Source organism: Paenibacillus sp. 37, assembly GCF_008386395.1.
Taxonomy (GTDB): domain Bacteria; phylum Bacillota; class Bacilli; order Paenibacillales; family Paenibacillaceae; genus Paenibacillus; species Paenibacillus amylolyticus_B.
Genome location: NZ_CP043761.1, coordinates 4,667,750 through 4,725,420 on the forward strand (window position 1 = coordinate 4,667,750; position 57,671 = coordinate 4,725,420).

General features: G+C 45.4%; 48 protein-coding genes (2 of these 48 running past the window's edge). 14 read left to right on the top strand and 34 right to left on the bottom strand.

Going from position 1 to position 57,671, the window contains the following annotated elements; genetic code table 11:
• Positions 1-106, bottom strand: partial view of a formate C-acetyltransferase gene (pflB, locus tag F0220_RS20045; RefSeq protein WP_091018174.1) — the 5' portion only. It extends 2,153 nt beyond the left edge of the window; the window shows 106 of its 2,259 coding nt (coding positions 1-106); its start codon is at positions 104-106; its stop codon lies beyond the left edge, outside the window.
• 941 nt (positions 107-1,047) lie between these two features.
• Positions 1,048-3,660 (bottom strand): bifunctional acetaldehyde-CoA/alcohol dehydrogenase, encoded by a 2,613-nt coding sequence (adhE, locus tag F0220_RS20050; protein WP_091018175.1) that lies wholly within the window; start codon positions 3,658-3,660, stop codon positions 1,048-1,050.
• 429 nt (positions 3,661-4,089) lie between these two features.
• Here adhE and F0220_RS20055 point away from each other — a divergent pair, with 429 nt between their 5' ends.
• Positions 4,090-4,806, top strand: a complete 717-nt coding sequence (locus F0220_RS20055) for a Crp/Fnr family transcriptional regulator (protein ID WP_091018177.1) — start codon at positions 4,090-4,092, stop codon at positions 4,804-4,806.
• 87 nt (positions 4,807-4,893) lie between these two features.
• Here F0220_RS20055 and F0220_RS20060 read toward each other — a convergent pair whose 3' ends face one another.
• The 6 genes from F0220_RS20060 to F0220_RS20085 form a co-directional block, all read right to left on the bottom strand.
• The gene (locus F0220_RS20060) at positions 4,894-5,607 is read right to left on the bottom strand and encodes a hypothetical protein (protein ID WP_105599558.1); all 714 of its coding nucleotides are present in this window, start codon (positions 5,605-5,607) and stop codon (positions 4,894-4,896) included.
• Between the two features lie 197 nt (positions 5,608-5,804).
• Entirely contained in the window at positions 5,805-6,536 is a 732-nt protein-coding gene (locus F0220_RS20065) for a hypothetical protein (protein WP_105599559.1), read from the bottom strand.
• A 191-nt stretch (positions 6,537-6,727) separates the two neighbouring features.
• Positions 6,728-7,024 carry a winged helix-turn-helix transcriptional regulator gene (locus F0220_RS20070; protein WP_167483707.1) on the bottom strand — a complete coding sequence of 99 codons (297 nt, stop codon included), beginning with the start codon at positions 7,022-7,024 and terminating at the stop codon, positions 6,728-6,730.
• 331 nt (positions 7,025-7,355) lie between these two features.
• Positions 7,356-8,084, bottom strand: coding sequence for a ThuA domain-containing protein (locus tag F0220_RS20075; protein ID WP_017687549.1), 729 nt, complete (start codon positions 8,082-8,084; stop codon positions 7,356-7,358).
• A 24-nt stretch (positions 8,085-8,108) separates the two neighbouring features.
• On the bottom strand, positions 8,109-9,077 hold the full coding sequence (locus tag F0220_RS20080; RefSeq protein WP_036674961.1) for a sugar phosphate isomerase/epimerase family protein: 969 nt from the start codon (positions 9,075-9,077) through the stop codon (positions 8,109-8,111).
• A 197-nt stretch (positions 9,078-9,274) separates the two neighbouring features.
• Positions 9,275-10,387, bottom strand: a complete 1,113-nt coding sequence (locus F0220_RS20085; protein WP_105599561.1) for a Gfo/Idh/MocA family protein — start codon at positions 10,385-10,387, stop codon at positions 9,275-9,277.
• Between the two features lie 190 nt (positions 10,388-10,577).
• On the opposite strand from F0220_RS20085, the gene F0220_RS20090 reads away from it, so the two are divergent.
• Positions 10,578-11,396: an AraC family transcriptional regulator gene (locus F0220_RS20090; protein ID WP_036674960.1), complete on the top strand. Its 819-nt coding sequence runs from the start codon at positions 10,578-10,580 to the stop codon at positions 11,394-11,396.
• A 25-nt stretch (positions 11,397-11,421) separates the two neighbouring features.
• Here F0220_RS20090 and F0220_RS20095 read toward each other — a convergent pair whose 3' ends face one another.
• On the bottom strand, positions 11,422-11,736 hold the full coding sequence (locus F0220_RS20095) for a protein YxiS (protein ID WP_036614451.1): 315 nt from the start codon (positions 11,734-11,736) through the stop codon (positions 11,422-11,424).
• A 32-nt stretch (positions 11,737-11,768) separates the two neighbouring features.
• Complete coding sequence (locus F0220_RS20100; protein WP_105599563.1) at positions 11,769-12,707, bottom strand: Gfo/Idh/MocA family protein; 939 nt, start codon at positions 12,705-12,707, stop codon at positions 11,769-11,771.
• 100 nt (positions 12,708-12,807) lie between these two features.
• Here F0220_RS20100 and F0220_RS20105 point away from each other — a divergent pair, with 100 nt between their 5' ends.
• The gene (locus tag F0220_RS20105; protein ID WP_105599564.1) at positions 12,808-13,518 is read left to right on the top strand and encodes a TVP38/TMEM64 family protein; all 711 of its coding nucleotides are present in this window, start codon (positions 12,808-12,810) and stop codon (positions 13,516-13,518) included.
• Positions 13,519-13,699: 181 nt separating this feature from the next.
• Positions 13,700-14,662, top strand: coding sequence for a peptide-methionine (S)-S-oxide reductase MsrA (msrA, locus tag F0220_RS20110; protein WP_036614455.1), 963 nt, complete (start codon positions 13,700-13,702; stop codon positions 14,660-14,662).
• A gap of 60 nt (positions 14,663-14,722) precedes the next feature.
• Here msrA and F0220_RS20115 read toward each other — a convergent pair whose 3' ends face one another.
• Positions 14,723-15,523, bottom strand: a complete 801-nt coding sequence (locus tag F0220_RS20115) for a lipid II flippase Amj family protein (RefSeq protein ID WP_091018195.1) — start codon at positions 15,521-15,523, stop codon at positions 14,723-14,725.
• Between the two features lie 201 nt (positions 15,524-15,724).
• Here F0220_RS20115 and F0220_RS20120 point away from each other — a divergent pair, with 201 nt between their 5' ends.
• Positions 15,725-16,195: a DUF2188 domain-containing protein gene (locus F0220_RS20120; protein ID WP_105599566.1), complete on the top strand. Its 471-nt coding sequence runs from the start codon at positions 15,725-15,727 to the stop codon at positions 16,193-16,195.
• A 125-nt stretch (positions 16,196-16,320) separates the two neighbouring features.
• Here the strand turns inward: F0220_RS20120 and F0220_RS20125 are convergent, their stop codons facing one another.
• Positions 16,321-17,055 carry a YitT family protein gene (locus F0220_RS20125; protein WP_091018198.1) on the bottom strand — a complete coding sequence of 245 codons (735 nt, stop codon included), beginning with the start codon at positions 17,053-17,055 and terminating at the stop codon, positions 16,321-16,323.
• 947 nt (positions 17,056-18,002) lie between these two features.
• On the opposite strand from F0220_RS20125, the gene F0220_RS20130 reads away from it, so the two are divergent.
• The 4 genes from F0220_RS20130 (at position 18,003) to cysK (ending at position 21,239) form a co-directional block, all read left to right on the top strand.
• Positions 18,003-19,040 carry a nucleotide-binding protein gene (locus F0220_RS20130; RefSeq protein WP_051447360.1) on the top strand — a complete coding sequence of 346 codons (1,038 nt, stop codon included), beginning with the start codon at positions 18,003-18,005 and terminating at the stop codon, positions 19,038-19,040.
• Complete coding sequence (locus tag F0220_RS20135; protein ID WP_091018200.1) at positions 19,037-19,270, top strand: hypothetical protein; 234 nt, start codon at positions 19,037-19,039, stop codon at positions 19,268-19,270. The genes F0220_RS20130 and F0220_RS20135 overlap by 4 nt, the downstream gene beginning before the upstream one ends.
• Positions 19,271-19,797: 527 nt before the next feature.
• On the top strand, positions 19,798-20,121 hold the full coding sequence (locus F0220_RS20140) for a YhjD family protein (RefSeq protein WP_223199731.1): 324 nt from the start codon (positions 19,798-19,800) through the stop codon (positions 20,119-20,121).
• Between the two features lie 161 nt (positions 20,122-20,282).
• On the top strand, positions 20,283-21,239 hold the full coding sequence (gene cysK / locus F0220_RS20145; protein WP_105599569.1) for a cysteine synthase A: 957 nt from the start codon (positions 20,283-20,285) through the stop codon (positions 21,237-21,239).
• A gap of 161 nt (positions 21,240-21,400) precedes the next feature.
• Here the strand turns inward: cysK and F0220_RS20150 are convergent, their stop codons facing one another.
• Positions 21,401-23,383: an ATP-dependent DNA helicase gene (locus F0220_RS20150; RefSeq protein ID WP_105599571.1), complete on the bottom strand. Its 1,983-nt coding sequence runs from the start codon at positions 23,381-23,383 to the stop codon at positions 21,401-21,403.
• Positions 23,384-23,620: 237 nt separating this feature from the next.
• Here F0220_RS20150 and F0220_RS20155 point away from each other — a divergent pair, with 237 nt between their 5' ends.
• Both F0220_RS20155 and F0220_RS20160 read left to right on the top strand, forming a co-directional pair.
• Positions 23,621-25,213 carry a catalase gene (locus tag F0220_RS20155; RefSeq protein ID WP_105599573.1) on the top strand — a complete coding sequence of 531 codons (1,593 nt, stop codon included), beginning with the start codon at positions 23,621-23,623 and terminating at the stop codon, positions 25,211-25,213.
• A 652-nt stretch (positions 25,214-25,865) separates the two neighbouring features.
• Positions 25,866-27,245, top strand: a complete 1,380-nt coding sequence (locus tag F0220_RS20160) for a right-handed parallel beta-helix repeat-containing protein (RefSeq protein WP_105599574.1) — start codon at positions 25,866-25,868, stop codon at positions 27,243-27,245.
• 130 nt (positions 27,246-27,375) lie between these two features.
• On the opposite strand, the gene F0220_RS20165 is transcribed toward F0220_RS20160, so the two are convergent.
• The 6 genes from F0220_RS20165 to F0220_RS20190 form a co-directional block, all read right to left on the bottom strand.
• Entirely contained in the window at positions 27,376-27,657 is a 282-nt protein-coding gene (locus tag F0220_RS20165; protein WP_105599576.1) for a DUF6809 family protein, read from the bottom strand.
• 112 nt (positions 27,658-27,769) lie between these two features.
• Positions 27,770-31,522, bottom strand: coding sequence for an AAA domain-containing protein (locus tag F0220_RS20170; RefSeq protein WP_105599577.1), 3,753 nt, complete (start codon positions 31,520-31,522; stop codon positions 27,770-27,772).
• 272 nt (positions 31,523-31,794) lie between these two features.
• Positions 31,795-33,234, bottom strand: coding sequence for an ATP-binding protein (locus F0220_RS20175; protein ID WP_105599578.1), 1,440 nt, complete (start codon positions 33,232-33,234; stop codon positions 31,795-31,797).
• Between the two features lie 730 nt (positions 33,235-33,964).
• Entirely contained in the window at positions 33,965-34,207 is a 243-nt protein-coding gene (locus F0220_RS32980; protein WP_223199733.1) for a hypothetical protein, read from the bottom strand.
• A 540-nt stretch (positions 34,208-34,747) separates the two neighbouring features.
• Positions 34,748-35,125: a ribonuclease toxin immunity protein CdiI gene (gene cdiI / locus F0220_RS20185; RefSeq protein WP_146118061.1), complete on the bottom strand. Its 378-nt coding sequence runs from the start codon at positions 35,123-35,125 to the stop codon at positions 34,748-34,750.
• Positions 35,126-35,144: 19 nt separating this feature from the next.
• Entirely contained in the window at positions 35,145-36,476 is a 1,332-nt protein-coding gene (locus tag F0220_RS20190) for a WXG100 family type VII secretion target (protein ID WP_105599581.1), read from the bottom strand.
• Between the two features lie 648 nt (positions 36,477-37,124).
• On the opposite strand from F0220_RS20190, the gene F0220_RS20195 reads away from it, so the two are divergent.
• Positions 37,125-37,691 (top strand): DUF4879 domain-containing protein, encoded by a 567-nt coding sequence (locus F0220_RS20195; RefSeq protein ID WP_105599583.1) that lies wholly within the window; start codon positions 37,125-37,127, stop codon positions 37,689-37,691.
• Positions 37,692-38,167: 476 nt separating this feature from the next.
• Here F0220_RS20195 and F0220_RS20200 read toward each other — a convergent pair whose 3' ends face one another.
• From F0220_RS20200 to F0220_RS20210, 3 genes are all read right to left on the bottom strand, one after another.
• Entirely contained in the window at positions 38,168-39,046 is an 879-nt protein-coding gene (locus F0220_RS20200) for a prohibitin family protein (RefSeq protein ID WP_105599585.1), read from the bottom strand.
• Between the two features lie 397 nt (positions 39,047-39,443).
• Positions 39,444-40,196 (bottom strand): peroxide stress protein YaaA, encoded by a 753-nt coding sequence (yaaA, locus tag F0220_RS20205; RefSeq protein WP_105599586.1) that lies wholly within the window; start codon positions 40,194-40,196, stop codon positions 39,444-39,446.
• Between the two features lie 279 nt (positions 40,197-40,475).
• The gene (locus tag F0220_RS20210) at positions 40,476-40,706 is read right to left on the bottom strand and encodes a hypothetical protein (protein ID WP_105599588.1); all 231 of its coding nucleotides are present in this window, start codon (positions 40,704-40,706) and stop codon (positions 40,476-40,478) included.
• A gap of 535 nt (positions 40,707-41,241) precedes the next feature.
• Here F0220_RS20210 and F0220_RS20215 point away from each other — a divergent pair.
• Positions 41,242-42,012 (top strand): hypothetical protein, encoded by a 771-nt coding sequence (locus F0220_RS20215; protein ID WP_105599591.1) that lies wholly within the window; start codon positions 41,242-41,244, stop codon positions 42,010-42,012.
• 101 nt (positions 42,013-42,113) lie between these two features.
• Here the strand turns inward: F0220_RS20215 and F0220_RS33425 are convergent, their stop codons facing one another.
• The 6 genes from F0220_RS33425 to F0220_RS20245 form a co-directional block, all read right to left on the bottom strand.
• Positions 42,114-42,740: a cell wall hydrolase gene (locus F0220_RS33425; protein ID WP_105600002.1), complete on the bottom strand. Its 627-nt coding sequence runs from the start codon at positions 42,738-42,740 to the stop codon at positions 42,114-42,116.
• A 724-nt stretch (positions 42,741-43,464) separates the two neighbouring features.
• Entirely contained in the window at positions 43,465-44,682 is a 1,218-nt protein-coding gene (locus F0220_RS20225) for an MFS transporter (RefSeq protein ID WP_091018234.1), read from the bottom strand.
• A gap of 113 nt (positions 44,683-44,795) precedes the next feature.
• On the bottom strand, positions 44,796-45,611 hold the full coding sequence (locus F0220_RS20230) for a carbohydrate ABC transporter permease (protein WP_105599592.1): 816 nt from the start codon (positions 45,609-45,611) through the stop codon (positions 44,796-44,798).
• A gap of 49 nt (positions 45,612-45,660) precedes the next feature.
• A complete protein-coding gene (locus F0220_RS20235) occupies positions 45,661-46,533 on the bottom strand; it encodes a carbohydrate ABC transporter permease (protein WP_181155476.1) in 873 nt (290 codons plus the stop codon).
• A 3-nt stretch (positions 46,534-46,536) separates the two neighbouring features.
• Positions 46,537-47,811, bottom strand: a complete 1,275-nt coding sequence (locus F0220_RS20240; protein WP_105599594.1) for an ABC transporter substrate-binding protein — start codon at positions 47,809-47,811, stop codon at positions 46,537-46,539.
• A 216-nt stretch (positions 47,812-48,027) separates the two neighbouring features.
• Entirely contained in the window at positions 48,028-49,212 is a 1,185-nt protein-coding gene (locus F0220_RS20245; RefSeq protein WP_105600004.1) for an LLM class flavin-dependent oxidoreductase, read from the bottom strand.
• A 464-nt stretch (positions 49,213-49,676) separates the two neighbouring features.
• Between F0220_RS20245 and F0220_RS20250 the strand changes: the two genes are divergently transcribed.
• Positions 49,677-50,549: an AraC family transcriptional regulator gene (locus F0220_RS20250; RefSeq protein ID WP_105600006.1), complete on the top strand. Its 873-nt coding sequence runs from the start codon at positions 49,677-49,679 to the stop codon at positions 50,547-50,549.
• 257 nt (positions 50,550-50,806) lie between these two features.
• On the opposite strand, the gene F0220_RS20255 is transcribed toward F0220_RS20250, so the two are convergent.
• The 6 genes from F0220_RS20255 to F0220_RS20280 form a co-directional block, all read right to left on the bottom strand.
• Positions 50,807-51,703: a hypothetical protein gene (locus tag F0220_RS20255; RefSeq protein WP_223199735.1), complete on the bottom strand. Its 897-nt coding sequence runs from the start codon at positions 51,701-51,703 to the stop codon at positions 50,807-50,809.
• A 35-nt stretch (positions 51,704-51,738) separates the two neighbouring features.
• Complete coding sequence (locus F0220_RS20260; protein WP_091018247.1) at positions 51,739-53,106, bottom strand: nucleotide sugar dehydrogenase; 1,368 nt, start codon at positions 53,104-53,106, stop codon at positions 51,739-51,741.
• Between the two features lie 153 nt (positions 53,107-53,259).
• Positions 53,260-54,063 (bottom strand): response regulator transcription factor, encoded by an 804-nt coding sequence (locus F0220_RS20265; RefSeq protein ID WP_105599597.1) that lies wholly within the window; start codon positions 54,061-54,063, stop codon positions 53,260-53,262.
• A 289-nt stretch (positions 54,064-54,352) separates the two neighbouring features.
• Positions 54,353-55,753, bottom strand: coding sequence for a glycosyltransferase family 2 protein (locus F0220_RS20270; protein WP_179198584.1), 1,401 nt, complete (start codon positions 55,751-55,753; stop codon positions 54,353-54,355).
• A gap of 22 nt (positions 55,754-55,775) precedes the next feature.
• The gene (locus tag F0220_RS20275) at positions 55,776-56,984 is read right to left on the bottom strand and encodes a HEAT repeat domain-containing protein (protein ID WP_091018251.1); all 1,209 of its coding nucleotides are present in this window, start codon (positions 56,982-56,984) and stop codon (positions 55,776-55,778) included.
• 26 nt (positions 56,985-57,010) lie between these two features.
• Positions 57,011-57,671, bottom strand: partial view of a hypothetical protein gene (locus F0220_RS20280; RefSeq protein ID WP_105599599.1) — the 3' end only. 1,568 nt of this gene lie beyond the right edge of the window; only the last 661 of its 2,229 coding nucleotides appear in the window; its start codon lies beyond the right edge, outside the window — the gene reads right to left on this strand; it ends in the stop codon at positions 57,011-57,013.

Sequence of the window (57,671 nt, forward strand, 5' to 3'; positions counted from 1 at the left end):
AGTTGTGTGCCAGAAAATCATTCACGTCTACGGATTTGGTCCATGTTCCTTTGGTAAAGTTTCTCCAGCCTGTTTGTTGTTTGACATCTTTTTCAATCACCGACATCGTAATCCCTCCACTAATTTGGATTTCTGGACACATAACATCTTGCTTCATTCGTATCATTGTGTGCCCAGAGCCGCGATTAATGTGAATTGTTTCACATAAACCGGAACATGTTCTCTCTACTTGGGAACCGGAACCGCGGAATGAATGTTTTTCTTACATTTTCAGTATACGACTTGGGGCTTTCATCATCTGTGATTTTTGTCACAAAGTCAGTGAACTAACTCACTCCACCTGCGCTGTGTCCTATTGAACCCTCTTTAGATTCACACTTAGCCACTGCGCGGGCAGAACAACTTCCGATCGCTGTTATCCCCGGATTTTTTCGATTTTATTTTTCAAAGGGGAAAATCCGGGGATAAAGGCGAACGCTCCGCTTCTTCAGTTTTTTCTGCCCTCTCCGTTATTGTGTGAACATCTGGATCAAACAACCTCATCACGGATTCCGTGTAACCTCTTTAGGACCATTGCTCCCTTAAACTCGGAGCAAACAAGGACTTTGATCATTTCCTGAAAAACAGGTGCTTCGCTCTTCTGTTTTTCTGCCCTCTCCGTTATTGTGTGAACATCTGGCTCAAACAGCCACCTCACGGATTCCATGCCACCTCTTTAGAACCCTTTGCTCCTCTATGCTCGGAGCAAACAAGGACTTAGGATCATTTCCTGAAAAACAGGTGCTCGCTCTTCTGTTTTTCTGCCCTCTCTTTATTGTGTGAACATCTGGCTCAAACAGCCACCTCACGGATTCCATGCCACCTCTTTAGAGCCCTTTGCTCCTCTATGCTCGGAGCAAACTAAATCTTAGAATAAATCCTGAAAAACAGGTGCTTTGCTCTCCTATTTTTCTGCCCTCTCGTTATTGTGTGTAAGACGGCAATCGGGGCTCCCCTCTCGGGGAACCCTGATCTTCTTGCCGTAAGGCACGCTTCGTTCTAAATTTGTTATTCAAACTTTCCGTAGAAAGCGTTGCGGTATACATCAGCCAGTTCAGTTACCAACGGCAACTTCGGATTGGCGGTTGTACATTGGTCTTCGAAGGCACGGTCAGCCAGATAATCTACATGTGCTTCAAAGTCTTTGGCATCAAATCCGATTTCCTGGAACGATTCTTCAATGCCCAATGTTTTGTTCAGTTTGCGAATGGCATTGATAAGACTGGTTACGCCTTCTTCTGTTGTACGTGCAGGCAATCCCAGAATCCGGGCAATTTCGGCATACCGCTCATCCGCTATAAAGTGCGAATATTTCGGGAACGATGCAAATTTGGTCGGTTTTTTCGCGTTGTAACGAATGACGTGCGGCATCAGGATCGCATTGGTGCGTCCGTGTGCGGTGTGGTACTGACCGCCCCATTTATGCGCCAAGCTGTGGTTAATGCCCAGGAATGCGTTGGCAAACGCCATACCGGCAATGGTGGAAGCATTATGCATTTTCTCACGAGCCAGTTTATCTCCTTGCAGCGCAGATTGCTCCAGGTATTGGAATACCAGTTGGATTGCTTTGATCGCAAGTCCATCCGTGTAATCATTTGCCATAACAGATACATAAGCTTCAATCGCATGAGTCAGTACGTCCATACCTGTATCGGCAACGGCTGTTCTAGGCAGGGAGTATACGAACTCCGGATCGACAATCGCTACGTCTGGTGTCAGCTCATAATCTGCCAATGGATATTTGGTGTTACCTTGATTTTTATCCGTAATAACAGCGAACGATGTTACTTCAGAACCTGTACCTGATGTGGTTGGGATCGCTACAAATTTCGCTTTTACGCCGAGACGTGGATATTTGTAGATCCGTTTGCGGATATCCATGAATTTTTGTTTCAGATCGTTGAAGTCCGTGTCTGGATATTCATAGAACAACCACATGGCTTTGGCAGCATCCATCGGTGATCCACCGCCGAGTGCGATAATGCAGTCTGGTTGGAAGCGGCGCATCATTTCGGTTCCGCGATCTACTGTTGTTGTGGATGGATCTGGCTCAACATCGGAGAATACTTCGATCGCTACTGGCATTTGGCGTTGACGCAGATAGTGTTCTACCTTTTCAACATATCCAAGCTTCACCATCATGGCATCCGTAATAATCGCCACACGTGTGATATCAGGCATTTTGGCAAGATACTGTGTTGCCCCTTTTTCGAAGTAGACTTTGTTCGGCACTTTGAACCATTGCATATTCACGGTACGGCGAGCCACCCTTTTCACATTGATTAAGTTCACAGCGGTTACGTTGGAAGAAGTCGAGTTACGTCCGTATGATCCGCATCCCAGTGTCAATGATGGCATATTTGTGTTGTAGATATCCCCGATGGCACCGTGTGTGGATGGTGAGTTCACAATAATCCGTCCAGTTTGCAGACGATCTGCGAATTTGCCAATCACTTCTTCATTTGTGGAATGGATAACCGAGGAGTGACCCATGCCGCCAAAAGCAACCACTTCTGCTGCACGTTCAATTCCCTCTGCTGCCGTTTTAACTTTGTAACAAGCGAGTACCGGACTTAATTTCTCAGCCGACAATGGGAATTTCGTACCTACTCCTTCAATCTCGGCCACGAGAATTTTGGTGCCTGCTGGAACTTCAATTCCGCACAACTTCGCAATGCTCACCGCAGATTGACCAACAATCGCCGGGTTCACCGCACATTTCTCGGCATTAATCGCACCTGCTGTCAATTTTGCTGCTTCATCTTTGTTAACAAAGTAACAGCCATTTGCAATCATTTTTTTCTTCACTTGATCAAAGATCGGTTCTTCAATGATGACCGCTTGCTCGGAAGCACAGATCATGCCATTATCGAAAGACTTGGACAGGATCAAATCCGTTACTGCCTGATTGATATCCGCGCTTTTCTCGATGAAACAAGGTACGTTACCTGGTCCTACGCCCAGTGCAGGTTTACCACAGCTGTACGCTGCACGTACCATGCCTGATCCGCCTGTTGCCAGAATGAGAGCCACATCATTGTGATTCATCAGTTCGTTTGTACGATCCATGGAAGGATCATCAATCCATTGAATACAATCTGCTGGTGCACCATGTTTCACAGCCGCTTCCAGCAGGATTTTGGCAGCTTCCCGGCTACAATTCTGTGCAGATGGGTGGAAACCAAAGATGATCGGGTTACGCGTCTTGATGGAGATCAGTGCTTTAAACATCGTCGTTGATGTTGGATTGGTAACTGGTGTAATCCCCATGATGATGCCGACCGGCTCCGCAATTTTCTGGAAGCTCTCATATTCGTTATCTTCAATCACACCTACGGTTTTGTCATACTTGATGCTGTGGTACACATATTCTGTTGCAAATATATTTTTGGTGATTTTATCCTCATATACTCCGCGGCCTGTTTCTTCTACGGCCATCTTGGCGAGCATCATGTGTTTATCCAGACCCGCAAGCGCCATCGCTTGCACAATCCGGTCAATCTGCTTCTGATCCATCTTCATGAATGCGGCGTGTGCTTTATTCGCTTTGTCGATTAACGTTTGAATATACTGACCTGCTGTCGGTTCTTTTGCTGGGGCGACTTCGTTCTTTACAGCCATCTCCCTCATCCTCCTAAAGGTTCGTATTAGTTTGTCTCTCTCGTTTACATTCACATCGTAACATGACAATAAACTTAATTATGTGATTTTTTTCACAAAGTATAACAAATTTAATTTAAGTTTTGTAGTGTCCTTCATACGACCATTTTCACTTCCTATTTAAAATATAGGGCTGTAAAATTCATCCTCTCCACTAAAAGTGAATTTTATCACAATGTTTGAAATTTCGTCATTTTTGCCCCCTTTCCTTCCCCCTCAAACGGTAAGATTAGGTATATACTGAACTTAAAAATTGAACCACCGCAATTTGTACCGTCCTTCCTCCCGGCCGAGATGACCTGATCAGGACGGCAACGGTTTGCGGCAAACCTCGGAGACTACTGGAAACTACAGAAGGTCGTCCGATGGACATAAAGGGGAGATAGACTTATGACAGAACTAACAACTGTACTGGAAAAGCGCGGCAATACCAATTGTTTCTCGGAAGCGAATTTCAACCATTTGCTGGTTACCATGAAAGATAGAACCTATCCGGAAGGTACACATCTGTACTGGGAAGGAGACGTCTCTGACAAACTTTATTATATGAAACGGGGCCGTGCACAGATCACCAAATCCACGGATGAAGGCAAGGAACTGATCATGTACATGTATCAGTCCGGTGATATGATTGGGCAGGCTGATCCCTTTTTTGGCTCTAAACACAGCTTCTCAGCGGAAGTGCTGGAGGATAGTGAGATCGGTGTACTGGAGCATAAAGACCTGGAGATGTTAATCTGCCAGCATTGTGACTTTGCGATCGACTTTATGAAATGGATGGGCATCCACCACCGGTTGACACAGACCAAATTCCGGGATCTCATGTTATATGGCAAACCGGGTGCACTTTGCTCCACCCTCATTCGGTTGTCGAATTCGTATGGTGAGCCGCATGGAGAGCATGTCATTATTCACAAAAAAATTACCCACACGGACCTGTCCAATATGATTGGAGCCACTCGTGAAAGTGTAAACCGCATGTTAAGCGACCTGCGTAAGAAAGATGGGATTGAATATGACAATGGCATGATTGTCATCAAAGATCTGAAGATGCTGCAAGGAATCTGTCACTGTGAACTTTGCCCGAACGAGATCTGTCGTATTTAATATTTGACTATGCTAATCGGATGTTGCTTATATATTTAATGAAAAAAAGCCCAGTTCTCTAAAAAGAGATTGGGCTTCTTGGTATACTTAGGATGCATTGGTCAATTCAAGCTTTACCGCATCACGTGGATTCAATTTCATGTCCAGACCATTTTCCATTAATTCTTTGTCATTCACCATAATGACCCATCGCTCATTCATACGAGGCGTAACATTCTCGACCGAAACAACAAATTTGTTATTCTCCGACATTCTTACAATGCCGCTGGACTTCAACACATCACGAACTGTGCACTCTTGAACGTAGACGCCGGCATATTGACGATTAAGGGTTGGCATAATGTTTCCACCGCTAACCTTGAGTAACGTTGTCTGATATGCAACGCCATCCCCCCCACTGTCAGCGGCTTTCACGTAAATGATCACTTCATCTTTGGCATGAAGTTCCATGTCCCAATCTTCCTGCTCAATATCCTTGCCATTCAATTTGACAGCCCAGCTAAGCGAAGAATCCAGAGAAACTTCACCGACGGATTGAATCCGTTTGCCATCTGCCGTAAAATCGACCAGTCCGCTATTGAGTAATGCTTTTTTGAGTGTCAAACCCTCACTAAAATCTCGCTTAATGGACTTTGTTGCATCAGGCAAAAACGTACTGCCATCTACAGCCACTGTGATTGTATTCGCTGTTTCTGTCTCTTTGACAATTGGCTGCTCAGAAGGCTGTGTCTCACTACAACCAGCCAAGATCGCCAGTAGGAGCAAACATATACCTATGTAACCGGGGATTTTCTTCATCATGTAGGTAACACCACCCTGCGTAAAATCATTCACCCTGTTGTCCATAACCTCTATTATGGCACAACCTTCGGCAAAAAAAAGTGTCAAAGCCGTTACTTTTATTGCGCGTGCCCTCCAGAGAGGGCTTATACAACAAAGAGAGCCTGCACACAGGCTCTCCAATCGATATCATTTTTATGTTCTCATTGGTTACGTTATCACTGGACACTAGCCTGCATATATGTCCGTCCTCCATCGCCATCTTTCAGATATGGATTAAGCCCAAAGAACTGCTCCTCAGATACGTATACACCTGTCAGCAATCGCCCTTCAAGCAATCCACCGTCCACCTGCACGCAGCATGAAGGTGCGTCTACATACTCCTGATACAACGGAATCTGCCCATATTGTTGATGTACCTTGAACACCTTCCCTTGCTCATGCAAAGGTCGTTCCGAAAAATAGGTAGGCACAATATAACGGGCAATGACATCCAGTTCCTGCACGCTGTAAAAGGGTTCATCACCCAGCCATGGTGCAAACATTCGAATCTTCTCATATTGTGACCAAACAACCGCCTGAATCAGCATTTCTGCCTGAACCAGCCGACCTTCTCCCACATCCAGAACCAACCGCTTACCATGGATGGTTTCTTCCATCTGAGAAGTCGTTGAATCAGGTTGTCCCAGCTCACATCCGATACACTTCCAGCCCCTGGACGTTTGAATCCATTTTTGCAGCACCGCCGGAGCTAATCTCGGACCATCGCTGTTCACAGAATGCGTATTCACTTCGGCAAGATCATCCTTAATTGAACGGGAATATGCGGTGCGCTTGAACAACTCCGCAGCTTTTTTATAAATTAGATGGACCTGAATGGATGCGCTCTCAAGTTCTGCAATATCTTCTTTGCCGTAGCGTACTTCACGGGATAAGCTTTCTTCTCTCATGACAAGTGGGCCTCCTTCGCTCCGGCCGTCTGTGGCCATTTTCTATAGATTATACTACAACTCATGACAACATGTGCATAGCCCAGGAGAAAAACGCCGATCCACCTAATACTTAAGACAAAAACCCCTGATTTCCACGGAAATCAGGAGTCTATGTCATTCATGTAACAAAAGTGGGTGATGCTTATACGTTAGTCAACCCACTGCTCAGCCCAGTCTTGAATTTGATTCATGACGGGCTGGAGCGCTCTACCTTTCTCCGTCAGTTCATATTCAATACGAACTGGCGTCTCGGGATAGACGTGACGAACCAGAATACCTTCACTCTCCAGATCTTTCATCCGTTCGGATAACATCTTATCACTCATGGATGGAATCAGATTGGAGATATCCTTGAATCGCTTCGAACCACTCATCAACGTTTGAATAATTAAACCATTCCAGCGCTTGCCCAAAAAAGAAAACGCCGTCTCGAAACGCGGACACATCCGCAAGTCTTGACCTTCCACATTAATCACCTCTTTAGAGATCACTCAAATCAACTTACATTTTGTTAGTATATTTCATAATAACATATTTAAGCTTCAAAGAAAACGCCTGCAACTAAAAAGTTTAAATTTTAGAAGCATAACATCCAAAATGGATCATACATCCCAGTATACATTACACGCTGCGTCGTAACCATGGGAAATATCGTATAACTTCCCCATAGTACTATCTTACCCAAAAAGAACCCAACTGCCACAGTCATCATCGACTCGGAGAAGGGTTCTTTTTGAATGAAACTTATAATTTCCATTTCACGATTGAGTTAGTGAATTAGACCAGCACGCCACCAAATGGTCTTACAGGTTCGCTCTTGCCAAATTCCGGCTTAAAACTGCGGGCAGGATATGCCCATTTAACAGCATTGCTGATCACTCTTAATATTTCCGGCTTGTAATAGGTCGGATACGTCTCATGACCTGGTCGGAAATAAAAGATTTTACCTTCACCACGCCGGAACGTACATCCGCTCCGGAATACTTCCCCACCCTGGAAGTTACTTACAAACACCAGTTCATCTGGTACTGGAATATCGAAGAATTCGCCGTACATCTCTTCTTTTTCCAATACAATCTTGCCTTCGATGCCATCCGCAATCGGATGAGATGGGTTAACACACCATACAATTTCCTGCTCGTCAGCTACACGCCACTTCAGATCGCAGCTGGTTCCCATCAGCGCTTTGAATGGTTTGGAGAAATGACCTGAATGGAGCACAATCATTCCCATCCCATTCAGCACTCGCTGCGCGACCTTCTGTGAGATCTCATCGCTTACGCGATCATGTGCCATATGTCCCCACCATATGAGCACATCTGTGGAATTCAGCACTTCATCACTTAATCCGTGTTCAGGCTGATCCAGTGTAGCTGTACGAATAGCAAAGCCTTCGCCGCCAAGTCCGTCAGCCAGTGCTCGATGCAGACCATCCGGGTAGACTTCCCTTACTTCATCGTGAATTTTCTCATGGACAAATTCATTCCAAATGGTGACGTTGATCATATTCAATTTCCCCCTAGTGTAGCTCTAAACCCACCACATATCGCCCAGCGGTTCTTCGATTAATACTTGCTGGAGATTTTGCACGGCTTTAGAGAATCCTTCTTCAACCGACATCAGACCGTCTTCGTGCTCAATACTTACTACATAATCATATCCGACCAGACGCAAGGCACTCATAATATCTGCCCAAGTCTTGTTATCATGTCCATAACCAACCGAGCGGAACTGCCAAGCCCGATCCAGCATATTGGTATAGTCCTGCATATCCGTTACACCGTGTTTGTTCACGTTTACCGGATCAATCGTTGTATCTTTTGCATGGAAGTGATGGATGGCTCCTTCACGTCCCAAGATGTGAATTGCCTGAACCGGATCAATACCTTGCCACCACATGTGACTTGGGTCCAGATTGGCTCCGATCACTTCACCTGCTGCTTCACGCAATCTCAGCAATGTTGCTGGAGTATGAACGGAGAATCCACCGTGCAGCTCCAATCCAACTTTTACGTTACGATCTGCTGCAAACTTACCCCACTCTGTCCAGTAAGGGATAACTTTGTTCTCCCACTGCCACTTCAGGATCTCCTGGAAGTCATTTGGCCATGGTGCAACAGGCCAGTTCGGATATTTGGCATCCTCATGGTCTCCCGGACAACCGGAGAAAGTATTCACTACAGGTACTTCCAGCTTCTCAGCCAGTTCTACCGTTTTAACAAAATCATCGTGAAATCCTTTGGCAATATCCTTTTGCGGATGTAGCGGGTTACCGTGACAGCTAAGTGCACTGATCGTCAAACCACGTGATTCCACTGCATTTTTGAAATTTTTCAGTGCTGTAGGATTGCTTAACAACTCATCTGGCTTACAATGTGCATTGCCTGGATGTCCGCCTGTTCCGATCTCTACTGCTTTTAATCCCTTGGATGCTACATAATCAAGAGCATCCTCCAATTTACGTCCTCCGAATAGTACCAAAAATACGCCGAGTTTCAAGTGCGATTCCTCCCTGGATTAGATATCGTATGATTGCTGAATTCATGAATATTGAACTACAATTACCGTTCAGATCACATGCCTGTTTGATTAGTGTGGAAAATCGAGAGTGTTTCTATCCTGAAATTGAACGTAAGAATACTGGTTATTCTGCTTCACTCGTAAGAGCATCAAGCTTCGAACACTTTTTACTCAGACTAGTGGGATTCCACGGTTTCAATCTCAGTTTGAACTGTGCGAGTTACTGCAAAAGAATCATAGCTGCTCTCCAGATGTATGTGCTTGCCTTCAAGTGAAGAACGCTGGAATGAATGCATGGCTTCCAGTACGTGATAAGCAAGTTTGCCACTGGCTTTGTGTTCCCGTCCGGCACGAATGGATTCGACCATCTCAGTTACGCCAATGCCTCGTTCGTTTTGTCCACTTTCGAAGACTGGTTTGATCGTCTCCCAAGTGTCTTGGCCGTATCTGCGAACCTTCACTTCCCCGTTAAAATAATTGGGGTCCGGTACACTAAGCGTACCTTCTGTACCATAGATTTCAATACGTGGCAGATCCGAAGCTCCGCGAATATCAAAACTGGTGATCATGGTTGCAATGGCACCTTCTGCAAAATCAATGGTTCCTGCCAAGTGAGTAGGCGTCTCTACTTGTAGTGCTGTGCCTTCCTTCGGCCCAGAGCCAATCTTGCGATCTGCAATCTGTATGCCTGCCGAGGCGCTGATTCTGCGAATCGGTCCAAGAAGCGTAATCAGAGCGGTCAGGTAGTAAGGTCCCATATCAAACATCGGTCCGCCACCTGCGACATAAAAGAACTCCGGATTAGGATGCCAAGCTTCTGGTCCTCCACCCATAAAGAATGAAGTCGCTGCAACCGGCTTGCCAATCAGCCCATCCTCAATGGCTTTACGAGCTGTCTGTATGCCTGAACCAAGGAAGGTATCCGGTGCAGAACCAACATACAATCCCTTTTCCTCAGCCAACTCAACAACCTTGCGACCATCCTCAAGAGAAATTGCCAGCGGCTTCTCGGCATACACATGTTTGCCAGCTTCGAGTGCAGCCAGATCAGTCATCGCGTGACTGCCAGGAACCGTAAGGTTCAACACAAGTTCAATTTCGTTATTTTGCAGCAACTCATCTACATTGTAAACGTTTGCGATATTAAATTCATCTGCCCGTTCCTGAGCGCGTTCACGAATCAAATCCGCAACAGCCACGACTTCAATGATCGGGTTGTTTTTGAGATTTTCCAAGTAGATGGCGCTGATGTTACCACACCCGATGATGCCTGCTTTCATTTTCTCCACTGTGACGTTCATCTCCTTACGCATGGTGAAAATCTGCGTTTGAATGGTTGAGATACATATGTTTTGTTGGATGTTTCCTGTTCCTTAAATCTAATACTATGGTATTCCGTTTCAGCTTCAATTAAAATGAATAATATGATTGAAACATGAACTATCTGGTCATAATTTTCAAATTGCAAGGAGTATGCCCATGCCGACAGATCAAACCTGCCAAGTTCTTACAGCAGGCTTTTCATTTCATCGTAAACCCTACGCTATGGTGCAGCCTGAAGGGGTGAAGAACTACCTGTTAAGACTGCAAACAGACGGACGTTGCCGTGCACGCATAGACGGGGACATGTCCCTGGTGGATGCGGGCGATCTGCTTCTTTTTGACCCTGACGAGCCCTATGAGCTGAGAATAGACAATGAAACCAATCCGATGGGAGAACGACTGGTAGAGAGTGGCGACTATCACATCTTCTTTAATGGTTCCTGGGTGGATGAGTGGTGGAAACGTCACAAACGGCCGACCCGAATCAAAGTCGAACTGACGGAAAGCCTCTTGGTCCTGTTTCGACAGCTCGTACTGGAGCAGCGCCGCATCTCCAATCCTTATCCGGAGATTTCAAGTTATTATATGCGAATTTTATGTCTCGAAGTGGATCGTCTGCTCGCGGAGCATCCAACGATAACCAACACCAATTATGTGGCTTATGAGATCAAAAACTACATTGAAGAAAACGCTTCCTCTTTATTCAAGCTGGATGATGTGGCAACACATATTGGCATCAGTGTCTCACGGGGTGTACATCTCTTCAAAGAAGCGTTTGGCAAAAGCATCATGCAATACACGCTTGACGTACGGCTGAATATGGCCAGGGAACGGATTATTTTCAGTCCTATGACCCTGGAGCAAGTGTCTGAGTCTTCCGGCTTTAACAACTATACCTATTTTCATCGGGTATTCCGTTCCCGGTTCGGCATGTCCCCGAAGGAATTCCGCGTTATTCACCGGGAACAGATGTAATCATACCAGTATACGTAAGTTGAACTTATTTGCGCGCGGCTATGGCCTCGGATACAACCATCGCCAGATCTTCATTGCCAAACATGGACAACACGCCAAGTACCGTATCATCCGGGATCTCACCGGCTTCCTCCTTGGATACAATCAGCTTCTGCACCTGCTGCAAACGCTCGTTGCTCTGCTGATTCGGGTAGGCTTGCCGGTACATCTCTTCCGGGTCCAAACCATTATTGACACACCACTGGGCAAATACGAGGATCATCATCTCTTCTTCCTGTTTATAGGTTTCTACAACAGCTTCCTCGATCTGTTTATTACGTTCCTTTTCATATTCATCCATGACTTGTATTCCTCCGTATGTGTATTCTGCAATTATTTGCGAATCAGTTGTTCCGCCAGTTCATGACTGTCCATGACATGACTTGCACTGATCAGGCAATCATCAGGTGAGTCCAGACAAGCCAGGAAATTGTCAACTGCTCCGCTAAAACCTCTGCGTGTTAACACGGTGTCCCAGCTCCCGAACGTTTCTTTGGTTTCCAGCCCCCCCTGTTCCATGTAGCTGATCGTGTCCATGTTCACCACTTCAACAGATCGTCCACCACCATGCAATTCGATCTTCTCCAGATCTGCCCCAGCTTCACGCACCATATCGAATCGACCGTAGGCTGTTCTGCCCAGCTTGGCCGTTCCGGTTGCGTGCAGCAGTCTGTCCAGATCATTCTTCCGAATCCATTGATGAATCAACTCCACATTATGATCCGAGTACCACAACATCAGATCCAGTATATGGATGAGATCATCATAGATGGTTTCTGCCGCAGGACGATCCTGAATGCCTGTCCGATGTTTGGTTACTGTTAGGGACTCAAAGCCTTTTCCACCCTGCATCCATTCTTTCGCTTTTTGGTACATCGGTGCGAATCTGCGGTTGAAGCCCACTGCCAGCAACAGCCCTTGTGCCTCGGCAAAAGCAGTCATCTCTTCCGACTCCCGAATCGTATAGGATAACGGCTTGTCTACGTACACGGCTAATCCCTGTTCCAGACATTGCATGACAATATCAAAGTGTGCTTCCGTTGCTGTATGTACAAACACCGCATCCAGATCCCAGGACAACAGTTCTTTCAGATCCGTTGTTCCCCGTTCTAATCTATACGCCTTTTGAACGGCTTTGACCGGCTCCGGAGATCGGTTCATAATGCCTACAATCTCCACGTTCGGATGAGCTGTTAACAGCGGCAAATATACTTTACGTGCAATATCGCCGAGGCCGATAATTGCAACTCGTTTACGTTGGGTTGTTTCCATGATGATCATTCCACCTTCAGTTCGGTTCTATATTTCCACGTCCTATAGTGTAACCCTTCAGACAGCAACTTGCCAGTGATTGCAGCAGACTTCGCACGAATTGTTCAGACAATGGGCGAACGTGGTAAACTTAGGAGGAACAGCAGTACAGATCGGGACACGACCAGACCTGCCTGATCTGAAAGGAGCGTTTGGGATTTTGCGAAAATGGTTATGGCTTCTGTTATATGTTTTACTTGCAGGAGTCACGTTTATTTACAGATATGAACTGCTGGCCTGGACCGATCTTCATCAGTCCATTCCGCTGTTACTCGCCATGGCAACATTGTTTGCTCTTGTGCCTGTCATTCCTTATAAGTTTGTTATTATCGCCTTTGGTTACAGTTACGGTACCACCACGGCAGCCTGGATATGCTGGCTTGGCACCACACTTGCAGCCATGCTCGTCTATGGCGGAGCAAGAACCATCTTCAGACATCAGGCGAGATCGTACCTCGAACGCATTCGGGGTCTTAACCGTTTTACCACATGGATGGAAGCACATCCGTTCATGGGTGTCATGTCGATGAGACTGTTGCCGATCGTGCCTCAGATGGCCGTTAATATCTACGCAGGTATAACGTACACGCCATTCTGGGTCTTCATGCTTGCCACGGCCATTGGGAAAATGCCAGCGATTTTTGTATTTGCCTATGCAGGTGCACAGGCTGAAACCTCAATCTGGCTGAGCCTGGGGATTCTTGCCGGATATCTGGTGATCATGGCCATTGTTTTGCTCTTATTTCGCTTTCGATCACGCAACAAAGCCTGAATTCAGAATGCGCAAACCGTTCAGATTCAGCTTGTTTTCATTCCGGCTTGGTTGGCTTGCCAATTCAGGATATAATAGAAGAGCAAGCCTAATGCTTGTGTAACAAGTTTTAATAAAACGGTAGATTGCTGGAGCTCGAACACGAGCGCTAAATCTTCATCAGAAATGGAGTGACTATAGCATGGAACAACATTCAAGTGAGTTAGCAACTTTTGCAGGCGGATGCTTCTGGTGTATGGTATCCCCCTTTGAAGAACTGCCCGGTATTCATAAGATCGTATCGGGTTATACAGGAGGACATACCGAGAATCCAACATATGAAGAGGTCTGCTCGGAGACAACAGGACATGTAGAGGCTGTACAAATTACGTTTGACCCTGCCATCTTCCCTTATAAGAAACTGGTTGAACTGTTCTGGCAGCAGATTGATCCTACGGATACAGGCGGGCAATTCCATGACCGTGGATCCTCCTATCAGACGGCCATCTTCTATCACAGCGAAGAACAGCGCCAGATTGCGGAAGCTTCCAAAGCGGAGCTGGGACAAAGCGGACGTTTTGACAAACCAATCTTCACTCCCATTTTGCCAGCCAAACCGTTCTATGAAGCGGAAGAACATCATCAAAATTATCACCGGAAGAACCCTGCCCATTACAAACGCTACAGCAAAGGTTCTGGACGCGTAGATTTCATTGAACGCAACTGGACCGGTAACGTGGATAAAGACGGGCTGAAAGAGCGTTTGACGCCGCTTCAATATGAAGTTACGCAGAACAGCGCAACCGAGCCTGCATTCCATAACGAATTCTGGGATCACCACGGTGATGGTATCTATGTGGATATCGTATCTGGCGAGCCATTGTTCAGTTCTACCGACAAATACGACTCCGGCTGCGGCTGGCCGAGCTTCACACGTCCATTGCGTGACCACAACGTGAAGGAAAAAACCGATCTCAGCCACTTCATGATTCGTACCGAAGTGAGAAGTCGTGAGGGCGATTCCCATCTGGGTCACCTGTTCAACGATGGTCCTGCCGAAGCAGGTGGAATGCGTTATTGCATCAACTCTGCGGCACTTCGTTTTGTACCAAAAGAAGACTTGCAAAAAGAAGGATACGGTGAATACGCCGTCCTTTTCCAATAAGTTTTAATACAAAAAAAAGCAGTGGGATGATCCCGCTGCTCTTTTTGTTGTACATTACAATTACATCATACTTACGATCCAACCGATCCAGTACGCAAATGGAATTAATAACAACTGTGCCACCATTGTACCGAATAAACGAGATACCAGCATGCAGCCATAAATCTGATTCATGCGATCCAAACGGATCTCGCCACGTAATGATCGGTCACTGAGCAAGGAAATCCGCGGATCAATCAGGATGGTTAACAAAATAGTCGCTATTCCGTTAATTAACCCGGTTGATTGGGATGCAGCTACAGCCTGCCCTGGGTAAAGGTACGCTGCGTACAAGCTGGACAGGACACCCGTGGTGTAGATTGCGGTTACCGCTACATTCAGCATCATTAACCGTCTTGGCATCCCATGCTGTACCAATCGTTTGGCCATCTTCCAGGATGGCGGGGTGATGTAATACGCTGCATTTTTAATTTTACTTCGCTTCAGCATACCGCGAACCATCGCAGGGATGGAACCGGCTGCTTCAAAATGAACAACCATTCTCGAAGAGAGCTTAACCATGGTTGGGAAACACAATATGGCTAATGCCGTTCCAATGGTTGCCGCACCCATTAACCAATGCAGCTGTACTGCAAAGTGTGGATTGGCTCCACGTGTTGCGGTATCCACCAGATTACCTACCATTGGACCCTGGGCCATATTAGAGGTTCGAGAAACCAACAGCAAGATACCTGCCAATGAAATGGCCAGCGCGATTCTGCGGGTGCGTAATCCACCGAGGCGGAGCGCGTATGACAAGCTGTCTGCGGCATGAATCAGCATGGTGAATATCATCGGAATTGCCAGACTGAGACTAAACATATGTATGTACTCCTTTATCTTCCTGTTATTGAACTTATTTCTTTCCTGGACAGCATTATACTCCTCCGGCTTGCAAAAGTATAGGAACGAGATCCTTCTGATCATCCTTAATCACGTCCACTGACCTTGCTGATTCATCGTTTATCCTCCCCCTCAGAGGGTAATATACAACTAATCCATTATTGTACAGGAGGGGTTCATATGCCTTGGAACAAACAGGATTATCCGGTATCCATGAAGAACCTGGAACCACGTGTCAGACATAAAGCAATTGAGATTGCCAATGCTCTGCTCGATGACGGGTATGAGGAAGGACGCTCGATTGCCATAGCGACAGCTAAGGCGGAAGAATGGGATGAAAATCATCCCGCACCGGAAAGTTCAAAATCGGACTCCACAACTTCTTCCGATAATTCCAACCCTAAAAAGTCGTCTTCCACGGATCGTCGTCATTCCGAGCCCGTTTCTTCGTCCAAAAGTCATGATAACATCCATGTAGTACCTACCGACTCCGGTTGGGCGATCAAGGAAGAAGGAAAGTCTACCTATCTGTACACATTTGATACTAAGGCAGAAGCTGTAGATAAGGCCAAAGAACTGAGTAGCAAACAAAATATTCGAGCGATTATCCATAATCAGGATGGTCAGATTGCTTCTTCGATCAAGCCCTGAATGAATCGGAAAACAACAAAATCCCTTTTGCTGCTGAAAAGCAGACAAAAGGGATTTTATATGAACGTTAACGATCAAGACCTGAATATGATGCATACAGGTTATGGTTGTTCTGAAACGTATGGTTAATTGGATACCCCTCTAGCCACCGTAGTCCGTTGTGAAATAGCAGCAGCGTTAACTGCCTTGGCTGCAGCCGATGGCATCGGCAATTTCACAGCTGAAGTTGTAACCACGGTTCCGCGAGCCGGAACACTAACGACGTACGTGATGACTTTGCTGGCAATCCATACGGCCAGAATCGTATATAAAGTTTCTTTTACCGGAAGAAAGAAAAGCGACAATCCCAATACAAAAGCATCGCTGACAAAGAAAACGGTTCCCAGCTTCCATCCCTTCCAGCGGCTAACCAGCACGGCGAGAATATCATCGCCGCCTGTCGCTCCGCCGAATCGAAGCACGATCCCAGCGCCTACCCCTGTCAATACACCGGATAGAACTGCCGGAATCCACAGATTTCCGTTAAACGACAATACCAGTGTGGAGTATCGTTCAAAGCCGTCATAGAATAGGGAAAATGCAGCGACGCCAAGCAATGCCTGAATCATGAATTTCCAGCCTTTGAGGAACCAAGCCAGGATCATGACCGGAATGTCCAGTAACAACATACCGATAGCAGGTGATAAGCCTGTTGCGTATTTTCCGAGCAGGGCCAGACCAACAAATCCGCCCTCCGATAAATGATTCTGAAAGTTAATGTGATAATAAGCAAAAGCTAAAATAAATGTACCGAGCAGCATAATGGCGAATTTGATCGCCTCTGTTTTAACGTGTTGTAAGGTTAACGATGTTCTCTTCATTCAGGTTCCCTCGCAGTTTGTAGGTTGGTTTTTAGACCGACCGTACCCTGCAAAAGGTAAGCCTGGAAGAACTCATCGTGTACGTCCTTCGAATATTCATTCCAATCCCCTCTTTCGCAGAGTCAGCCGTTTTTTTGAACCGGTTGGTGTACTCTACAAGGGGCGCTATGTGTATGAGAGATCGTAACGTTTCCAGATCGTCCTTGGGGAGATTGTCCTTCGGGAACTCATGGTATCCTGATCCTTTCTGTTCTGTTGTGGTTAGCTGTGCTCAGTTAAACTGAAAAATAACTACAATGCATAAACTTGAACATTTAATTGTACACTTACACTTGGATTACAGTACCCTCTTTCGATCGCGGTTATCCCCGGATTTTTGGAATTCCATTTTCCCTCTGGGGAAAATCCGGTGATCGCTTATGCTTCCCAAGCTGCTTTCATTCAAAAAGCTTTCAGGCGAACGCTTCACTTCTACAGATGGGTTCTGCACTCTTCGTTCCTGTGTAAATTGTAATCCAACTTACAGCAGTTGCAAGTTCATTCAGTTTAAACACCAAAGCTAACTTGCTTGTTCTTCTATTATATAACACCAACGTGACCGGGTCTAAACAGCAGACCCCTCAAAAACAGGCATAAAGCAGCCTTTGGACTGCTCCAGCAGTCATACGGCAACACCAGGATAAGCAATGCTTGCTAATGGTGCAACCTGCTCCTTTATTCTATGACCAAAGCTTCCAAAAATAACTGTCAGTCACCCAACTGTGACAAATTGGGGCCTTTTTTTATTTTTTGGCCCTTTTTAAAGGAATCATTTTCCTTTCAAACATACACTATAGCAAACGTAATCGGCTTATTCTTTGTCCAGTTCAGACGTTTCCAGACTTACTCTGCTGTTTATGGTATAATATAACAATTGAATCCCACTACCGTTTAAGCGAGGCGGATTGATGAAAACGTTAAAGCCAAGAGTCTTTATTGGCTGCTCGCTGGAAGCGAAGCCGATTGCAGCCGCAGTACACGAAAACTTACGTTTTTCAGCCGAAGTTACCCCTTGGTATTCCGGGGTTTTTAATCCAAGCAGCTATACCATGGACGATCTGGAAGTAGAGGTCCGTACGACTGACTTTGCCATTTTTATTTTTCATCCGGATGATATATCCAAAATTCGCGGGAAGTACTACGCGTCGGTCCGGGATAATACAATGCTGGAAATGGGTCTGTTTATGGGTCGTCTGGGACGAAAACGTATTTTTTTCATTCTTCCTGAGGATATTACAGACATCAAGGACACAACCAAGGTCGAAGGATTGCGTATGCCCACAGATCTGCTGGGGTTAAATCCACTCGTATATGAAATCCGTTCTGACGGAAAGTGGGCACCAGCCGTGTCCGTGGCATGTTCCAAGATTGCAGACAGTATTGAGGAACAAGGACGCTGGAGTGATCCAGAATTGGAGAACATTATTGAGAAGCATAAACGCACTGAGGGAGAAGCGAGGTTACAACTGCTTAAGTTGCTGCGGTTCTTTAGGGAATTGCTGCGCACCCGCAAAGCAGATGCCAAGATGCTGGAGCGAATGAGTGATGCCCTGCGTACCGCCTTTGTCTCTCATCCTCCATTTGCCGTACGTGGCACAGCCATATACCGTACAGATGACAGTGGTTATATTGAGCAATTATGTGGTAATGTTGGAGAACCGGGAAGAAAGTATGACTTGTCCGCTAACGACGACAAACAACCGGATGATCCCAAGCGCATCCTGGTGATTGATTCTTACCGGGAGAACAAGATCAAGATCAACCTGTATGATGATTACCTTGAGAAAGAGTATCTGCTATGCTATCCTGTAGCCAAGAGGTATGTAATCACCGTTCACATTATTGGACATATTGAAGCGGATGAGGCGGTATTTCAGCAGATTGACCTACAGAATCGTCAACTGTTCAACGCCATCAACGATTTGTTAGGAGGCGAACCGGAATGAAACCGGAAACGAAAAAAATAAGCAAGCGCTGGGGCAACGAAAAAAAGGTACGCCTCAGTTCTGCGCCCGAATCATCACGACCGGTTCCGGAACCCAAGGAAGAAGATCGTTTCCACAAGCCGGCCGTACCGCTAACGACCATTGGGCCCTCCCTGAAGGGCAAGGAAAGACCTTATAAGGTCATCCTTGAAAAAGAGGCGTTCTACGAAAAGCCTCAATATCTTGCTTAATTTCTGAACACATCATCAAACCTGCCGCTGAATCGGCAGTATTCCATAGGCCCCGCCGCCCAAGGCAGGGGCTTTTTTGTTGCTCATTTTCGCTAAAATAAAACTGCTTCTACTCGTTGACCTGGTGCCATCGTGTTAAGCAAGACAGCCTCGAATCATGATCGCAATTCATTGTAGTAACTCATTTGCTTGTAATTACTTCTGTAGCAGACTGCATTGCATAGGGCTTATTTGGTTTATGGCCTTAGGTTTCCTGCAAAACCCATAAATTATACCTAATTTTGGAGCGGGCTTGTCCTTAAATCCATAGCCTCATTCACGATCTGTATCCTCAGGAATATACGTTAATGCTTACTTCCAATATTTCTCGGTTGTATTGTGTATCTCCATTACATATATTGATTATAATATAGGAACACATGTTCTGTAAATAAAAAATTCCAATTAAAGGTTAAGGAAGTGAACATATTACATCCTCAACTTCCGCCCCATCCCCTGCGGATGAAGACCATCGTCTAATTAAAGGTTTGGTTGTACGGACACTATTGCTGGATGTACTTGAGCGAGATATTCGAACGTTAGATACACTTATGCTTAAGATGCCTGAAGTCTACATTCTGTCGCTGACCCGTATTCAGAACAATGTGCTCAAGGAGATGTTGGGTCTTCGCAAGCAGATGAGAATTCGCGGTGTTAAAGTTCTGGAAGAGAATCGTGAAGCTGATGGTATCGAAACTCTGTATATGTGCAGGGGGTATTGGCAACGGTTCTACATGTTATGGACGTTCGCACGCAATGAAGTCAAAAAAGAACTCAGTCGGCATCTGCAGATGGACTTGGCGCAGACTTGATAAAACTCTAACAATATTGAACCCATCCCCAGCAAAACAGGTTGACCACGGAAGGTTACGTTCATTAAGATGGAGGAGAGATACCCCACCATTCCAATAAGTCATGAATTGATTTCAACTGGATATCTCTCAACGTCTTATCAATCAAGGAGCTGTACTTCATGGATTCGAATACACATTCGATTAAACGAACACCCGCACATACAGGCATTGCCGCAGATGTGACCGAATTAATCGGCCAGACACCCGCAGTTAAACTGAACCGGCTCACAGGCAGCGACTCTGCTGACGTATACGTGAAACTGGAATACTTCAACCCCAGCGGCAGTGTCAAAGACCGTGCCGCATATAACCTGATCGTTCAAGCTGAACGTGCAGGACTGCTTCTTCCCGGTGCAACCATTATTGAACCAACCAGTGGCAACACGGGCATCGGTTTGGCCATGAACGCTGCTGCCAAAGGATACAAAGCGATCCTAATCATGCCGGACAATATGTCCAAGGAACGCATCAACATCCTGAAAGCCTATGGCGCAGATGTGGTGTTCACCCCCGCTGCGGAACGGATGCCGGGTGCGATCCGCAAAGCAAAGGAGCTTCAGGCCGACATTCCGGGCAGTTTCATTCCCCAGCAATTCGAGAATCCGGCGAACCCGGATATTCACCGGATCACCACCGCTCCCGAAATCATGCAGCAGATGGAAGGCAGGCTGGACGCCTTCATCGCTACGGCGGGAACTGGCGGAACCATTACGGGAACCGGGGAAGAACTGCGCAAGCAGTTGCCCGATATCCGTATCTATGCGGTGGAGCCCAAAGGTTCTCCAGTGTTGTCCGGTGGCGAGCCCGGACCACACAAGCTCGTCGGTACAAGTCCGGGGTTCATTCCGGACATCCTGAATACCGACGTGTGGAATGCCATCATCCAGGTGTCCGATGAGGACGCACTGGATACGATGCGGCAGCTTGCTGCCCGGGAAGGGCTGTTGCTCGGCCCTTCCTCTGGCGCTTCGGTGTGGGCCTCCCTTCGCATCGCGAAGGAACTGGGGCAGGGGCACCGGGTGCTCTGCATTGCGCCGGATACAGGGGAACGGTATCTGAGCATGGGTATTTTTTAACAAAGAAAAAATCCGTACACAAAGTACATTAAAGGAAACCATCAAAATAAAAAAATAAGCTCTTGCTCACATACGGATGATGAATCCGCAGAGAACAAGAACTTATTTTGGTAAGAAACTTTATCATCAAAAATAAAGCAAGAACATCTAACGTAAGCTGGTTAGTGTGTCAGGGTTGTCCATTCCACGCCTTCGGGAAGCAGAGCCGCAATGCGGTCTTTGGCATCCTTTTTGGTATACAGGGATTCATCGAGAATGACCGCAGAACCGGAATCCGTGCTTGTCCGGATCAGACGTCCAAGACCTTGCTTCACACGCAAGAGCATATACGGAAGATCGATCTCTTCGTATGGTGCAGCTGACGCACTGCGTTTTGCATTGAAGACAGGGTCCTGTGGCGGATACGGGAGCGACCAGATCATCACGTTGGATAATGACGGTCCTGGAACGTCCAGCCCTTCCCACAGATTAACGGAGCACAGCACACTCTCCTCATCCTGCTGGAACGCCGCGATCAGATCGCTGATCTCCCGGTCACCCTCATACATAAAGCGCAAACCTTCTGCTTCAGGCACATGAACGATATCCTGCTTGAACGCACGCAATTCCTCCATCGTACGGAACAGGATGAGCGCACGTCCTCCACTCTCCTGAAGCATGGACACCGCATCGCGCATGCGATTTTCATTTTCGGGATGACCCGGTATAGCTTCATCGGTAATCTTCATCTTCATTTTGTCCGCATAATCATACGGGGAAGCCACCGAGAACGATACAAAATCATCAATGCCCAGGCTGTCCGCCACATAACGGAATGAACTATCCACAGATAACGTTGCAGAGGAGAACACGATTGGAATACCTGTGTTGAACACACGCTCATTCAGCATTTCCTTCACGGTACGCGGCATGATCGATAAGGTCGTCTCATCCTCGCTCTCTTCTGCCCAACAGATGTAACCATCTTCCTTACGGAACAAAGCAAGTGCAGACTGAATCATGTCCAGATGTTCTTCCACGACACGCATCTGATAACCGTCCAGCGAGAACAATCCGCTCTCGAATACCAACTCTTCACCGATCGCATCCAGCACACTGGTCAGACGTTCAATCTCACGCAGAAGCGGAGCTTCTACTCGAACTTCTTTCCGTTCCGATCCCGGAATCGCCACCGTATACGTATCGAGCAACGCAAACAGGCGTTCACTGCTCTCAATCGCTTCATCCACACGCTCGGCGAGGGATTCACGAATCTCTCCTTCAAGCAGGCGAGTCACGAGTTCCTCGAAGATGCGGTGTTTCAGCTTGTAACTCAGTGCGTTCAGGGCTGCTTCTTCCAGCAAATGTCCTTCATCAAATACAACCGAGCTGTGATCAGGCAGCAGGGGCAGTTGTCCCTCGCGTTTGCGTGCATCATAGGTCCAGACATGCTCCATGTAGTAATCATGGGAACAGATGATGATGTCTTTGGAACGACGGTAATGGTCACGCGACAGCGTCAGACCGCAGCGTTGACGTTTTGGACAAACAAAACAATCCTGGAACGGGTCCCAGTTGATTTTGTTCCATTGACGATCGTTCAGATGTGGGTACTGTTTGCGGTCACCATACGGATGGAAAGCCTGAAGCGTACCCGGCGTATTCACAAAATCCGGAAGGCTCTCGTGCACTTCTTCAATAACAGGCGCATCCTCATCGGCGAATCGCACCGCACTTAATTTGTTCAGACAGACGTATTGGTCCGGGGACTTACCCAGACGTGCGTCCACTTCCAAGTCCAGATGTGCAGCCAGTTTTGCAATATCTCCGCCGGGCTTCACAAGCTGTTCGATCAAGGACTCATCGGCACAGGCGATCACCGCCGGTTTGCCCGTATAACGTGCATAACAGACCGCGTAGAGCAGATAGACTAACGTCTTGCCTGTTCCTACTCCGGCCTCCGCCATAATGGTCTTTTTATCTCCATAGGCCCGTTCGAGCTGGTACGCCATAAAAATCTGTTCATCCCGTACCTCGAAGCCGAACTCAGGCAAAATATCGTAAAAAACATCGGCAACCCACTCTCCCAGACGGGATACAAAAGGTTCAGCCGGATCATATGCAAAAGGATAACGTTGTGTAGACAATCCTAGGTCAGCCTCCATTCTTAGACAAAGCGGTCCTATTTCATTTTCCCGTTCCAAAAAGGCCGCTGGACAAAAGTTAATTATCTCACGCAGCGAGGCGGGTGACAAGCTTTTTTTACGAGGGAGCTCGAAGGGCAGTTGGATAGGTTTTCTAAAGGTCGCTTAGATGTTCGTTGGTTGCCACGATGTATAGAACCTGCCCACAGGGAAAATATATACAGGAATCCAACTTAAGGAAAGGTGGCGTTCCACTCCATGGATAACCATTCTTCACAATCCGAGCATTCCTCAGACCAATCAAGCGAGACTTTAACGGACCGACAGGGTCACCCCATCACGGACAATCAGAACGTACGAACCGTTGGCAGCCGTGGACCGACAACACTGGAGAACTATCATTTTCTCGAAAAGATCACTCACTTCGACCGCGAACGCATTCCAGAACGGGTTGTGCATGCCCGGGGTGCTGGTGCTCATGGCGTATTTGAAGCGTATGGCACGGCCGGGAATGAACCGGTATCGAAGTATACACGGGCACGTCTGTTTCAGGAAAAAGGAAAAGAAACCCCCGTATTCGTTCGATTCTCAACGGTTATTCACGGTGGACATTCTCCCGAGACGCTGCGGGACCCGCGTGGCTTTGCCGTGAAATTTTATACCGAAGATGGCAACTGGGATCTCGTCGGTAACAACCTGAAAATCTTTTTCATTCGTGATCCGCTCAAATTCCCGGACATGGTACATGCCTTCAAGCCAGACCCGTTGACCAATGCACAGGATATGGAGCGGTTTTTCGATTTTGTCTCACTCAGTCCCGAAGCTACCCATATGGTGACGTTCCTTTTCTCCCCTTGGGGTATTCCGGCCAATTATCGCCAGATGCAAGGATCAGGTGTCAATACATACAAATGGGTCAATGAGGAAGGCACGGGCGTGCTCATCAAATACCACTGGGAACCGCTCAATCAAGGCATACGTAACCTGTTGCAAAAAGATGCGAGCGAGATTCAGGGGCAGAATTTCAACCATGCCACGCTGGATCTGTATCATGCCATTGAACAAGGCGATTATCCCGAATGGGAGCTGTGCGTTCAGGTGATGGAAGATGGCGAGCATCCGGAGCTGGACTTTGACCCGCTGGACCCAACCAAGTTGTGGCCACAGGATCAGTTTCCGTTTCTGCCTGTGGGCAAAATGACGCTCAACCGCAATCCCGAGGATTATTTCAATGAAGTGGAGCAAGCGGCATTTGGCACCGGTGTATTAGTGGACGGTCTGGATTTCTCGGATGACAAGCTGCTGCAAGGACGTACCTTCTCCTATTCGGATACCCAGCGTCACCGGGTCGGTGCGAACTACCTGCAACTGCCTGTGAATGCGCCGAAGAACCGTGTTGCGACCAATCAGAGCGGCGGGCAGATGCAATATCAGGTGGATCGTGCACCTGGTCAGAATCCGCATGTGAACTACGAACCCTCCTCTCTTGGCGGGTTAAAAGAAGCGGCGCCACGTGGTCCGGAACATGAACCGTTGGTGGAAGGCCGACTTGTCCGCGAGAAAATCGAACGTACGAATGATTTTGGACAAGCCGGGGATACCTACCGGGCATTCGAGGATTGGGAGCGGGATGAGCTGATCAGCAACATGGTCGATGCTCTGGCCCAATGCAAACCGGATATCCGGGAGCGCATGATCTCTCATTTTACCCAAGCGGATGCCGATTACGGTCGTCGTGTAGCGGAAGGACTGGCGTCAGTGCCTACCGATGATAGTGCGACAGTCCAACCGAAACATGAACCAAGTGTCGAGCAAGCGAAGAAACGCAGCCGGGAGACGGACGGATATTAAAGTGGGCAGCGTTGTAGAACTTTCGTCTATGCATCGCTTATAATGCATGAGATTGTTCGGACGATAAGTACCAGCGTTGGTTTAATGGAGCACATCGCTTGATTCGATAAGCCTTGCCATGAAGGACAATGCCTACAATGAACAGATAATGCCACTTCGAACATCGCCCCAATAGTCTCGTTGCCTCTGGCAGCCGCTATGGGGCTTTTTGTTATGCGTTGATTGCCCCATCATTTCGATAGAGGGAACGGATTACGTTTATGCCCCTATTGGATGCGTGCTACTCTTTTTTGAAAATGCGAAGTTCATTTGGGTGGATTGAGGGTGAGTCTCGTGCCTTGAGGGTTGTAAAAGCGTGCATCTCTAGGTTCATTTCAGATGATTCATCGTTAAATCAGGGCTACCAACCAATGTCAGGATTACATGTAACCTGTGAAACCCCAAGCAATGGGAGCGACTACGCCTAACCTGCCTGTGTCTAGACCCATCTGATCAAATGATTATTGAAGATAACGTTTACAACATTTACCATAAAACTATGCTGTACAGAGAGTATTCATTCCATCGCAATGATCTACTTCATCGATGCATCTGTCCGGCATACCGCAACAGCTCACGCATTCTATTTTCCATTAACCAAGGAGGTCTATTAATGAAATTATTCCCATCCACATCTACTCATGTGTCTGCACGATCTGTACATTCCCTGAAGGAGCGTTCCCTCAAATCAAAAATGGCCCAGATCTGTCTGAGTGCCGCATTCCCTCTTTTATTAATTGGTGGTGGATCGGTTAGCGCGGCGGATGTAATCGAGAGCAGCTTGCAGAATAATCCATCAGAAGCCGTGGCTACCTCAAGTGTGACACTTGCTGCGGGTGATCTCTATGTCTCCCCTAACGGCTCAGCCAGCAATCCGGGGACCATAAATAGTCCAACGTCGCTGGCCAACGCATTGACCCAGATCGCCCCGGGTAAAACGATCTATCTGCGCGGAGGAACCTACAGCTTCTCGCAAACCATTACCATTGAACGCGGTAACAGCGGCACCTCCTCACAACGTAAAAATCTGGTAGCGTATGGATCGGAAAAACCAGTCTTTGATTTCTCCGCTCAAGCCTTCGCTTCCACCAATCGTGGACTGCAAATGTTCGGAGACTACTGGTTCGTCAAAGGTCTTGAGGTGAAAGGTGCGGGTGACAACGGAATCTTCATCGGAGGCAGCTACAACCGCCTTGAACAGATCGAAGCCCATCACAATCGGGATACGGGGATTCAAATGGGACGTTATGCTTCCACCGCCGCCAAGAGTGAATGGCCTGCGTATAATGAAGTGATTCGTTCCTACTCCCACAACAACTATGACCCGGATGACGGTGAGGATGCAGACGGTTTTGCCGCCAAACTGACCGTTGGCCCGGGCAACGTCTTCGACGGTTGTATTGCCGCCTATAACGTGGACGATGGCTGGGATCTGTATAGCAAAACGGACACAGGCGCCATCGGCGCGGTCACAATCCGCAACAGCATCGCCTACGCTAACGGTGCAACATCAGACGGTACCTCCACCTCTAACAGCGATGGCAACGGCTTCAAGCTCGGAGGCGAGAAAATTGCGGTGAATCATATCGTTGAGAACAATATTGCTTTTAATAACAAAAAGCACGGCTTCACCTACAACAGCAATCCCGGTTCGATCCAGATGAAAAATAACACCTCCTGGAACAACGGGCAAAGCAACTTTGCCTTTGATGTAGGCACCCACATCTTCACCAACAACCTGTCCTTCCAAGGCGGCGCCAGTGACAAAACAAGCGGAACCGACGTCAGCAGTACCAACGTCTGGTGGAAAAACAAAAAAAGCGAGAACGCCAAAGGCCTGCTCGCCAGCACAGCCGACTTTGTCTCCCTCGTGCCTTCGGTAACACGTAGCGCGGACGGAACACCTGTCTTGGGTAATTTCCTGAAGCTTGCTGGTGGCAGTGATCTGATTGGATCGGGTACACCTTCGGGTACGAATATTGGGGCGCGGTAAGTGGTAGGTAATATGATAAAAGAATAAATTAATAGCAAAATCCCCTCTCCCATTCCAGCCTGATCGGTGGTAATGGAGGAGGGGATTTTTGAATTGCTCTGTATTGTCTGCTGGCTTATGAAGTAGATACTCACGGTTTGGCTAAAATCTCAATCATCAGTCTGCCGCCTGTGCGAAAACCTTGCTCAAACGCTGCTTCCACATACATGGATGTGGACTGTCCGATCAAGTCTATGAGTTGCTCCAAAGCATCGTATTCCTTCCCCGTAAGCTGTGTTTTGTAATCCTGCATCAGGTCCGATATCTGGCGATTGATCTCCTGATACTCAGTTTGTTCAGGATGAATCGACTCGTCCAACCGCAGGTTCCCGTGAAACAAATCCTCAATCAGGTTTGACATATTATCTTTCATGATAAGGTCACCTCAGGAAGATTGTACATCAAGAGATGAGGTGAGATAGGAATTTAGCGGGAAATCCGCTAAATCAGTCTTTAGTTCATTCAGAAGAAAAACTAAGCTCTTATTAGAAATTGCTCTCTCCCTTTCGAACTAATTCTTTAATTCGTTGATCTATTTTCTCTATTTCATTCACAGGATTCTTCCACCAGTTTCTACTCCAGATTCGCTCAATGATCCAGCCTCTTGATTCCAGATATCTTTGTCTGTAAACATCACGTTCTCTAGCACTTGGCGAACTGTGATACATAGCCCCATCACATTCTATACCTAGAATATACCTGGAAGAATCATTCGGATGGACAACTGCCATATCAATTCGATATCCCGACATCCCCACCTGAGTAGTCAGCTCATATCCCAAGTTACGTAGTTGCTGATACACTTGTTCTTCAAATGGAGAATCGAATTGCACGGATTGTTGAACTGTCTGCGTGCTTATTGTTTCATTGATCTCTTGGATCACTGATTTGATATCTTCATTTTTATTTCCAGACACGGCTCTAGCATATTTTAGGTAACTTTTGAATAGCCTAGGACCTGGTTCAGAGGCATTTGCTACATTTAAATCCTCAGGCTCAATGCTGGAAACCACTGTTATACTTTCCTTAGCACGTGTAATCGCCACATTAAGTCGATTTTCACCATTCTTTTGATTGAGTGTTCCAAAACGGTTATACACTTTACCATCTTCATTTTTAGCGTATGCGATAGAGAAAATGATGATATCTCGCTCGTCACCTTGGACATTCTCAATATTTTTGACAAAGAGCCTTTCATCTAAGTCACGAGCCATTTGTTCTGTGTAAAGTACCCTGAACTCTTCGTCTTCTAATACTGTTTTATCAATCACGTCAAGAATTTTAGACTGTTGTTTCGCGTTGAAAGTAATAATACCAACCGATTTTTGATCTTGTTCGATTAATATCTTTTTCAACTGCATAACAACTTCCAAGGCTTCGACCTCGTTCGATTGGTTCAACCATCTGCCGTTTACCTTCTTCCAGACAATTGCAGGAGGTTTCTTAAACGGAGTAACGTTTGGTGCAATTTGGACATACCCATTATAAAAAGCATGGTTAGAGAAGTTAATTAGTTCTTCATATTTTGAACGATAATGCCACTGTAAAATTTTTTCTGGAAAGCGTCTTTTCGCTAGATTGAGTAAGCTTACAGACTCGTCGACATCATACTTTGCTTCGTCATCTTCTTCGTCATCTGCATAGCCGGATCTAAACAAGTTAGATGGTTGAAGTTGCTTTTCATCCCCAGCTACAATGATTTGCTTACCACGGTATACAGAAGGCATACTACTTTCAACGGTTAATTGCGAAGCTTCGTCAAAGATAACGATATCAAACATTCCCTCTTGAAGAGGAAAAATAGAAGACACCACATCTGGCGAAGCCAGCCAAACGGGTAAAATATCTGCTAATACGTTATCGCTAAATTGGTTTACTAACTTACGAAGAGGCCAAATTAATCTCTTTTTACCCGTTTGATGTTTTAACTCTTTTGTAAATTGTCCTTTATTAAGCTGTAAAAGATTCACATGATTTTTTAATTCGTTAATTAAATATTTTGCGGATACTTTCCGTTTCTCTTCCAATAATTGTGCAAATGATTGGCGTATTCTCTTAAATTCATTTGTAGAAATCTTTTGAACATCGGGATATTTCGCTTCAATTTGATCAATCCAGTGTATATATGCTGAATTTTTAAAAATTTCCACCCAAAACTTATTGAGCGACTGTTCATAATCGACTTCTTTTTCCTGCAACACTAAAATAACACTTTTTATTTCACTACTGGACTGCTTCCAGAACGTATCCATTGATTTCAAATCATCAAAATCTTGCTGGAAATATTCTAAAAACAAGATTAATTCTTCTAAAGGGATATCGCCGTCCGCTACTCTCTCCTGTAATCTGACTACATGTTCTTCCTTAACTATAGAACGTAATGCATTCAATTCTTCTGTTAGTGTCATGGTTAATTTGCCTAAATCGTGCGTGTTCTTCAAAATCTTTTTAATCTTTACCCACTCGCTTGAATTCGTCCCTTTGAACACCTCTCCATTCAGAATCTTATCAATAATGGACTTGCCTGTAATCCTGGTCCACCAGAATAAGCGTAGCCCTAGAAACGAACGCTTTTGCTCTCCATCAAGTTCTGGGTATATTTTGTTTATCTTTTGTTGTACTTCCCAAGCATAAGCAGGAGTGAACTTTATCAGACCTAGCTTTTCGATAATAGCTATGGCTATTTTTGCTTTGTCGATTAAATCTTCCAATTTTTTAATCGTGTCCAGTTTCTTTTTTATATCAAAGTCAGCAAAACTTTTACGATCACGAAGCGGATAATGTTCTTTTCCATACAACTCATACCATTCTCCATAGGTGAATATAGCCTCCGTCATTTTAGGAAAAGAATCCTTCGCCAACTGATCAGAAACACTTTGTAGCGAAATGATCTTGTTCGAATCGATAATAGGATTGGATAGGCCATAAAGTTCATACAATCTGTAACCAAACGGTTGCTTTTCGTAAAGTGCTTTTGCGATTGTATTAAGTAATTTTTCTTGCTCATTCAGCCTTGAGGTAACGTTTATTAATTCTTCTACAGCTTCAGCAAATTGCAAATCGTTATGCTCTAATACTGTCGTTATCTTTTTATAAAGCGATTTTCGATCAATATTTTCATCGTGCACCAGAGCAATATGATCACTTAAACCCAGTGTATTCATCCGTTGATAAACTACATCTAATGCAGCTCGTTTTTGACAGACTACAAGAACTTTTTTCTTCCTATGTAGAGCATCCGTAATTAAATTTACAATAACTTGGGATTTACCCGTTCCTGGAGGTCCGTGGACGACTAGACCTTTTTGAAAACGGGCTTCTCGAATAATTTCCTCTTGCGAACCATCACTTTGCAATACATTTAAAATGTCACCTTTAATATCAACTCGCTCATCAAGTTTCACTGGATTAGCCAGTAACCCTTCATCCCTTAAAGAGTTATTATTAAAATCAATCATTTCTCCCACTAATGCAAGAGAGCTGGTCTCATTTAAATGAATTAATTCATCAAAATCACGAACAATGGCTGACCCTCCTTGCGGAAAATCTCCTATCACTGCATTTTCCAGCAATGTCATATTTGCTACTTCTGGAATGTCATTAGACATGTACTCTTTTAAGCGACTTAGCCCCGTTTCTGTATATTCGACCTTTAGCTGTTGCTTTCCTAAGAAATCGATAACTTCTTTAAAATCCATAGAACCTGCAACTGAGACAGCCTCTTCAAAAATCTCTTCTGGGAAATTAAGTTGATTTAGTTTCTTTAAGGCCAGGAAAAGCGTTCTATTGAGCTGCGGGCCACCTTCTTCGAGTTGTATCACCCATTTTTGTAGTTTTGTGTTGTCTTTCTCTAATCGGATTGGAAATAAAAAAAGAGGGGCTTGAATAAAGGTACCATCAAAAAGAGTTCCTGATAAAAATGGATAGCCTAAGTATAAATCGTGGACACCTGATTCATCTTCTGTCGCTTTAATTTGACGATAGAGGTCTGTAAGCTTTTTGGATAAACTTATTGATTTTTCATTATCAATTGATGGTTTCAGTAAGGTGATTTTTTCTTTGATCCTCTGTTCTAAAATTCCCTTTAGAATTGATTCCGTTTCTTGCTTTGTTTCCACAATATCTATCATAGAAAGGTCAAAGCTCCATTTTTGATAGATCTTTAATAATCGAATAGAGCGATTACGTTTATTGATATTGTTTAGCTTGTCACGCATATGCACTAACTGATCTTTCAATGTTTTCACTTCCTTAAAACAGAAATTATATCAATATGGTATTATATTACACAAGAAAACTGAACAAACAGCGAAGTATAACAGAAAATTGACAGGTAATCAAAAGTAGTACACCGACAACAGCATTGACAGCTGAAGACGGTGACTCGTCAAGTTACATAAAATTAGACCCAGCATAAGCTGGGCCACATAGTGGTAATTGTAGGTGCAAGTAACATTGTGTAACAAGAAAAATATCTTCAATTCAATTATAACCCTAAATGATATCCGTTTTACAACTTAAATAAACCTAAAAATTTCTTTCGTGGTTCATTTTTAATAGCATAAGATGTTAGTTGACCAAGCATTTGAGTTAATCCGTTCTCAAACTCTAAAGATTCATCATCTGCACCAGTATACGCATGGGCTATTTCATGTAACAGAGTGCCTGAAAAATCGATTACATTACGTAATTGGCTCCGTTTGATCGTAATCCTCTTTTCTAAAGGTTCCCACAATCCAAGTGCTTCAAAACCAGAATAATCGACCCGCATCGTCTCCGAGATGCTAATTTCTTTTATGTTTTTTGTCTGACTACTGGGTAGCCAATTTAAGATTAAATCTTTTACAGCAAAAACCTTTTGTTCCTCTTTTGACAAACTAGAGACAGGTATGTAAGTAAAATGAAAACTTGTATTAAACTCTTCTCGATAACCTTCTAAATCTCGAATAGGACTCCCCTCTATGTCTTGGAGTTTTGTAAGTCTATAAGCAATGGACTCTGGGACGACCACAACTCGGTAACCATCATCCTGGGCATGAGTGACTAAAGAACCACCATTCCTCATTTGGTCAGGCGTGAGAAAAATTACATTTTCGTTAGCATTTAAAATTTTACATGCATGGAGTTGGACATCTGTCCATTGGAGTTCGTCATGAATATAACCTGTTTCGTAATTTTTCAGATCCGCAGCCATTTCATTAGCAACGACTGAATCAGTACATGCAAGTAGTATAGATTTCACTCTATCTGTATAAGCACTGCGCCCGACGTTCGTGCGCTCCCGGTTGAGAGCTTTGCGTAGCGCCGCATTGGTAGAGGTAATATTATAGCTAAACAAGAAATTTTCTTCTTCGGCTACACACAGCCCGTTCACATAAATTCTTGCTTTATTCTCTTTCTTTGGTTTTAAAACCGAACCGTAAGACGTTTTTTCTAATATTTCATCCCCTGAAAAATGTAGAAAGAAATCTTTAGCTTGTTCCATGTCCTCATCGTTGACTCCGTATAAAATTACATCAGTTCCAACAAGGGTAGGATCAGATGGTGACTGAATTACAGCATGCAGGGTAACGATATCATCAAATCCATGCTTATTGCTCTTGTCCATAGTGATATCTGCATGACGAGAAAGAATCAAGATTTGGATATTTTGACGGTCAAACGTAGCCATTGCATCCTTCAATCCTACGCCAAATTTTCCAATAACCATCTCAGGATTATTTAACTTTTCCTTATTTTCGTTTTGTGTAAAGTGCTCATATCGCAAACCACGGCCAAAATCACGAATATGCCATGCTCCCTGCTCATCCTTGTAAATCTTTGGTACAGACGTCTCTGATAGTAAATATTCATCGAAGGCATTAGCAATTAGTTCTCGTAAAGCGTAGGCAGGGGTCCAATGTTCAAGTACTTTTTCAATATTTAAGTCAAACTGACGTGCGACTTCCATTATGGTTCTCCTCCTTAGATATATTTCATATTGTCGTTATGTATGGTCATGAATGAGACTCAACTGCCAGCAAAACTATAAAAGCTTACAATGAACTGATGATCATTTCATCAACTCATACTGTAATAAACTGTGATTCAAATGAAAATAATCTAATCCTACTTTTCGTATTTTAATTCACAAAACACCTTCCTGTAAAGATTCCCATTTTTGAGATGTTAAGGTTAACGCTTGGTAGAGTTCAATGATATACCTGTACTTACTCATGTAAGTTTTTGAGTTGACTAGATTCAATTGTGAATCATCAATTAGCCGATGCGGCCTACCACTCTCTTTTTATGAGGTCAAATTTCAGATAACTTCATATTTAATTTAGGATACTCGGCAGCAACTTTTAAATTTACATCAAGTAACAGACTTAATACCTCCTTTGGGATTGTACTTATACGTTTTCCGTTCATCTGATGATATAAATTTAATTGTTTTAACATTCTTCTATGTTGGTCACGTTCGTATAAAGATCCGTTAACTTATTTGCCTCTTCCTGCCAATCTAGACCACACTGTAAAAAGTAATCTGTAAACCATTCATAGTAGGACGGGTTGATTGGATTCGACAGGATCAATCTTTTATACATCATCATCACACATAGGATCGGCAGAAAGAATCTTGAAACTCAACATTAATCGTTTCTAATTAAACAATCAGCATGGTTAACGATCTTTCGCGATTATTGGCCCTCAATCTCACAGACCTCAATATATTTTTCGTTTAACCATTCTAATGCTACTTGCTCTTCTTCTTTCAAGATAACGCCTCGCTGGCTTTTATATTGAAAGTTCTCTTTTGCCCATAACAATAGTATCTTTATATATTCTAACGTCTCAATTTCACATGTACTGTCCTCTTCATCTTCTTCTGCAAAGATATCTTCAAAAGTTGTAAAAGACTTGTTAGATTTTATTAAGTTCACATTCCCTCCTCCCTCGTATAACGTTATTTTCCCTATCATTAATTCGATTAAGTTTCCGATCTCTTCCTGGATCGTGGCGAAGTCTCCAAATATATCTGATCCCAAAGAATTACTAATCAGATAACTATTCTTTAAAGATGAATCCCTGCCTAAGTCAAGAATAACTTCGTTGAAATCTTCTTTATATTCGATGGTATATCAATACTTAATCATCTTCGTAGCTCCAATCTTCTTAATACAATGGACAGGCGGATGTAATCATATCAAGCCCATAATAATTTATTCAGCACCCTTATTTGCTGGCCTCTCGCCTTCTTTGTTTATTTTCTGTATGCAAATAAAGCTCATTCCTCACAACATTTCAGGTGGGAAGAGCTTTCGGATTTTTATAACACCAATCGGGGTCATACGGTAACGTTTTAGTGCTTGCATATCTTCCAAACTGTACACCCAATACTTGGACTATGAATACTATGGACGTATAAAATAAACGAACATTCGTTGTTCTTCGCAAATGATATATGATTCACAATCAGTGAGTTAAGAATGTAAACCCAATCTTTTTTTTACCATATCTAATAAATTATAAATCTCCTGTTTAGCTTCTGGGTGCTCCTCCACGTACTTCTCACTGTAAATCATCAAATAGTTATAAAATTCATCATGCTCCATCACTGCAATTACATCTTCATCATATGCTGGCGGCTCTCCAATAAAACACACTTTCTGATCACCAATATACTCTTCCTCTTCTGGCATATGATAGGATGAAAATTGTACCTCCAGTGGACCTGAACCATAACCATGTCTCTCATGATCTCCGAAGTATGTTAAAGCTCTCGGAAAATCAATAATCCAGAAATAAGATTCGACTAATCTATCTATTTCAGCTTTTGTTGTCAAAATTTTGTACATCATATCTCTCCTCCGATATTAATTAAAAAGCAGGATAAAAGTTCTTTATGTTCCCTTTTTCATCTACGAACCCCACAAATTTCAGCCCATTTAATTCTCCTTTAACTATCCCGTTTTTCACGTTTCCAGCCTGTATCTGTGGCTCTAATGCTGCTTTTCCCCAATTATACATTTTTTCATTAGAGATTATATTAGGATCATATACTGTTTTGGGATCATTCACTCTCTTCCCAAGCACATTTCCATTTGAGTCCGTTATCGGTTCAAAAATACTTTTATCTGATTCACTTCGTTTCAAGGACGGAATTTGATACTCCACCTCGTAGATCCCCTCGACATTGTGCTTCTTGGGTTCACCTATAAAATAATCCTTTTTAACACTCAGCCCATACTTATTTGCGTCTTCTTGTAAGGCCCCATTGAATTTGTCCATATTATGACCACCTGATACTCCAGGTCTACTACCTCTCTTAAATCCATCAACGTTTACTAGGTGAGCATATGGCCTTTGCAATTTCTCAGCATCACTTACATGTTCACTTATTACTGTCTTAGTTGCTTGTCCCTTGCCCTCAGAACCCTTCTTCTGCTCATTCGCTTTCCTCGCTTCAGCCGCTTCCATATTCTTTTTAATCTTCGCCACAGCTGGATGAGAAGAAGGTACGCGAAACGGCCCTTTGCCACCCGGCATACTCCCGCGAACCATCTGAAATGCCATAAATAGCTGACTGAACTTCAGAGAAGTCAACATCATCTGAGCATACTTATCGGATACAGGCTCGCCTGTGAAGGGATGAATTCCATTTTCAAAGGCTTTGATCTGCATCACATAAATATCTTCCCCTGGCACTTCAGCATCCGTAGCTTGCATCCGATTAAAATCCAAATGCCCCTGATCCTTCTTATATGCCTGAAGGGCTGCCTGATCCGTAACACCATTCTCGTTCACAGGCAACCACATCAGCTTCCCATACACATTGACTTGCGCCATCCGGTAGCCTTTATCCTCCGTACCCGCATCATCACCCAAGGTCTTCATCATTACTCCCGCACCCACAGCGCCAACAGCACTTCCAAGACTCACCTTTTCAGCATCGACATTCTCAAATCGCGTAGCGATCTCCTTGAGTTCCTTGGAGATGCCCACCATACTCTCCAGTGCTTTATCCAATATAGGGTGCGACTGTTCAAACTCATAGTAGAATCGCTCCTGCGTCGCCCCCATCCACATCATCTGAACGAACATGATCTGTCTCGTCAGTTCACTGCGAATATGCTCCAACTGTTGTCTGGCCTGATCCACCTGATTGGATACATGATGTAGTTGCTCAGGAGTCACCTTAATTGTACTCATCCGTTTTCACCGCTCATCTGATATATGATTAACCTATGTTAGCAGAAGTACTAGTACAATACATCCGCCTAACCTCCTGATTTCACTGCATGAATCCACGCTCAGAATGATTTATATCCGTCCTTCAGCCCCATACGATCTCTACGTAGGTGTATACATTTCAAAGGGTTTTCATTCAATTTGACGACTAAAGGATACTGTGGCATTTCACTGCGACGAACAACAGACTTTAATTATTCATGGCATTAATGAAGTAACTTGACTTTAACTGGAGATCAAAGGTACTATATGTTTATATAAATGGAATATATTACAATTTAAATATCTATTTTGGAATCTTATATTATCAAGATGGGTATCAGAGCGTATCATACCTAAGATATCAATGCATATAAATGAGTTTTACATTTTGTCTGCAACACATAATCATTGGCAGGCATTCATTTTACATATACATTCCTACTTCATAGAGTTTTCTAGCCTGTAGAGGTCTACCTCCTTAATTTCTTTTTCAGTAAAGAAAAAAGGGGAAGAACCATCTTCATAAGAAAGGAGGGCAAGAGGCTTTAATCTGCAAGCAGGTCTATTTGTCGTTATCCATATTTTTGTAAAAGATTACCCATAACAAGAAAGGTGGAATTTATTGCTATGAGAAAATTGTTTAGTTTAGCTCTTATTCTTGTTCTTGTACTTTCGTTTAATGTGGCTGCCTATGCAGATGGTGATGTGACTCAAACCAAACCGTTGACAAAGGAAGAGATTATTAATTCCAAAGAATTCCGTGAAGCTGTAAAAGCGGCTAAGGCTGAATTTGAAGCGCAGAAGGCTAAAGATACGGGTGGTCCAGTTCTGTTTGCACCTGCTCCGAACGTATCTCACATTAATGTATACGGTGTTGTATCTCCTAATGGCGGTCAAGAGATTTACGGCTTCAATAACAACCCGCTCTCCACGACCAATGATCATGGCGGGGCTTGGATTCAGTGTATTACGTTCCAGATCGGTTATGACAGCAGTCACTTCGGCAAACTCGCTGGCAATACTATGACAAACAACTGGTCTGAAGCTATTGATCTGGACGGTGATCGTGTCATAGATGCTTTTGCCCATTCTTGGGTTTATGAATCCCCTAATACAACAGGCGGACAATTTGTAGGTACGGTCTATTCCATTAACATCCCAACACAGTGGACCGCTTGGATTAATGTCCGTTAACAGGAAGGATGTAATCAAAATATTGGAGGAATTGGCTATCCTGGTTCTATCCTGAGGAGGAATACGGGAGGTAAGCCCAAAAGCTCATCAGCTTTGGAAACGAATCGGATCGCCCCAATATGATATGACAGCTCATTCTTCTGCTAACAATTACGTTAGCTTGATCAGGCGCAGGGATATTTATCGCTGCGTCTTTTCTCATTGTGACGTTATCCTAAGAGCAGTAGCCGAGCAAAATTGCCAAGGCAATGCCGAGTATCTTTTTGCCACAACAAGTCTGAACTTGTCGCCCAACAATGCCACGTTCGCACTACTCTTGAATCCAAACTTTAGACTAAATAAATCCAGTGTCTCTTGTCGTACCTCTGAAATGCATCAAAAATAAACAAGCCAGCCCACGATTGGACCGGCTTGTTCATTCGAATTTCAACACATTAATTTGTTGAGAAAGCATGGCGTGCATTTTCAACCGCTAATTAGGGAGATACGCTCCCTGCGCCGCTATTTTGCTCTGTTTTTGTAGTCGGTAATTGAATCATTGGCGTATTGGACCCACTTACATATGGAAGGGCTCCATCCCATTTCTTGATGGTTTCATATTCAACGAGTTGGCTGGATAAGGATTGTTGAAGCTCTTTATTGGCTTTTGCTTGACCTTCTGCTTCGATCAATAGTTTGTCTGCATTACCTTGTGCTTCCACGCGCTTGCGTTCTGCTTCTTTCTTGGCGATCTCCAGTTCAGTCGTTTTACGTTCCAGTTCTTGAGAAGCTTCGACACGTTTATCGATGGCTTCCTGAGTCTTAGCGTCAGGTTGAGGAACACCTACGGTAACGTTGGATACGATAAAACCTAACTCTTTAACGTCATCCGAAAACCGTTGTTGCACGTCCACGCCTGCTTCAGATGACTTTTCACCATACACATCAATGACTGTAAACTTGGAAATACCTTTACGAGCTGCATCACGGAAACGTGTTTTGAGATATGTATCCTCAATTTCTTGAATGCTAATTGGCCCAAATGTGTTGAAAATAGAAGATACTTTACTTGGTTCTACTTGGTAGTTGTAAGCAAAATCGATTGTGATGTTTTTCCCGTCAGATGTAGCAATTTGAATATCTCTGTATTCCACCGTTTGAATTCGGATCGGATATTTGGTTACTTTATCGAACGCTCCAACCAGTTTCCACCCTTGACTCAGTGTGCTATCTTTTACCCCTCCATTGGGTGAATACACGACCCCAACATAACCATTAGGAATTCGTGTTAAAAAGAAGGTCACCATTAACACTCCAACAATAATAACCAATGCAACCGCAATGGCCCCGACTCTAAACGTCTTTGAATTTTTCATCACTTTTCTCCTCTTGTTTGAATTTATTGTATTTCTTCAGAATTCTACTACCTATTTTATTGAATAGCGGGATCATTAATGCCCATAGAATAAATGCTAGGATCAAGATTAAAATGATTCCCCCAATAAATGGCATATTCGTCCTCCCCTCTTTGGATGTAACCGAGTACAAATTTATAAATAGCAACTAATTATATCCTTCTTTATATATACTTTGTAAATTCATATTAGGTTTCAAGATATCCGGCGTCACTTCCTGTAGACCTCTTTAGATACAAACATATTCCGAACAAGACTGCCTTAGTCTTACAAAAAAAAGAGCCATCAAATTATTTGATGGCATTTACCAATGTGTAACTCTATACGAACCAAAATTTATAAACCATTGTACAACAGGCTACTGTCCCTCTGAATATATAAATACATAAGTACTCTCTTCCGATTTCTCTTCTGAGAAAACAAAACCTAACCGATCAAAGCTTTTGATATCCTCCACATCTGTAATCTTCCGCTCAGCCATATATCGTACCATCTCACCTCTGGCCATCTTGGCCCGGGTTGCCTTTTCAACAAGTTTCCCATCGACCATTTGTCCGAACACACAAGTGATCATCCGGGTTTCCTCCTTCAGGAAAGGCGTGATGTTCTTACTATACTCTTTGGAAGCCAAATTCAGAATACAATTGCTTTCAGATTGAAGCTGATCCGCCAACTTGCTGCCCCAGAATTGATAGAGCGATTTGAAACCTGGACCTTGCAGCTTACCCTGCATCTCCAACCGATACGGCGTAACGCCATCCAAAGGCCGTAAAATGCCATAAAAACCGGATAGTATGCGTAAATGCTGCTGAAGATACGCCAGTTCCTCATTTTGAAAAACACCCGGTGCCATATATTGATACTGAATGCCCTCATAGGCATAGATAGCTGGCGTAAGATTTGTTTTTATATTCATATTCCGAATCCGCTCCACGTTCTGTTCAGCGATTGCATCGTTACACTTCCACAACGTTTTGAGCTCGTCATAGGATAACTTTTGAAGCAGACTCAATAGCTGTTCTGACTCGTTTATAAATTGCGGCATCTGCGCGATAGCCATCAAATCGGTGTCGATCTTCATCTTTTTAGCTGGTGATATGATAATTCTCATCGTGCTAATCCATCCTTAATCTACCTTTGTTTTGTCGTTATTCATTGTACAGGATTGGATGGGTAAATCCAATGTCAACGCACATTCATTAATATCGTGGTGTATTTGAAAAGAACTACAAAAATGAACAAGCCAGCCCACTAATGGACTAGCTTAATCATTAAAACTAAAAAAGGCATCATCAAACTAATTGTTGTTACTGAATCAAATACTCTTGTGATGTTTAACTATATGTGGTCTATAGTTTTTCAAGCCATTTCATGCAAGAGATCTATTTCATCAAATATCCTTAAGTAAATCGTGTTCAAGGTCCCAAGGTTCTATTGTTTTTATTGCACTCAGCGGAATCAGTAATCGTGTATCATCGTGAGCCTCTTCAGGTACAATCACTATAACATTATTATGGTAATAATAATTAGTGTACATACCAATTACATTTAAGTTGTCAAGAAAAGTTATCTTGATACCTCTATTTAGATACCCCTTCATAAATATCTCTTGTTTTTCCACAATCTATCCTCCTATATCTTAATTATTAAATTTTTGTTTCCATCAGCCCAATCGTTATCGCACTTACAATTGAAAAAGCTTTTTGTTTAATAGCTGATTGGTTTTCCACTCTAATTCGACTTAACTTATTATGTATTTCCACTTCAGCCTTCCAACTTCCATAATTCCTATATATTCTAACACAATCGGTTTGATATTTTGATCTGTTCCTCCAATACATTTGATTGATACTCCTCTAAAACGGTTCTATTTATCCACTCATAATGGACCCTAGTCCTTACGGAACAAAAACTCCTTCTTTATCGCCTGGGTCCTTATATCTATGTTACTTTATCCACTTGTCAATCTTCTATTACCTGAAGTTAGGTCGTTATTCTCATTATCTCAATGCTCCATTTTGCTATGATTATTATTACTTTGACCGTGAAATCTATTCCACCAATATCATATCAGGTCATATTATTTTCAGATCACAACTAGGTGGGTTGATGATCTTATTTAAATATATTGTTAGAGAGAAAGGGTGTCTCATCCTATGTTTATTGTTCAAATACTGCTCGCTATCGCACTTCTGGGCAGCTCAGGCAGCTCAAATTATGCCACTTCTACACAACTAGAAATCAACCAAATACAGCCTATGGATTCTTCTCCTGAACAAGTCATGGAAACCGGTTTAGAACCTTTCCGGTCCGAACGCAATTATAATGGATGGGAGCCAGAACTCGATCAATTCGAGCAGGCCGCCAGCAATCTTCAGAACAAGCTATATGAAAGTGTTGTGTCACCGATACTATCAAAACCTGGAGAGACAGGAATATTTGATTATGGCGGGAATCTGAAATTACTAAAGTCTGTGCCCCTGAATACACGTTTTGAACGTGGCCCACTAACCATTCATATTGTTCATGCCCAATTATTAGAGGCCAGTGACATTCCTGAAGACTCACAGAAAAACATTTCCATTCTAAATCGAGAAGATATCGGTTCCAAGATCACTTATATTAATATTCTCTACACTGTTGAAAATACAACCGATCAGAATATCGGTTTTTACGGCTTAAACTCCGTTCATCCAAACACGGGAAAGCCGATCTCCGCAGATCGCAATTTTATGAGAAAATCATATGTCTATAATCAGTATGATGGCGTAGTTATTGATAATACGAATTACGGTTTGGTATATACCGATGACCCCGACAAGCTGGAATCCATCGAATTGGTTTTCAATAGGATCTATGACTATGACACTGGAGAAACCATTGTAGAGCCTACTTCGTTAAATATCCCTTTCACGTTCCAGAAGTAATATTAAACCCCGGCCACGTACCTGCAGATGAGCAGATTACAGCCGGGGTTCCTTGTTGTATTAAAAGAATACCTTTAATCTATTTAATAACTCTACCTATCTCATCTCGTAAAATCATGCTGCCCAATGGTCAGCAATGTCGGCCTGCTCTTACTCCATACCGAAGTGGCAATCTTCGGATTGTAATAATACAGCGCTCCATTCGTTGGATCAACACCATTTAATGCTTTGCGTGCTGCCTTATAAGAGGTTGCCGTCGGCTTGGTATTAAACTGTCCATCGTCAACCGCCGTGAACTGCCCTTTCTGGAAGATGACCTTCGAGATCGATGATGGGAAAGCATCCGAATGCACCCGATTCATGACAACCGCTCCGACAGCGACTTGTCCTTCAAAAGACTCCCCGCGCGCTTCACCATGGATCAGCTTCGCCAACTGGCGCAGTGTCTCGCCTTCGGCTTTGGCCTTTTTGTTCAGTCTGTTCAGTGTTGCCGGACCTGCAACTCCGTCCGCAGTGAGTCCTTGCGCTTGCTGGAACTTGCGGACAGCGCTTTTGGTGATCGAACCGTAATAACCGGTCATTCCGGCGTCAAAATACCCCAGGTCGCTCAATTGCTCCTGCAATTGCAGCACATGTTCACTACGAACGCCCTGTTCCAGCTTCTGTGCCCCCGCAGAAGGCGCTGCCACGGTCAATCCCAGCGTCAACGCGCAGGCACCGAGAAGCATGCTGACCCGCCCTGCTCTTTTGCCAGCCGTTCTCCCCTTCCCATGAGTAACTTTCCGACTGACGGTGATAGGTTCCATAGTGTGATCATTCGTCCGCACATCAGATCCTTCATTCAGATTACCAGCTCTAATCAGTGCATCCTCACTGCCCGTGTACTCCATATTTTTCGTATTCGTTATGTTATTCATGATATTATTGACCTCCATCTCTTTCGTAGGTTTACTTTCATCCACAACATAGACATCATACACTCCGTTTATCTCACTCAGTTGTTTACTGTTATTATCACTGTAAGTTACATGTATGTTGTTATCCCCATGTACTCGCACCATGTCAATCACGTTGATGTGGCTTCCATTTATGCTGTTCGCACGAGTCGCTTCACCCATCGTATTGTTTTCATTGAATTCATGCATCTGATCCATTTCACGCTTGGTCTGCATCTTTTCGTTACCCTCCATTTTCTGAATCCAGATCCTACTTTTTCCCCCTGAATCCTCACGGCTTTACATCCCGAGTGTCATTATAGGATATAGAAAAAGTGCCGTCTATCGGACCGATGGAGCATGTAAAAATGAGTCTTGGACATAACAAAAAAAGGCATGAGCCCATGGTCGTATCAGGGTCACACCTCTTCTTGTATCAACCTTGTACCGCTTGTCTAGCCCCCGTTTCCGTAGGCAAGCAGACCCGTACAAAAGTTGCGCTTGAATATAATGACAATTACTCGGCGAGTTCTTGTCCCTTCGTTTCCCGGCCCCAGAACAGCACAGCCGCTGCGCCAATGAGGATGGTCACGAAGAAAATGGTGAAAATCAGGCTGATTGCCACTTCACGCTGAACCAGCATACCGACCATCAGTGGAGCAAGTACGCCACCGATCCGGCCTACCGATGTGGCAAGACCCACACCTGTCGAACGAACAGAAGTTGGATACAATTCCGGGCTGTAGGCGTACAGACCACCCCAGGCTCCCAGGTTAAAGAAGGACAGACAGATTCCTGCGGCCAGGATCGTCGCTTCCGTTGTTGCCAGTCCGAACGCAATCGCACTGCATGCAGTCAACGTAAGATAAACAACAAGTACGAACTTGCGACCGTAACGTTCAATGAAGTACGCTGCGGTGAAGTAACCTGGCAATTGTGCGATCGTCATGATCAGCACGTATTGGAAGCTTTTAACCAACGTAAATCCTTTTGCCATCACAACCGAAGGCAGCCACAGGAACATACCATAATAAGAGAAAATGACGGTAAACCACAAAATCCAGAGCATCAACGTTGTACGGCGATGTGGTGCTGACCAAACGGTAGCCACTTTCTCGCGGAACGTGATTTTATGAAGCTTGGCATGATTCTTATACCGCGGCGGGTCCTGAATGGCACGACGCAGATATAGTGCATAGAACGCCGGAAGTGCACCAATGGCAAAGGCAATTCTCCATCCGTACTCCGGGATAACAAAGTTCGCAATGAGTGCTGATACAATCCAGCCCCCTGCCCAGAAACTTTCCAATAATACGACGGCACGTCCCCGTTCCGCTGTAGGCATCGACTCCGATACCAGTGTGGATGCCACGGGCAACTCTCCGCCAAGTCCAATACCCGCAACCAGACGTAGGGCACACAATACGGCAAATCCAGTCGCCAATGCAGATAGACCGCTTGCAATCGTGAAGATTAACAAGGTCCACATCAGAATGGCCTTCCGTCCAAAACGGTCCGCAAGTGCACCTGCAAGCAAGGCACCTAAAGCCATACCGATGGAGTTGATACTTGTCAGCACACCGACTTGTCCGGGACTGAGACTCCATTCCTTGGCGAGTGCAGCCACGATAAAAGAGATCATTCCGACTTCCATCGCATCAAACAGCCAGCTCATGCCGGCACTGAACAGCAGCTTGCGCTGCTTGGGATTCCGCAATACTTCCAGTTTGCTCATCACTTATAGCTCCCTTGATCTCTATGTAGTCACTCTGACACTAAATCATTATTATGCAGAATGCTCCAGAAATCAATGCAAAATAAGCTTTTCCTGCCGATTTCTGCGATACCTTACCCCTTGAGTGAACCCGCTGTCAGACCTGCAACGAAGTAACGCTGGAGCAAAAGGAACAATGCGATCATCGGAATAGCAGTGACAAGTACACCCGTGAGCATCATCGGATAGTTAGTTACATACTCCCCACGGAATTGCATCAGTGCTAGTGGTAAAGTCAGCTTGGACTTACTGCTGAGCATGAGCATCGGAATAAGCAAGTCATTCCATACCATGACGAGCAGGAACGTAGCCGTTGCCGCCAGCGAAGGTGCAGCAAGTGGCAGTGCAATCCGGGTGTAGAGCCTCCATTCGCTTGCTCCATCCATACTGCCCGCTTCCAGAATCTCCGAATTGAGCATGCGCATGAAGCCTGTCAGCATAAATACAGAGACAGGCATCAGCATCGCCGCGGATACGACAATCAGGCCCGTCAGACTGTCCGACCACCCGAGTGTACGCGTGAGGGAATAGATCGGCAACATACTTACTTGGGATGGAACGATCAGACCGGCTACGAACAGAGCAAATACGATTTTGCCTACGCTGCCGCCCCAACGGACAATGGCGTAAGCAATCATGCTACTCAGCACTAATTCAATAGCGACCGTGCCAAGTGTCACGACCAGACTGTTCCCGAAATATTGCCACATCGGCTGGTTGCGGAACATGCCAGTGATGTTATCCCACGTAAACGGGTCCGGCCAGCTGAACGGACTGGTGAAGAAGTTGCTGCTTGTTTTGAACGAGGATACAAATACAAAGTACAACGGCACAAGGATCAGCAGCGCGTACACTAACAGAATCAGGCGATTGAACCATTTTAAAAACATGTGAACTCCCTTCTGCCTCTGTTGCAGGATGAATGCTCCAACATCAACCTCAATAGCTTACCCGGTCGGCACGCAGTGCCTTGAACTGCAACAGTGTCAAGAGCGCGAGCAACACCAGGAAGATCATGGAACCGGCAGAAGCCAGACCAAATGAATAGCTGCCAAAGGCGGTATGATAGATATATGTTGTCAAAATTTCAGTTGCGTAGTTCGGGCCTCCGTCCGTCATGGTGAAAATGAGGTCAAATGCCTTGAACGACTGAATGGTCGTATAGGCCACAACAATCGTTGCCGAAGGTGCCAGGAGTGGCCAGGTCACCTTACGGAATACCTGCCATTTGCTGCCGCCGTCCATACGAGCCGCTTCATACAGTTCTGCCGGGATACCTTGCAGACCTGCGATGAATACGATCATCATCTGTCCGGCATGGGCCCAGACTTGGACCGCAGCGATGGAATAGATGGCGATCTTGGGATCACCAATCCAGTTGCGGGCGATGCTGCTCATCCCGGCTTCATTCAGTCCATAGTTGATCAACCCAATGGATGGATCATACATGAACGCCCAGATCAGCCCGACCGATACGGAGGACAGAATCGCAGGCAGGAAATACAATGCCCGAAGCACAATGCGTGTCTTGGTATTGCGTACCAAGAGCAGGGCCAGAACAAGTGAAATAAAAGTTTGTGCAATAACAACTGTTAACATGAACTCCACGTTATTGCCAAAGGCTTTGCGGAATACGATGCTGCTGAGACTATCCTTGTAATTATCCAGCCCTACAAATGCATACGACGGGGATACCCCGTCCCAATCCGTAAAGGAGTAGAACAGCCCCGTCAATGTAGGAAATACGAACAATCCAACGTACAGCAGCAACCCGGGGATCAGAAACAGGGATAGCTGAATACGATTCTTCATCGTTTATTTCCCGATATGCTGATCAATGATCGCTTGTGCCTGCTGTGCTGCTTCTTCTGGAGAAGTGCCGCTCAGCACAGCCTGAATGGAGTTGGTTACGGCTTTTTGATTATCTCCGTTCAGGATGGTGAACCGTGGCTGGAACACGGTCTTTTTGCTTGCCCATTCTCCGGCTACCTGAAGCTCAGGCGTATCGTACTTCACATCATTCACCGTTACATTCTGTCCCGTTTGGTTGGCATAGTCACTCGCTACATCGGGATTGCTCAAAAATTCAAGGAACTTCTTCGATTCTTCCGGATGTTTCGATTTGCTATTCACCGCGAGCATGAATGTAGTGGTATGCACCCCTTCATATTTCGCCTGATCGGCACTTACTGTAATTGGTGCAAGCAGTTTTTGCTCCAGATTCGGGTTTTGCTGTTTGTTCTGAGCGAGTTGATATGATCCACTTGCCAGCATCGCTGCTTTTTCTTGAATAAACAGTGCGCCAGCCGCAGGGTCCTTCGTACCCAATGCATCCTGCTGGAAGTAACCTTTATCGTTCAGTTCCTTGATTTGAGTCAATGTTTTCACCCAAAACTCATCCGTCAGTTTGGCTTCGCCCGCTTCCACTTTGGTAAAAATGTCGTCACTTGGTGCGTTGTTCATCACCATCGTATTCATGAATTGCCCTGGGCCAATATCCGCTCCGGCAAAGGCAATCGGAATGATGCCATTGTCTTTCAGCTTCTGGCACAACGCCAGAAACCCTTCCCAGTCCTTCGGTAGCGTCAAGCCGTATTTTTCAAACAGTTTGACGTTATAGATTGGATCGTTATATACGAGTTGATACGGGATCGCATATTGCTTGCCATCGTGCTGTCCTGCTTCAATCAGCTTCGGATTGTAAGCCGAAAGGAACGATGATCCGCTCAGGTCCGTGAACAATCCCGCCTTGGTGAAGGCTTCGAATTGTGCACCCGGGAAGGAAGCAAATACATCTCCTACCGAACCGTCACTGATTTTGGATTGTACAGTGGACTGATATTGATCGGAGGGCAGCGTCTGCATCTCCACGTTGATGTTCGGATTTTCTTTTTCAAATGCGTCAATGGTCTTGTTGAGTGCTTCGGAATCTTCTCCGCGCCAGTGCATGAAGCTGATCGTAACCTTGCCTGAACCTGAGGAGCCGTTATCTCCAGAGGACGCGTTATCCCCACCGCCGCAAGCTGACAACAGGATGGACATCACCAGCATACTGACAAGCGGCAGGATCAATTTTTTATTTTTTTTCATGAAAGACGACCTCCTGAGGATGATTGATATGTTAACTAAAGAATGTTTATACTGAACGCACTCCGATGACAGAATAACCTTCCGATCGCTGTTATCCCCAGATTTATTTGATTCCCTTTTATAAAAGGAAAAATCCGGGGATAAAGGCGAACGCTTCGCTTCTTCACGTTATTTCTGTCCTCTCCGTTTTCGTATAAAAAGATTAGTTGAACCTATTTAGTTAGTAGTAACTTGATGCTGCTTCTGTCTTGTTTTCCATTTTTCTCGAATGATTGGCATCACGGCACGTCCGAAGATTTCTGCCTCTTCCAGATGAGGGTAACCTGACAGAATGAAGGTCGTAACGCCGAGATCTCCATATTCCATCAAGCGTTCTGCGACTTGTTCGGCTGTACCTACAATGAGGATTGCACCGCCGGATCGCACAACGGACAAGCCTGTCCACAGGTTGGGACCTACGACAAACTGCTGCTTCTCGGACAGTTCCCGTAACTCGTTCTGTCTGCGTTGGTTGGTTGCATCCGTCTCGGCAAAAGCGGCTTTGGCTTTCTCGATCGCTTCTGGTGGTACTTTACTAATAATCTCCCAAGCTGCTGCCCATGCTTCTTCTTCGGTATCCCGAATGAGAACCTGAGCACGCATACCGTAACGGAGCTGACGATCTTGTCCCGTTTCCTCTTTTACTTGCTGACGAATGACCTCAATCTCTTCGATTTGCTCCTGAATCCAGTCATGAGGCTCGCCCCACATCAGGAACGTATCTGCATGCTCAACGGCCACCTTCTTGGCAATCGGTGAACTTCCTCCCAGATAGAATGGTGGATGTGGATTTTGAACCGTCTCCGGCATGCCTACCGGCCCTTTGAAATTATAATACTGCCCGTTGAATTCAGGATTGAGATCGCTGGATGCATCAGCTCCTGATTGTGTGCCACTTCCGGCAAACTCCGTCAGATTCAGTCCCGTCGATTGCGTCCACGAACGCTTCATCACTTCCATATACTCACTCGCGCGAACATACCGTTCATCATGCGCATGTGCGAGTGGATCTCCCAGTTCCTCCAGATCCCGAACGGAACTGCCTGTCACTACATTGATCATGGCACGACCACCAGAGAGCTGATCCAGTGCCGCTCCCATGCGTGCAGCAAGTACGGGTGTAACCAAACCCGGGCGAATGGCAACAAGGGGACGCAATGTTTTCGTATGACTCATTACTGCCGAGCCAACCACCCATGCGTCCAGACACGCTCCCCCTGTCGGAATTAGTACAAATTCGAATCCTGCCTTCTCCGCCGTCTGTGCCACATCGATCAGATAATCCAGACTCGGCTCCCGCTCCGGGGCAACCCCTACATACTTCCCATCCCCTGCTGTAGGCAAAAACCATCCAAACTTCATTTCTTCCTGTTCGCTCACAAGAGTCAATCCCTTCTATGATAAATTGCTCTAAAAATGTTTCACTCAAGCACTTCGGTTACAAAAAACCTTTCGAGCACTCTTGTCCCCAGATTTCTTTTCATTCCCCTTTAATGGGAAAATCCGGTGACAAAGGTGCACGCTTCGCTTCTTCAGGTCCTTTCTGTCCCCTCCGTTGTCGTGTCATTCTTTAAATTGATTTATTAGACATATTCAGAATCAAATGCCGATTAATTAACTTGGTTTAATAGGTATGGACATCATATCAATTGATTTGTCTGTGAGCAATGTCATTTCGCGGCAATTTCATTTTGTCATTTTGTGGTCTTTTCTCAGATTTAGGTCTTCCTGATCTTGAATATGTATAAAACCCACCTGTATAATAGGTTATAAGAGAAACTTTTAGAATGTACAAACGATACTTATACAATAAAGAGGTGTTCCTGATGACCGAGAGCATGAAGGAGGACCACCATGAGTTTTTGGAACTTATTTTCTTCACTCCATCTGAATTCGAGAAAGCTGGTGGCGCCTGGCCGATTCGCATTGGCCGTAATATAGCCAAAACCAACTATCATATTGGCCCGCGCACTACGCCTTATTATTATTTGCTGTTTGTACTGGAGGGGGAAGGTACATTCATACAGAATGGACAGCGTCACGCCCTTCGTGCCAGGGATGCGTTCTGTCTGTTTCCACAAGTTACGCATGAATACTGGACGGACCCGGAGGACACGTTGCAGAAAATATTTATTGCCTTTGACGGCGCACATGCAGCCGAGCTACTGTCTCGGATTGGACTTACACCCGACTCACCGTATCGTTCAGGTGTACTGACGCCGGAGACTGCAAGCGCCATGCGTTCGTTCATGGAGGATGTTCGCAAACCGCAGGACGGAGCGAGTGATCTGGGACGACTCACCCGATTTCTAAACCTCTTCGACCGAATTGCCCGGTCCCCCGCAACCAAAGGATTGCAACCGGATTCAGCCACACCTTGGCTCCAGAAAGGCAAGGAATACATGGATATTCATTTTGCAGGCGGCATCTCCGTGGAAGGCGTGTCCGCTCATGCGGGTGTGGATCGAACCCATTTTGCCAAACAGTTCCGCAAAGCCTATGGTCTGTCCCCTGTGCAATATATCCAACAATTGAAAATGAATCAGGCCAAACGCCTGCTGGTACAGACGCCGCTAAGCTTAACTGAAGTGGCTCACTCCGTGGGTTATCCCGACTTGTTCTCCTTCTCCAAAGCGTTCAAAAAACAAGTCGGTTTGCCGCCCAATCGTTATCGTACAGCGGAGAGTACTAAAGAATGAGGGAGCGACCTTTCGCTCCCCAGCCTATAATCCATTCCTTATGCACCACGCCTGTATACGTTGTGTAAGATGTCACCTCTACCAAATTACAATGGACTCCTGAGTTTCATATCCTGCACAGCATAGTGCTGCAAAACCCATTACGAAATCCGTCACCAAAGAAGGCAAGCCCCATCTACCCGGGACTTGCCTTCTTTCTATACTATAGTCTTGACTACACGTACTCGAAACCAGGAACTTTTTACGTTGACATAAAACTATTCCTTCTTTTCATCCTTGCGCGCAAGTGGAATACCGTTCTTCTTGGCATACCATGCTTCATAATGATGCACAGCTACACCTGCAAATGAAGAATGAGAGGAACCGAGATCAAACACCTTCGCCATCTCTTCATTCATATTGCTAACCGGTTTACGGAAAAAGGTCAGGTGATCCCCCTCGTGTGTATCCGCGAGTTCCGCTCCGATCCAGACTTTCTTGCCGAGATCATCCGCTTCGTCCAGTTCTTCCTTGGACAGATCATACATCTGCTGTCCACTGTCCCGATAAGCCATAATGGCCACCGCATCGAAGTGGGAGATCACCCAGCGACTGAATGTACCCTCACCTTCAGCCGACTGACGGGCATCAAGCCAGAACGGGATGGCAGCGCTCATGTACAGTCCGGCATCCTCGCCGGCTTTTGTCCAGGCCTTCATGTTGTTCTGCCACTCTCCAATGACACTGTTCTCCTCTTTCTCCCAGCGCTTCAGCTGATACGGCTCCACATCCAGTTGAATGCCTTCGAAGCGTTCATTCTTGGCGGAAGTTTCATTGTATGCTCGTACTCGCTCGATAAAAGCAAGTCCTTCATCCCGCTTTTCCTCATAAGCCCAGTCTGCATGACCGTTAAGTCCATGCACTTCAATCTCAGCCTGCCGGGCAGCCGCAATGAATTTGCGATATGTTGCATCAGGCACCTCATCCTGGATTTGCAGGAAGATGGTATCCACGCCCTGTTCTTTGGAAAAAGCAATAATTTGAGGCGTTTGTTCTGCAATAATGGACGCGTCCCACAGCCAGGTCGCTTTATGTTCCTCCGTCGTGAACCATTTGAACATCCAGGACAGAAGCAGCAGGCATAACACCGCAGCCAGAATAGCCCATTTCGCCATACCCACCAGCTTGCCCCGTTGCCTCATATATTTCCTCAGACGAGCAACGCTTCACTTGGTTCAAACACAGGATGCTGAACCGAGTGACCAATTTTGTAGATGTGCGGATGTGTGTACGAACGGAATGCATTTCGTGTATCCAGAATCGGCACACCCATCTCGGCAATATCAAAGTAAGGCAAATCGCTGTGGTTGGTGATCAGCACGATGCAATCGTACTTTTTGAACTGTTCCAGATTGAACACTTCGCTGTGTACGGTCTCCCCATGCTTGTCCTGGAAGGAATCCGCATGTGGATCGTAGTAGCTAACGTTAGCTCCACTTTCCTTGAACAGTTCATATACTTCCAGTCCTGGTGATTCACGCAGATCGGCAATATTCGGTTTGTACGACATGCCGAGGAGCAGAATATTTGATTTACGTACGGATTTCGCGTATTCGTTCAGAATCGTTGACGTTTTGTTCAATACATAATATGGCATGTTGTCATTGGTAGATTGCGCCAGCTCAATGAATTTGCTATAGAAACGGAAGCCTTTGGCCTTCCATGACAGGTACATCGGATCAAGCGGAATGCAGTGTCCACCGATGCCTGGGCCTGGATAAAATGGCATGAAACCAAATGGTTTCGTCGCCGCCGCGTCAATAACTTCCCAGATATCAATGCCCATACGGTCGCACATCATCGCCATTTCATTTACAAAGGCAATGTTCACGCTGCGGAATGTGTTCTCCAGCAGTTTGGACATCTCAGCCACTTTCGGCGAAGATACCGGTACTACGGTTTCTACATATTTGCTATATAACGCTGTTCCCAGTTTCAGGCAAGCTTCGGTTGTACCCCCGATGACTTTCGGTGTATTAAATGTTGTGAAACGTCCGTTGGACGGGTCCACACGTTCAGGCGAGAAGCAGAGGAAGTAGTCTTTACCTGCTTCTTGTCCGATCTTGTCCAGCTGCTGCTGGATCAATTCTTCCGTCGTACCTGGATAAGTAGTGCTTTCCAGCGTAATGAGCATACCTGGTTTCATATGCAGTTTGATCTGATCCACAACGGTCTCGATGTAAGACGTATCCGGGTCCTGATTCTCACTAAGCGGTGTTGGTACGCAGATACTGAGTGCGTCGATCACGCGCAGCATACTGTAATCTGTCGTTGGCTGGAAACGACCGCTTTGCATTACTTTTTTCAACTCATCGGACGAAATATCGTGAATATAGGAATCTCCTTGATAGATACTGTCTACTTTGGACGCATCCAGATCAATTCCGATTACCGTGAAACCTTGATTGACCATTTCCACGGCAAGTGGAAGTCCTACGTAACCGAGCCCGACGACGCCGAGTACAGCTTCTTTATTTTCAATCGCATTCAGTAATGTGTGGAATTGTTGATTCTCCATGATATTCCCTCCGGGCAGTGTATTTGGTAGTGCTTAAAATCCATATAAATAGATGAGTGTCTGTGCTCTAAATGTTGCTCTAATCTATCTGATTCATAGTGTAAAAAAACTCTTACTTTGCACTTCACACAATCAGTTGTTCCAAGCCGTCTTCTAATGCAGGCAGCGTCTGATTCGTGCATCCAGCTCTACAGGTGAGAACGGTTTGGTCATGTAATCATCCACGCCGCTGCGGAAACATTGACTAATCGTCTGCTCGACACGTTGTTCGGTCAACACGACAATTTTGGGTGGCTGCTCCATCTCCAGGTTCTGAATATGATGGATGAACGGCAGACCGTCGATGCCATACAGATTCAGTTCGGTGAGCACCAGGTCTGGTGTGACTTTCTCGATCAACTCCAGTGCAGCCAGTCCATCGACGGCTTCATAGGTTTCGTATCCCTGCATCTTCAACCGCAACTGCAGGAATTCGCGTACCGTAGGGTCGTTGTCCACAATCAAAATTCGTTCCGGCTCGTCCGCCGTATTGTCTAGCGTGTAGATATGAATCTCCGACGAATCTACGAGCTTTGAGGACTCAGCCATATGCTGAATAGTTGCCTTCGAAGGGCGCTCCCCTTCCGGGAAACTGGCCAGTGTAATCTGTGGATCGGCACCGGGCACGGTCTCTTGCAACTCATGTTTGATCCGAAGTCCTTCATAATGAACTTCATCCAGTGACAACCCTGGCAGCAGGACGGCAATTGCCTGGGTAGCCCCATCCTTCCACACCTGGAAGGATGTCTCACTCGTTTGCTCCAGATGTGTCCTGACCTGCTGCTCAGGTTGAGAGTTTCCTGCACAATGGATGAACATTAAGCCGCATGTTTCGGCACCCGTATCCTTCAATCCCTGTTCTACACTTCGGTACACATTAACGGCAGCCTCACGCTGCAATGTCGCCGTATTTGGCATGTTCTTTTCCACCCTTCTCCTCGATTATCTATACATGTCCAAAAAATGTTATTTACACTGACACTCCGATGACAGAACGACCTTTTGATCGCTGTTATCCCCAGACTTTTTTGATTCCTTTTAACAAGGGGAAATCCGGGGATAGCGTATGCTTTCGATGTAGCTTTCTTTCAGAAAGCTTTTAGGCGCACGCTTCGCTTCATCAGGTTATTTCTGTCCTCTCCGTTATCGTGTAAATATTTAGTTGAACATCTATATTGCTGTTACTGTATTTCCATGATCTCTGTACTTAAGCGGCTTCGCTTGTTTTCTTCTCATCCTCGGACCAGCTTTGGCGTGTCATGGTACCCCATGAGTTGTTGTTTTGCATGAACTGCACATGTCCCTGCAATCTCCACAGTACGCCGAGCTGGTGGTAACCCACGAATTTCAGCGCGGAGTAGACCAGCATTTTGACCAGATCGGAGAGCTTGTTATAACGCTTGAAAGCAATCTCCTCCAGGACAAGTGCGCCTACACTCAGCAGATAACCACTCACGAAGTTCAGCAGTCCGAACAGAACCAGAATCGGCCATTGCGTCATATCCAGAAGCACATATCCAGCGAGAGCCAGAAGGCCGGTAATCCGGAAATACGGGTTCAGCGCTTCAAAAAGGACGTTATAAGGCATGGTTACCATACCCATGACTTTATATTTCGGATTGAACAACATGCCGCGATTCTCAATCATGTTCTTCAGGTTCCCACGGCCCCAGCGCTTGCGCTGACTGGACAAGATCCGGTAGGAATCCGGCGCCTGCGTCCAGCATACGGCCTCAGGGCAGAAGGCAACGCGATACTTCAATTTGTTCTCCAGCATATAACGGTGAAGTTTAATGATGATGTTCATGTCTTCCCCAGGATAACCATCCCGGTAACCACCTACGGCGATAACAGCGTCCTTACGGAACATACCGAAGGCACCGGAGACAATGATCAGACCGTTCATGTGACTCCAGCCAATCCGTCCGCCCAGGAAGGCTTTGAGATATTCAATGGACTGGAACATGGGCCAGATTTTGCGTGGCAGCGATACATCTTGCACTGCCCCGTTTTCAATTTTGCAACCATTGGCGATCCTTACATCTCCACCGATGGCTACCGTCTCTTCCGGATTCTCCATATACATGCGTGCCATGCGGATCAGGGCATCCTTTTCCAGCAACGAGTCAGCATCGATCGAAGAGATCAACGGATAGTGGGACAGGTTGATCCCGGCATTGAGGGAATCGGCCTTACCGCCGTTTTCCTTGTCAATGACATACAGATCCGGGAACTCCGGGTTATGATAGATCCCACGAATTTTCTGACAGGCGATCTTGCCCCGAATCTTCGTATTGGGTACTGGCTTCAGCCGATATTCATCCAATAAAATCTTCAGTGTGGCATCACTGGAGCCGTCATTTACGACGATCACTTCATAGGTTGGATAATTCAGCGTCATCAGGCAGTTCACATTTTCAATAATCGTCAGTTCCTCGTTGTATGCCGGTACCAGCAGAGAAACCGAAGGCACTAGTTCCGAGCCTGACAATGTATTGTATTTGGAATAATGCGACCGCCGGAAGATCGTCCAGATGTTACGGAACGATAAGGCCAGAATGGAAAAATAGAGCGTATTTACAAAAACAACATAGTAGATTGCGACCATGCCGTAGATTAATAGTAGATCCCTAAGCAGTGTAATCCCCTCCTACCGTAGCGACACCTGTGCGTTTCTTGCTGGTTCTGTTCTCTCGGACAGGGCCAAAATAGCGATCGTACAGCAGTCTTTTTTTGTTATGTGCAATCATCTGCTCTACAGCTCTGTCATCGGTTCTCGTGTGCTGCATGGTACTCTCAATCTGCTGCATCGCAATCTCGCGCTCAGCAACTGTACCTTGCACCGCAGCCTGACACAGCGCTTCGAATCCCGGTTCACCGAGCTTGCTCAGACTCTCCGCACTGTTATATCGAACTCTCCAGTCCTCATCCCGCAGCGCTTTGCGCAGCAATGGAATACTGCCAGATGCATGTTTCGAACCAAGCGCTTGTACCACTTCAGCGCGAACTTCCGGATCGGGGTCCTGGATCAGCTTCAGAATGGTCTCATCCCGGAGTGCTGGACTTGCGCTAAGATACAGCTTCACCGCTTCGGCACGTACATCCTGATGTTCTGCGCCTACCAGTCTGTCGAGTGCAGGCATCACTTCAGGTACAGCCTGTCCCCACATGGCAACCAGTCCGACTTTTACAAAATCAGGATTCCGATCTTCCAGCAATTCAATTAGAATTCTGCTCGTATCCAGACTCGTTTCGAGCAGAATATCTGCTGCCAGATGGTGAATGGACTTACCTTTGGTTAACAGCAACGCGAGCATGTCTTTCAGTTCACCTTGCCGAGTCGTACATCTGGAGATGGATCGACCAATCATAATGGCCATCGGGCCCGGTTTCTCATCCTTCAGCAATTCCATCAAACCCGGAACGGCTTCAGGACAACGCATGCCACCCAAGCGATAAGCTGCATCAATCTGGCGACCATAACGCAGACGGCCCAGTTCCTTCAGATCATGCTCTACGAATCCTGCTTCACGGCACAGTGCGATTAATTTGTCGCGATACTCACCCTTGAACTGGTCGATCCATTCAATCAATCTGTCCTGAATGACTCTGCGTTCCAGCGGAGCCAGTTTGCCTGGTGGCAATTTGAGTGGACTATTCTCAGTCAAGGCTGTTTGCAGATAGGTGAAGTAGTCACGCTGCTTCAATTCATAAAACGCCGTCTTGCGTCGTTTGCCATTGTGGGACATTTTCATGGCAAACAATACGATGACGCCTACAACAACAAGTGCGATACAGATGTACAAAAACAGATAGGCCAAAGCCAAACTTGGAAACATGTGAAAAGGTCCTCCTTTATACTCATTTATTCGATCTGAAAACTAGGAATTTTTTCATAGCTCTTCTTCATTTTTTCGTAGCTTAGCTTCAGGCGTTCACTATACTGCACCTGCTCCCAAGGCTGCCAGCTATATACCGGCAAAGTCTTCAGGTCCAGGGTCGTCTGTTCACCCCCAGGCCAAGATACTTTCTTCGTGGCGCGGTCCGTTAACCACGGAATGAGAGTAACGCCTTCCACAGCAACTGTAGAGAACTCACGTCCATTCTTGAGCGGTCCATAGTCGATCGCTTGCAGCGAACTCGGATCACCGAACCCAAGCAGCATCCAGGGAATTCGCATCTCCACTTGATTGCCGTTATACTGCCATGCCGTTAATGAATCCGTATCAGGCTGGCCGGGAGCCGTCGTTCCTCGCTTCAATGGTCCGACCTTTTCATTCATGAACGGTTGAGCAGATCGGGTATCCGGCGGTGTCATCCTCAGGCTGACTGCCAGATTCCATGGGTGGAACGGATTATCTGCGGAATCTGACTGCTGATCTGGCAGCATATCGTATCCTTCTTTGCCGTACAGACGCTGATTAAAGTCATAATCCTTGGCAATCTCCACCTGTGATTCTTCATCCTGCCCCAGTGTAATCACTGTCTCAAGACCATCACTAAGTGTCCGCCCCGGGAGTAACTTA

Bases quoted from the DNA above. Each gene is read 5' to 3' on its own strand.
- F0220_RS20100 (WP_105599563.1), bottom strand. From the start codon at position 12,707: ATGGAAACAACCCAACGTAAACGAGTTGCAATTATCGGCCTCGGCGAT.
- F0220_RS20075 (WP_017687549.1), bottom strand. From the start codon at position 8,084: ATGATCAACGTCACCATTTGGAATGAATTTGTCCATGAGAAAATTCAC.
- F0220_RS20270 (WP_179198584.1), bottom strand. From the start codon at position 55,753: ATGGTCGCAATCTACTATGTTGTTTTTGTAAATACGCTCTATTTTTCC.
- F0220_RS20255 (WP_223199735.1), bottom strand. From the start codon at position 51,703: ATGGCGAAATGGGCTATTCTGGCTGCGGTGTTATGCCTGCTGCTTCTG.
- F0220_RS20175 (WP_105599578.1), bottom strand. From the start codon at position 33,234: ATGGAAGTCGCACGTCAGTTTGACTTAAATATTGAAAAAGTACTTGAA.
- F0220_RS20200 (WP_105599585.1), bottom strand. From the start codon at position 39,046: ATGAAAAATTCAAAGACGTTTAGAGTCGGGGCCATTGCGGTTGCATTG.
- F0220_RS20095 (WP_036614451.1), bottom strand. From the start codon at position 11,736: ATGGATGAATATGAAAAGGAACGTAATAAACAGATCGAGGAAGCTGTT.
- F0220_RS20120 (WP_105599566.1), top strand. From the start codon at position 15,725: ATGCCTTGGAACAAACAGGATTATCCGGTATCCATGAAGAACCTGGAA.
- F0220_RS33425 (WP_105600002.1), bottom strand. From the start codon at position 42,740: ATGCTTCTCGGTGCCTGCGCGTTGACGCTGGGATTGACCGTGGCAGCG.
- F0220_RS20190 (WP_105599581.1), bottom strand. From the start codon at position 36,476: ATGAGTACAATTAAGGTGACTCCTGAGCAACTACATCATGTATCCAAT.
- F0220_RS20225 (WP_091018234.1), bottom strand. From the start codon at position 44,682: ATGAGCAAACTGGAAGTATTGCGGAATCCCAAGCAGCGCAAGCTGCTG.
- F0220_RS20130 (WP_051447360.1), top strand. From the start codon at position 18,003: ATGAAAACGTTAAAGCCAAGAGTCTTTATTGGCTGCTCGCTGGAAGCG.
- F0220_RS20160 (WP_105599574.1), top strand. From the start codon at position 25,866: ATGAAATTATTCCCATCCACATCTACTCATGTGTCTGCACGATCTGTA.
- F0220_RS20065 (WP_105599559.1), bottom strand. From the start codon at position 6,536: ATGAGAGAAGAAAGCTTATCCCGTGAAGTACGCTACGGCAAAGAAGAT.
- yaaA (WP_105599586.1), bottom strand. From the start codon at position 40,196: ATGAGAATTATCATATCACCAGCTAAAAAGATGAAGATCGACACCGAT.
- F0220_RS20215 (WP_105599591.1), top strand. From the start codon at position 41,242: ATGTTTATTGTTCAAATACTGCTCGCTATCGCACTTCTGGGCAGCTCA.
- F0220_RS20070 (WP_167483707.1), bottom strand. From the start codon at position 7,024: ATGTGTCCGCGTTTCGAGACGGCGTTTTCTTTTTTGGGCAAGCGCTGG.
- F0220_RS20260 (WP_091018247.1), bottom strand. From the start codon at position 53,106: ATGGAGAATCAACAATTCCACACATTACTGAATGCGATTGAAAATAAA.
- F0220_RS20155 (WP_105599573.1), top strand. From the start codon at position 23,621: ATGGATAACCATTCTTCACAATCCGAGCATTCCTCAGACCAATCAAGC.
- F0220_RS20275 (WP_091018251.1), bottom strand. From the start codon at position 56,984: ATGTTTCCAAGTTTGGCTTTGGCCTATCTGTTTTTGTACATCTGTATC.
- F0220_RS20165 (WP_105599576.1), bottom strand. From the start codon at position 27,657: ATGAAAGATAATATGTCAAACCTGATTGAGGATTTGTTTCACGGGAAC.
- F0220_RS20135 (WP_091018200.1), top strand. From the start codon at position 19,037: ATGAAACCGGAAACGAAAAAAATAAGCAAGCGCTGGGGCAACGAAAAA.
- F0220_RS20235 (WP_181155476.1), bottom strand. From the start codon at position 46,533: ATGAAGAATCGTATTCAGCTATCCCTGTTTCTGATCCCCGGGTTGCTG.
- F0220_RS20115 (WP_091018195.1), bottom strand. From the start codon at position 15,523: ATGTTTAGTCTCAGTCTGGCAATTCCGATGATATTCACCATGCTGATT.
- F0220_RS20265 (WP_105599597.1), bottom strand. From the start codon at position 54,063: ATGCCAAATACGGCGACATTGCAGCGTGAGGCTGCCGTTAATGTGTAC.
- F0220_RS20055 (WP_091018177.1), top strand. From the start codon at position 4,090: ATGACAGAACTAACAACTGTACTGGAAAAGCGCGGCAATACCAATTGT.
- F0220_RS20245 (WP_105600004.1), bottom strand. From the start codon at position 49,212: ATGAAGTTTGGATGGTTTTTGCCTACAGCAGGGGATGGGAAGTATGTA.
- cysK (WP_105599569.1), top strand. From the start codon at position 20,283: ATGGATTCGAATACACATTCGATTAAACGAACACCCGCACATACAGGC.
- msrA (WP_036614455.1), top strand. From the start codon at position 13,700: ATGGAACAACATTCAAGTGAGTTAGCAACTTTTGCAGGCGGATGCTTC.
- F0220_RS20125 (WP_091018198.1), bottom strand. From the start codon at position 17,055: ATGAAGAGAACATCGTTAACCTTACAACACGTTAAAACAGAGGCGATC.
- F0220_RS20240 (WP_105599594.1), bottom strand. From the start codon at position 47,811: ATGAAAAAAAATAAAAAATTGATCCTGCCGCTTGTCAGTATGCTGGTG.
- F0220_RS20090 (WP_036674960.1), top strand. From the start codon at position 10,578: ATGCCGACAGATCAAACCTGCCAAGTTCTTACAGCAGGCTTTTCATTT.
- F0220_RS20195 (WP_105599583.1), top strand. From the start codon at position 37,125: ATGAGAAAATTGTTTAGTTTAGCTCTTATTCTTGTTCTTGTACTTTCG.
- F0220_RS20150 (WP_105599571.1), bottom strand. From the start codon at position 23,383: ATGGAGGCTGACCTAGGATTGTCTACACAACGTTATCCTTTTGCATAT.
- F0220_RS20230 (WP_105599592.1), bottom strand. From the start codon at position 45,611: ATGTTTTTAAAATGGTTCAATCGCCTGATTCTGTTAGTGTACGCGCTG.
- F0220_RS20250 (WP_105600006.1), top strand. From the start codon at position 49,677: ATGACCGAGAGCATGAAGGAGGACCACCATGAGTTTTTGGAACTTATT.
- F0220_RS20060 (WP_105599558.1), bottom strand. From the start codon at position 5,607: ATGATGAAGAAAATCCCCGGTTACATAGGTATATGTTTGCTCCTACTG.
- cdiI (WP_146118061.1), bottom strand. From the start codon at position 35,125: ATGATGTACAAAATTTTGACAACAAAAGCTGAAATAGATAGATTAGTC.
- adhE (WP_091018175.1), bottom strand. From the start codon at position 3,660: ATGGCTGTAAAGAACGAAGTCGCCCCAGCAAAAGAACCGACAGCAGGT.